The sequence below is a fragment of the Anoxybacillus mongoliensis genome (assembly GCF_014201515.1).
Taxonomy (GTDB): domain Bacteria; phylum Bacillota; class Bacilli; order Bacillales; family Anoxybacillaceae; genus Anoxybacillus; species Anoxybacillus mongoliensis.
On sequence record NZ_JACHEQ010000010.1, the window covers coordinates 1 to 57,671 of the forward strand.

A 57,671-nucleotide genomic window follows, 5' to 3' on the forward strand; every position below is an offset into this window, starting at 1 on the left:
CTTGATGACGTTGAAGCATCCGATTTCCCCCTCCTATAAAAATACCCTTGTACCTATATATTAAACCAGCTTGTCGACTTTGTCGACAAGCTGAGGTTGTCGAATCGATTTCGACAACCTTATTTCACTTCGACCCAGCCGTTTTTAATCGCAACAACAACCGCTTGCGTACGGTCGTTCACGTTTAATTTTTGTAAAATGTTGCTAACGTGGTTTTTAACCGTTTTTTCACTAATATAAAGCGCATCGGCAATACCTTTATTGCTTTTTCCATCTGCCAATAACTGCAATACTTCACATTCTCTACGCGTCAATAAATGATACGGGCGACACACATCTTGGTTTTGCTTCTCTTTCTCCATTCCCTCTCCTGCAACGAGACGACGGTATTCTTTCACAAGATTATGTGTAACTTTCGGATGTAAATACGATCCACCTTCTGCCACGACACGAACCGCTTCAATTAAAGCATCGGCATCCATCTCTTTTAATAAATAGCCCATCGCACCCGTTTGTAAAGCATGCATGACGTAGCTTTCGTCATCATGAATCGACAAAATGATAACCTTTGTATCTGGATATGCTTCAATAAGCTGACGTGTTGCTTCCACACCATTGACATGTGGCATATTAATATCCATAATGACAACGTCTGGCTGATATTGTTCCACAAGCGCTAGCGCTTCATTGCCATCGCTTCCTTCTGCGACGACTTCAAAATCTTGTTCAAAATCTAAAATACGTTTAATTCCTTCTCGAAACAATTTATGGTCATCAATTAAAATAATGCGCGTTTTCATTGTTGTTCCCCTTTCCCTGCTGTCTTATGGAGCGGAATATGCATCGTCACAATCGTTCCACGTCCAAGTTGTGAGTAAATATGTAATTTCCCTTCCAGCCATTCGATGCGCTCACGCATGCCCATTAATCCAAACGCTTTTTCTTTTTTTTCATTTGGGTTAAATCCTTTGCCATCATCTTTCACGACTATCAGCAAATGATCCTTTTTCAGTTCCATTTTCACTTGAATCTCCTTCGCCTCGGCATGCTTTAATGCGTTTTGCACCGCTTCTTGCACGAGACGAAAAATGGCAACCTCGAAGCGATCGGATAAACGTCTCACTTCTCCCATGTATGTAAACGTAATCGTTGTTTTATGATATTCTTCGATCGTTTGTAAATATTTTTTCAATGTTGGAATTAAACCGAGATCATCAAGCGCCATTGGTCGTAAATCATAAATGATGCGACGCACTTCATATAAAGCGGAGCGAACCATTTTTTTTAAATCGCGCATTTCATGAATGGCTTCTTCAGCACCGCGCTCGCGATAAATGCGTTCAATTAAATCGGAACGCATAATGACGTTCGCAAGCATTTGCGCAGGTCCATCGTGAATTTCTCGCGACAGGCGCTTCCGTTCTTCTTCTTGCGCTTCAATAATGCGAAGTCCAAATTCTTGTTTTTCATTTGCGCCAGTAATAAACTCGCTCAGCTCACGGAAATCTCCGTTCAAGTAGTTTAGCACAACAGTCACTTGACCGATTAAATGGTCTGCCCTCTCAATCGTTTCTTTAATAGCGGCAAGCCGTCTTTCTAACTCATCGCGACGTTGGCGCAGCTGCTTTTCTTTTTCTTGCGCCATCGCTAGTTCCATTTGTAGCGAATGCGCTTTCTCATATGCTTGTCGAATTTCAGCTTCTGTATAACGCGAGAAGTTTTTACTGACATCTGACAGTCGTTGTCGCGCCAACCTTGTTTTCATTTCTAAGTCATCTGTTTGGAAAATAACACGTTGCACTTCTTCTTTCGTTTGCCGAAGCTCTTCAAGCAATCGTTCATGTTCTTTTCGCGATTGTTCGCTAATATGAAAAATTTCCGTTTTACTTTGATTAACCGTTTCAATCATTTTTTTTACAATTCGATCAAGCTCTTTTGCATTTATTTTTTTATTGGACATATGCACCACCTAAAGAAAAAATGACCAAAAGTCAATAAAAACAACTTTTCTGACTTTTATTCGAATGTTATTCTTACTTTGAACATTTGACATATCGTCTTATAATTTTTATTATAACACGCTTCGCCTATTTCCATCAGCATTTTTCGACAAAATACGCACAACATTCCAAATAAACATTTGAGGTGATTACGTTTTGTTAGAGGCATACTATACGGTAAAAGGATATGGAGAGGCAGAAATCATCATTGAGAAATCGCGCTTCATTTGTTATGTCGAACGCGCGACAACAGAAGAAGAAGCCGTTCGCTTTATCCAACAAATAAAGAAGAAACATTGGGATGCGACACATAACTGCTCTGCCTATATCATTGGCGAACATGACCATATTCAAAAAGCAAACGATGACGGGGAACCGAGCGGCACAGCAGGCGTTCCTATGCTCGAAGTGTTAAAAAAGAAAAAGCTAAAAGATACGGTCGTTGTCGTCACACGATATTTCGGTGGCATTAAACTTGGCGCTGGTGGCCTCGTGCGTGCTTACGGCAAAGCGGTAACTGAAGGGCTGAAAGCAGCGGGTATCGTCGAACGTAAACTCATGTGCATCATGCATACAACAATTGACTATACATGGCTTGGCAAAGTTGAAAACGAATTGCGCGCCTCAATCTATGCAATCAAAGACATTCATTATGCGGAACACGTGACGATTGACACATATGTCGAAGAAAAACAAAAAGACGATTTCCGCGCATGGATGACGGAACTAACGAACGGAAGGGGCATTATAACAGAGGGCGATCATGTGTATGTGGAGTTTGATGTAAAGGAGTAAAAAAATTTTCGTTTACGACTGCATAAAAATTTTGTAAAATGATGATTGTTTACATGTCGATATTTGTTGAACTTTTAAAAAAGGGGAACGACTATGCAAAATAGACGAGTATATATGAAAAAAAAGAAGAAAAAACGAAAAAAAGTATGGACCTTTGTTTTGCTTCCATTACTCCTACTTCTTATCGGTGGGGGAGCATATGCGACATTTCTTTTCAATAAAGCCCAATCCGTCATCCAGCAATCATTTGAACAAATTGATGGACGCGAAAAGTCAGAAAAGCGAATGAAAGAAGTCGATCCAAACGCAGACAATATCTCTGTTTTATTTATTGGCGTAGATGACAGCAACATTCGACAAAAGAAAGGAATGGGCGCCGTACGTTCCGATGCACTTGTCCTTGCGACATTTAACGTCAAAGATAAAACAGTCAAATTGCTTAGCATTCCGCGCGATTCTTACGTTTATATTCCAATCGAAAAAAAATATGATAAAATTACACATGCCCATGCATACGGTGGAGTCAAAGCAACAGTCGAAACAGTCGAAGAATTGCTCGATATTCCAGTTGATTACTACGTCAAAATGAATTTTGAAGCGTTTGTCGATGTCGTCGATGAACTTGGTGGCATTGAGTTTGATGTCCCTTATGAAATTCGCGAAATGGACTCAAAAGATCGCAAAAACGCCATTCATTTAAAACCAGGTGTGCAAACATTAAACGGTGAAGAAGCGTTAGCACTTGCAAGGACACGCAAATATGACAATGACATTGAACGTGGCAAACGGCAACAAGAACTAATGAAGGCGATCTTCAAAAAAGCGATGAGCGTTCATTCATTAACGAAATTTGACGATATCATGGAAGCTGTCGGTAAAAATATGACGACAAACTTAACATTTGAAGAAATGAAAGGTTTCTTTGCTTACGCGACAAAAGGAACGGGGGCAAACATTGAAACGCTCCATCTTAAAGGAGAAGACGCACGCATTAGCGGGGTGTATTATTATCGACTTGATGAAACAACGGTAGATGAAATTAAACAAACGTTAAAAACACATCTGGATGTATCATCTTACCAAGCACAAACAGAACAGTTCGCTCAAGAACAATAAAGAGGGTGTCTCGCGAGACACCCTCTTTGTTTTATGAAATTTTCCTCATTCCGCGAACCATTTTCAGTAGCGGGCGATAGTCTTTTCCGACAAGCCCAATTTTCTCAACCACAAGTTCAACGATAAGTAAAACGAACGCAATAACGAGCAACGCCCCAAACATCGTTGCTTTCGATAACACGACAGCAGACACACCGAACATCGCTGCCATGCCGTAAATAATTAACACTGTTTGACGATGACTATAGCCGAGACGCAATAAGCAGTGATGCAAATGCGATTTGTCTGGCGCCGATAACGGCTGTTTGTTGACGATGCGTCTCACAATCGCAAACAGCGTGTCCGAAATTGGTACTCCTAAAATGAGAATCGGAATGATTAACGAAAACACCGTAACGTTTTTAAAACCGAGAAGCGATAAAACGGAAATCATATAGCCTAAAAATAACGCCCCTGTATCTCCCATAAAAATTTTCGCTGGATGGAAATTATATAGAAGAAAGCCGAGCGTACTTCCGAGCAATAATAGGCTCATCGAAAAAACGAACACATACGTATTACCCATCGTTGCTGCCATTCCGGCAATCGTCACGAGCGCAATCGATGATACACCAGCAGCTAAACCGTCTAAGCCGTCAATTAAGTTAATCGCATTTGTAATGCCAATAATCCAAAGCATCGTAATCGGAATGCTTAACAATCCAAATTCCAAATGACCACCAAATGGCAAGTTGATGAAATCAATGCGAATGCCACCATATATCACGACAATTGCTGCAATGATTTGACCGAGCAACTTCCATTTTGGTGACAACTCATATATATCATCCAGCACGCCCGTTAATACGATGATCGTCGCTCCAATAACAATTGCTGTCGCATATGGGCTAGCTGGCTTCAATACGAAGTAACCGACAATAAAACTAATGAAAATGGCTAATCCACCTAAACGTGGCATAATTTTTTGATGCACTTTCCGCTGATTCGGCTTGTCTGTTGCACCAACACGAAACGCCAACCATTTCACAACAGGCGTAATTAACACAGCTACAACAAAACAAAGAAGCAAGGTGAAATAAATCATAAAAAACCTCCCTACTCATTAGCATTCCCGATTTTTTAATCCATTATCGTTTAAAAAGTAACACTTTCTACCATCTTTTCTCACAAACCTATCAGACATTATACCATAAATTTTAAAATCGACAAATGGAAAATAGAAAACTAGAATTTTGTTACATTTTCGCCCTTTTCGTTGAAATCATTTGTTATAATGTGAGATAGATAGAATTAAGGGAGGAGAAAACCGGTGAAAAAAAGAACGATCGTCATCGTGTTGCTTGCAGCGATGTTAACTGTATCTGCGTCTAAAGCATTAGCAGACAATGAACCTGTTTTAGCAAGCGTTGAATGGGTGCTATCAAAAATCAATCCGTTAAATGACCGCGTCACTAAGCTTGAGCAACGCGTTCAACAACTCGAGCAGGAAGTAGAAAAACTAAAACAACAATTAGAGGCGGCGAAATGACGATGAAACGCATTCGATGGATCTTAGCTTTCAGCCTATTTCTTTTTATTCCAACATCCGTTGATGCTGCCACGTATCCAACTCCTGTAAAAGTAAAGCTATTGCCGACAGCGACGTTTCTTGCGACAGTCAACGGAAATTATCAACTTATTGATTTAAAAACGAAGCAAGTAATCCCATTTACAAACCCGATTGCTTTTTCGCAAACAAATGGGGCTGTCGTCGCAACAATTAACGGCGTGTCTTACACATCGACAAGCGGGTTTTTATTAGATGAAGTAACAAGAAACGATCAATATGACGTCACAATCGGCAGCATTCAACAAGCGAACGGCACATCGGCACCTGTGAAATATCGCGGTTCATTTGAAATAACACCGGGGGCGACAGCACCAAACTTATTTAATACGTTAGATATAGAAGATTATTTAAAAGGTGTCGTTCCAGGGGAAATGCCATCATCTTGGCATAAAGAAGCACTAAAAGCACAAGCTGTGGCGGCTCGTAGCTATGCATATGCCCAATTAAAAAATACATCATTTTTACAAATGACAGTCGCCAGCCAAGTGTACGGCGGAAAATCAAAAGAACAAGCAACGTCAACAGCAGCCGTCAATGAAACGGCAGGCGTATATGCCACATATCAAAACGAACCGATTTCTGCGTATTTCCACTCAAGTTCTGGCGGAAATACTGAAAATAGCGAAAATGTATGGAGCAGTACCGTTCCGTATATTCGTTCTGTGCCTGACCCGTATGATCGTCATGTAAGCAATCCAAATTACGGATGGAATGCAAAAGCAGGAGCGAATACAGTATCATCAAAATTTAAACTAACAAATGAACAAGTCGTATCGCTTCGTGTCACACAAAAAACAAATGCCGGAAGCGTTCAACAAATGGAAGCGACCGTATACAATCCAGCGACAGGACAAAAGCGCATCGTACAAGCTCGTCCTTCTTTCGTCTCATCAGCTGATGCGTTTCGTTCATTTTTCGGCGTTTCATTAAAAAGTATTTCCTTCGATGTCAAAGGAAATGCAAACGTGAAAGTGAAACGAGCAGACGGATCCGAACAAACGGTTGATCATATTGTAGGCTATGCACTTCAAACAAATAGCGGACAAACGACGATTGCTACTGGAAATACTTCGATTCGTACGGAAAATGGAACGATGTACTATCCAACAGCCCCAACTGAATTCACATTTACAGGGGATGGATGGGGGCATCGACTCGGCATGAGCCAATGGGGCGCGCGCTCGATGGCTGAAAAAGGATTTACGTATGATCAAATTTTAAAGTATTACTATAACGGGATTGAAGTGAAAAAAATAAAGTAGGCTGTGGACATGCACAGCCTACTTGTTTTGTAATGCTCGATACATAAATGTTGCGAAATGAGCGCGCGTCGTCGCCCCTTCTGGATAAAAATATCCATTGCTTCCTTCTGCAATGCCATGTTGTGAAATGATGCGAATTTCTAACGCACCTTGTGTGTTGTCCGTCACATCTTTATAGCCTGCATATGGTGCTGATGTTGCCTGCAGGCGAAAAGCACGTTGAATAATCATTGCCATATGTTTTCGTTTCATCGACTCTTTCGGTGCAAATCGGCCGTTCGGGTATCCCCCAACAACCCCCGCTTCATAAGCCGTCATAATTTCACGTGCAAACGGGTGTGAATTTGGTACATCCGCAAAAATAGACGGCTTATTTGATAATGGCAGTTGTAACGCTCTAACAAGCATCGCAGCTGCTTGCGCGCGCGTAATCGCTTGATCTGGAGCAAATAAACCGTTGCCTACCCCACCGACAACGTTTTCCCGATATAAACGAGCGACAGGCACATACGCCCAGTGACCAACCGGGACATCTTTAAACACTTGCGGTGATTCAGCTGCTGTTTTCATTTTTGCTAGCTGTTCGTCTAACTGTTTTATCTTTTCATCGATTTGATTTAAACGGCTATTTGTATCCGCTAGCTGTTGTTCCGTCCATGGTGCTGTCGCAATTTCTTGTTCTTCACTTGCCCCTGCATGTTCCTGTTCGCACGCTGCTAATAACAGTACGGAGACAGAAACAATCGGGATGATCCACCTTTTCACTACGTCACCTCCTATTGTGCTGTATAATATTTCACAATACCTTGATAAATCGCTTCTGCATATATATTTTGATATTCTGCCGACGTCAACTTAGCACGATCCTCAGCATTCGAAATAAATCCAAGTTCAACGAGCACACTTGTCACGCTATTGTTACGTAAAACATACAAACCGCTATTTTTTACACCACGATCGACCATATTTGCCATACGGACAATTTCTTCTTGAATGTATTGCGCTAATTTTTTGCTTTCTTCAGCGTTCGGATTCTTTGATGAATCGTAATACACTTCCGCTCCTTTCGCACTCGTGTTCGTTGCTGAATTTGTATGAATGCTGACAAACATTTCGGCATAGTTATTTTTTGCAATATCAACCCGATCTTGTAGCGTCGGATACACATCGGTCTCTCGCGTCATAATAACGATTGCGCCTGCTCTTTCAAGTTTATCTTTTAACAATTTCGCTACTTCAAGCACAATTGTTTTTTCGTTCGCTCCTCCACTCATCGCACCAGGGTCTTTTCCACCATGCCCTGCGTCAACGACGATAATGCGCCCTTTCACAGGGGAACCTGCTATATTCCGCAGTTTTAAATACGTTTTATGCACGTAAGCAAACTGACCGTTATACGCAATTTTTGCCCAATATCCGTTTATATCGTACACATCGACAACTTGTCCTTTTTGCAATGTTCCAACAAGCGTTCCAGTTGCTGATGGCGTTTGGCGAACATTTAGCGTAGCCGTCGTCACCGTTCCTTGAATATTTGTTTTTCCTTGTTGGATTAAATCTGGTAACGGCAAACGAAATTGATCGTTAATGGTCCGAGCTACTAATGTTGCAAATTCAGCACGTGAAATCGCATCTTTTGGGAAAAATTGTCCTTCCCGTCCGTTCGCTATACCGTGATAATATAAGCGATTAATATGCGCTAACGCCCAATGCCCTGCCGTATCTTTAAATACTGCTGCAGACTCTACCGCTGCCCCTTTACTCGGGAGGGAAAAAGCGTTCACAAGAACGATACTCATTTCAGCACGTGAAAGGCTCTCATTTGGACGAAAGTTTGTCGTACCGTCCCCTCCCATAATACCGAGCTGCACCGCCCGTGCGATCCAACCGCGTGCCCAATGATTTGCTGGAACGTCCTGAAACGATAACGCTCCGTCTTTCCACTCCGTTTGCCCAAGAGCGCTGACGATCATTTTTGCCGCCTCTGCTCTTGTCACCATTTGTGCAGGACGAAATTGTAGCGTTTGTCCAATTTGATAGCCGTTAATAATTTGTGCATTTGCTAAAAAATCAATTTCATTTTTCGCCCAATGACCATCTTCCACATCAACGAATCGCCCTTCTTGTTTTACTTCTGTATTTGCCCAACTATGTGAGGCAACAGAAAAAAAAGCAAGAAAAACGATGAACCAACCATATACGTGACGTTTCCCCAGCATCATCTTCTCCCTTTCGACATTTTTCTACCATTAAGCATAACAAACAATCCTAACCTTTTCCATACCCGTCAAAGCATATTTTTCTATTCGACAAATCGCCCGATCTTTTTCGACAAATAACGACACAAAACGACAAATTTATACAACAAAGTTATTATTTTTGTAGTGATTTTTTTAAATAAAAAGGCTATACTTACTTATGCGATAAGGTTTTGGTTGCTAAGTCAGCCTCCCCGCCATCTGGAAACGGCGGGGCTTTTTTTATCACCATTTTGTCGAATTTTGTCGAATAAATGTCGACACACGTACAACCATGGCACACATTTGTGCTCTGGTCACAGGATCATTTGGATGAAAATATGGGGCTTTTGCAATCATCCCTCGTTCCGCTAGCAACTGCACTGCTTTCCACACATCTTGTTGTTTCACATCTTGAAACGGATAAAGGGAGCGAACGGCTTCATTTTCAAGTTGAAGGGCACGCATCAACAGCAAAGCAAATTGTCCACGTGTCAATTGTTCATTTAAAAGTGCGTGTCTCCCATTCCCTTTCATCACGCCTTTTTCCGCAACCATCGCTACGATCAGTGCATCAGCTGACGTTAATGGCACATCGACAAAAGGAGATTGTAAAATAGATGGCGCCTCCCAACCAAATAGACGAGAAAGTATAACAATGCTTTGCCGACGTGTGACAGGATCGTTCGGATGAAATAAGCCGTCTGGAAGTCCGCGTACAAGCTGTAGTTGTTGGGCTTGCATGATCGCATCATGTGCCCAATACGTTTTTTTCACATCAGAAAACGTCGTCAGACGAATCGGAACAGACCGAACGTCCGAAGCGATGACCCGCTTTTCCTCATCTGTAATGACGACCGCCACATCTCCTTGTTGCTTGATGATGTCAAACAAACGAAACGACATCATTTCTCCATCTATATCGAACGAATGAACGAGTTTTCCGTTCACAAAAAGATGACCTTGTTTTCCGATAAATCGAGAAGACAAGCCTAAAATATACGTACGATTTTTTTCAATTGGCTGCCCCGGTTGCAAATTGAACCAATCAATACCTAGTGGAGCAGATAACGTCATTGCCCGTTGCCATTGGATCATTCCATATCCGGTATATATATCATATCCACGCCAATACACATCTTTTGCGCTTTTCCATAAGCGCTCTCGAAGCTGAATCGCATCTTCTTCTGGATACATCGCCTGCAACGTCGCAAGTAGTGCGGAAACGTGTGGTGCTGCCATCGACGTTCCGCGCATCGCCCGATAACCAGATAAATATGTGCTCATTAAAAAATCTCCCGGGGCGCTCACGTCCACGTCCCAACCGTAATTTGCAATAGGAAGCGGCAGTTGTTTTCGATCGATCGCTGAAACGGTAATGACCCCTGGATAACTGGCGGGATAAATGTTTGTTGTCGGCATATGGCTATTTCCTGCGGCTGCAACAACATGTACGCCACGTTTTACTGCTTCTTCGATGACCGACTTTAACACTTCCGTCTCTCCTTGACCGGCTAAACTTAAATTAATAACAGAGGCACCGTGATCAAGGGCATATTTTACTCCTTTTGCAATTTCAAAATCACCCCCGACTCCATAACGATCTAGCACTTTAATTGGTAAAATATCAATTGGCGCATCGCCAATAAGCCCGACAATTCCTTTTCCGTTATTGACGCGGGCGGCTAAAATGCCGGTCACATGCGTCCCATGCCCAAACGTATCATCGGCATATCGCATCTTTTCTGCATAATCGACGCTTACACTATATAACACATGGTCGCTCAAATCTTCATGTAGCACAATCCCAGAATCAACAACCGCAACAAGAACATGATTAACCCCTTTCATTTCAATAATGCGTGGTGCTTTTGTCCAATTGGGTGCAGTGACATATAGATGAATCGTTGAAGAAGAACGGGGGATGAGTACATCTAAACGAGAAAGCTCTCCTTCATTTTTCCCTAACATGTCACCTTTTTCATCTTGTACCTCTATACGCCATGGCCCTTCGATATGATCGACCGTGACAGAAAGACGGGATAATTTTTCTTCGCCAAGCGCGATGACGATATGTTCACCGTAAAACGGCTCACCACGATACACTTCTTCTTGTCCATCGACTATCATCTGCTTACCAATTAGTCGATTCACCGATGTTAGCGAAGGCATAGACCAATGAATAAGCGGCAAAGACCATTGCTCCGAAAATAACGGATCATCAATAGACGCTCGCTTCATATCATTTTTTTCCATTTTCAAAACAAATGGCAAACGTGATACCGCTTTTTGTTCCTCTTCTGTTAATGCAACTTTCGCAAACGTCCCCATCGTATCCACAACGTACGGTTGAAGAGATACAATGTCTGATATACGTTGAACTTGAACGATCCACTCTTCTTTTTCACTCGCCCAAACGACTTGCGGAATAAAAAGAAAAATAAATGATAGCCATAACCATCTACTCATATGAAATTCCCTCCTACGTACTTCCATTGTATCGCGTCCATTTCGACAAGAATAGACAAAAATCGCAACTACATAAAATAGGAATTTCATTGAAAAATAATAGTTTTAAACAATTGACGGCTATGATATGTTTAAAACAAGCAAAATCGAATTTGATAGTGGGGAATTGTTAAGTACAGTCGTTATCAACTATTTACAATCACAAAAGCCGATTCCAACGGTAGAAGGAAGAATTGCAGTAGCGAATCAATAACGACAAAGACGTCCGGACGGGCGTCTTTTTTTACGTTAAATCCCAAAATACGTGACAAAAGGAAATGATATGGTATAATGTGTTGGGAAGGAGTGGTAGTTTTGTTTAAAAAAATTATTGGATATGTACTCGTTGCACTCATTAGTTTTTCAACAATGTCAACATCCGCCGAAGCAACAAGCATTCGACCTGTGCATATCCCCATCATCTCAAACGGAAAAACACTACAAACAGATGCGTCGCCTATTATGGTGAACAATCGTATTCTCGTTCCATTTCGAGCGATCGCTCAAACGATGGGGGCAAATGTTTTTTGGAATGCAAATACAAAACAAGTGACCGTTCAAAAAAACAAAAAGGTCATTTTTCTTACCGTTCAATCGTCCACAGCGACAATAAACGAGCAAACCGTTACACTTGACGCCCCACCGATCATTTACAAAGGGCGCACGTTTGTACCGGTTCGTTTTATCGCTGAAGCGCTCGATGCAAATGTGCAATGGACGGGAAAAGATGTGCGCATCTCGTGGGCAACTTTACAAACAAGTAAGGGAGCAGTATATGTCAACCAGACAAAAATCGCAAACAATACGATGACGGATGGAGTATATACATATATTCCTTTAAAAAACTTGTTAACAGCTATTGATGTAAATGCTGATTGGATCGAAACGGATGAATCATTAACTGTGCGATTATCTCGTGGACAGCTGACCATTTTCGCAGGAAAAAACCAATTTATTGTTGATGACCAAGAAGTTGTGGCACCACTGGCACCGATTCGACTGAACGACGAATGGTACGTATCTGCTTCGTGGATCATGACCGTGTTTGGCGCACAAATGACTCGTAACGGAAATAACGATTTATTTTTCTCTATTCCACGAACGACGTTTCGCAGTCCGTTACTGCCAATCACCGAAACTTCAATTACTGTCCCACAGCACGTCACAACACCAAAAATGGCTGATGACCGTCGTCTATTAATAAGTGACAATCCAGAAGTGTTGACATCCGCTTCTGTACCAAATGGACAAGCAACGTTAGCGCTTGATCACGTGCAAGGTTTACTTCAAACGATGGAGCATCGCGTATTTGGTTGGCACGTGAATAACTTAGGCACTCATGCGACTGTTGCAATAATGATTGACAACCATTCATCTAGCGATATTGTCTTAACGAATATAAGAGGAACATATCGGACAAGTCCAAACAGTTGGGGTCATTACGATGTCGGGTTGCCACTTGCCGAAGCGGTATTGCGCCAATCGTTCGCAACCGTTCCAACAATAAAAGTGAAAGCAGGAACGAGCGCAGTCATTCAAGCATTTGACGTCTCAAACAATCAACTGCTCGGCTTTTTATATGACTTTACTGTGCAACAAGAAAGCGGCATGGCAGACTATCGCATTCGCACAGTCGTCACCAATTCATCTGCTAATTTCTCAACGATCTCTCCAACGCTCGCGCCACTTGATTCTTATGCGACTCATCCACGCGGCGTATGGAAGGGAACGACACTAGAAGCGACATTGCCGACATATACAATCGATAGCGAACGTGTCGCCTACAGTATATCAAACGGGAAAACAGATCATCTTCTTTCCGTTTCCAATGCATTAAGCAATCTGAACGAAACGGTGCACAATCCAGGGCATTACGGCTTAACGTATCGTCTGTCGCTCCCCATTCAAAACGAAACAGGAGAAGTAAGGACTATTCGCCTTCGTTTTAGCGGACGTGGGGGCGCTTATTGTGGGGGCATCAAAATAAACGGTGTCGTTTATCTCATCCCACCGCTTCAACCGATTACCCAATCCGCCTATATTGATTACACCGTTTTCTCCAATCAAGACGTTCTTTCGCTTGAATTGATGCATGCAGGCGGAGCCGCACTGCCGCTTGGGATTGAAGTTTCGACGGTGAGGTAAAAAAAGGATGTCCATGGCGGACATCCTTTTATTCATGTAATAATCGAAGCATTTCATATAACATTTTTGCCGCTTGGGCTCGTGTCGCTTTTCCTTTTGGTTCGAAAACTCGTTGACCGTTTTGTACTTTTCCATCGATGATCTGTAATTGAGCAGCTAATTGTACATCTTCACGAGCATAAGATGCAATCGTTGAAGCATCAGCAAATGACACATTTCTTTCTTTTACTTTTCCTAAAACTTGCTCGTTTTTATATTGAATCGCACGGACGATCATCGTTGCCATTTGTTCACGTGTAATTGGAGCATACGGATCAAACTTTCCTCCATTTCCACGAATAATACCAGCTGCACTGGCTGCTTCAATTTCAGCAACTGCCCATTTCAATTTTTCGCTCACATCTGTAAATGTTCCTTTATAGGATGTCTTTGGTAAATGTAATGCTCTTGCCAATAACACAGCAAATTCCGCGCGTGTCACACTTCCGTTTGGAACAAACTCATTTTCTTTCATTCCTTTAAGAACCATACGCGATGCTAATGACTCAATATACATTTTCCCCCAATGCATCTTCACATCAGCAAACGTTTTAAATTGCTCAATAACCGCATATGTGGAAAAATGGGATACAGAGACGATCCATTCGTCTCCTTTTAATGCTCCACCAACATATTCCCACTGCTTTGTACTTTCATTCCAATAATATGCTCCTGTATAATCAGCATGTTTGATTTGTTTACCAACATTCATACGAATTTCGACTGGCTTTTCAAATAAACGATCATATTTTTTCCCATCTACTTGAATAGAAAAATCATATGCACGATATGCTTCACTTTTTTGCACAGGTGTGACTGTAACCGTCACATTTGCACGCACATTGAATGACTGTAAAGCTGCTGGCGAAAGGGCTACTGTTGCACCATCTACTTGAATAGCTAATGGCTTATTCGCTTTTACGAGTTCACCAACTGTTGTTGCAGAAACTGTTGCTTGTTTTTCTACTTGAACCGTCACAGTTGGTACTGATGATTGCAATTGCTGACGCACCGTCTCATCTACTTCCTCTCCTTTTGACGGAGCAGGTTGTGGAGCCGGTTTAGGCGTTGGTGTTGGACTTGGTGACGGTGCTGGACTTGGTGACGGCGTCGGACTCGGTGTTGGTGCTGCTGAAACAGAAAAACTTTTTTCTACCACTTTCCCTAAAGCCTCGACTTTAACCATATAAGAACCCGTCTCAATGACACGAAATGTATGCGTATATTGACCATTATTATTTGAAAAGACAGTTTCTTGCTTTAATGTTGTTCCGTTTTTCGTCCATGTCACTTGTACACTTGCACTTAATGCTTTCCCATCTTCTTTTACTACTCCCGAGACAGTGACCGTGTCTCCTTCTACATAAGAAGAAGCGTTTAATTGTGCAGTCAATTCAATTACTTTTTCTTTTTTCGGTTCTTCAACAACAAATGTTGTCGTTGCTTCTCCGCTACTCGCTTTTAGAGTGACGGTATATGTACCGTACGCCGCATTGTCTTTTAGTGTAAAAAACGTCTGCACTGTGCCATCATTACTAATCTCATTATCATTCCATTGATATGTGTACTCAATCGATTGATTAGGACCTCGCACAGTTAACGTTGGCTTCGTTCCTTTTCCTTGTACGTTTCCAAAGATATTCACCTTTTCTCCCCGCACATAAGAAGATTTATCTGTTGACACAGTAACCCCGGCTGCCCATGCAGGAAAAGAAGAGAAGATAAGCAACAAACTTAACAGCGTTGCAATGACTTTTTTCATCCAACATCCTCCCTCAAGATAACATAGAAGAATGGCTTTCTGTCTACTTGACAGAAGCCATTCTCCATTCATTAAAACTCTCCCGTTTGTTGAAGTAAGCGATACAACATAACAGCTGATTCTGCCCTTGTTGCATTCGCTTTTGGCTTAAATACAAGTTTGCCGTTAACAACCGTACCGCGAATTAATTGTAAAGATGTGGCTAATTGAACATGTTCACGTGCATACGGTGCAATCGTTGATTCATCAGCAAACGTAATCGGCTCATTACCCTTTGTATGTTGATTTTTGTACGCAAGCGCACGAACAAGCATCGTTGCCATTTGTTCCCGCGTAATGACATCATTCGGTTTAAAGAACCCTTTATTTCCTTGCACAATACCTGCACGATATGCAGCCTCAATGTATGGTGCAGCCCATGCCATCTGTGATGAAACATCTGTAAACACACCTTTGTATGTGGACGTTGGCAACTGCAATGCACGTGCAAGCAATACTGCAAATTGAGCGCGCGTGATCGCTTTGTTCGGCTCAAAATGATCTTTTGTCATACCTTGAATGACTGAGCGAGAAGCAAGGACTTCAATCTCGTCCTTAGCCCAAGCTAAGCGACTTGTCACATCATTAAACGTTTTATTTTGTTCTAACAAAGCAAACGTGCCGAATGCACGGAGTGAAACAACCAATTGTTTTTTCGATTTGTCGTACACACCGCCAACGTATTCATAAGACTGACCGTTAAGGCGATATACAGCCGCTTTCCGAGAATCAACAGGCGTAGATGTGACGTTAAATGCGACTTTAATAGGCTCCTCACCTATTATATGTTGGCCATCTAATGTTTTAGCTGACAGTTCATATACAGGTGCAATGACCTTGCCTTCCGTCTCCTGCTTCACATCTTTGACACTTACGGATAGTTTTACATCCGCTTTCGTAAATGATTTCAATACATCTTTAGCTAAAACGATAGTAGCTCCATTCATCTCGATCGACATAGATTTCCCGCTCGCTACCAACGCTTCAGCCAACTGTTTTGATACTTGTACGCTAAGTGTATGAACGCTTTGCTCTCCTTGTTTACGCTCCACAGCAATGTTTACTGTGTCAACGTTTTTCGCCATTTCTAACACACGCTCTGTAGATAGTTCAACCGTCTTCTCACCATTTTCAATGATTTCTTTACCAACATCAGTCGATGGAGCAGGTGTTGGTGCCGGACTTGGCGCCCCTCCTGAGCCTCCTCCTGGAGTTCCTGGAGTTGGTGTCGGGCTCGCTGGCTGTTGCTTTGTCGTAAAGGTGTACGTGTAATCGGTCATCGACTTGCCAGCATAATCTTTTACTTGTGAGTTGATCACTACTTCATATGTCGTACTATGTTTGAGTGGTGCATTTGGTTTAAAAGTAAATGATTGAACGAGTTTTTTCGTTCCATCTTCAATAAACCAACCGCTTTCACCCTTGCCATCTAGTAAACTATCATCCTTTTTACTTTCATCCGATTTGTAGCCGTTAAAGATGCGATCATATGTGAACGTACCGGATACTTTTGTTTTTTGTCCGTTGTTTACTTCATATACGCTTACATATTGTTCAATAGATGCTTTGTCCATTAGACGATCGAATGTAACGTGTATGCTTGTATTCGTATCTACGTTTTCCCCACTTGCTGCAGGCGTTGCTGTCTCTACGCGCGGATTGCTTTGACGAACAAGTGGCACGTTCAATTGTGTTTCCGCTGGCGGAACATCTACAATACGTGATATATACGTCTCATATCCTTCTTTTGAGAAGACAACACGCCATTTGCCACTAATAACGTCCCAACCGTATCGTCCATTTTCATCTGTCACTTGCGGGTTCACTTGACCGTAAAATTCTGCATTCCATTTCACCCACTCATCCCCTTGAAGCTGTTGAACTTCCGCTGTTACACCTTCTAACCGATTGTCCATGCTACCTTCGAATACGTAACCTGACGGGTCAATCAACACAATAATTTGCATGAGTGGCAGACGGATTTCTTGCCCTTTCACTTTGAAAATGAGCTGTAACATTTGTTCACCGTACGAGCTCCAAGCGCCGAGTTTTGAACCGTCAAATGTAAATGTTTTTCCATCACTTTCTTTTTCCATTTTGTACTGCTCACCTAAAAACTCAATCCATGCTTCGTCAACTTCATCACTAAATACAATTTTTGTATTTAACGGTGTTTTTTCAACAACTGCAAATGAAGCAACGCCTGTATATGGATTAAGCGATACCGTTCCGTTCCATCCTGCAAATACTTCTGCCTTTTCCACTTTTGGAACAGATGCATCGTATTGAACAGTAGAAACGCTAGACATGTGCTGCTGACCATTCTCTTTTACAACAGCGTACAGCTGGAAGGACTCTTTTTCTTTTGTTACAGGTAACATTACTGTCGCAAACCACCAACGACCTTCTACTTTCGTTTCTGTTAACTTTTTCCCATCTGCATATACTTCAACAACGGCATTCGGTTTTGCTTTTCCGTATACTTTTATTTGCTTCTCAGATGTTTGCGCTGGTGCTTGCATAGTGACAAACAATACGTTTGTCGTTACTGATAATTCGTCTCCATTTCCAACCTTCGCAACAACACGTACAAAATCATCCGCACTATCTTTCACTTTTACTTGGAAAGTAATAGATCCTGATTCACCAGCTTTTACTTTAGGAATGGTCACTTTACCGTCCGTTAACGTCGCTTGCTGTCCATTTACAACGAGTGAGTTGCTGACAAGCTCCACATGACTCGGCAAAGTAAATGTGACAGGAACGTTCTCTTCTTCTGCAGTACCGTTATTTCGATACGTTAACTTATAGTCAATTGTTTTGCCTGGTACGACCGTGTCGACAGAGGCAACGAAGCGATTTCCTTCACCTACAAAGCTTCCTGTTCCTTTTGTAAATGTAAGCGTGACCGTTTGTGATTCGCTTTGAATATCAACTTCTTGTTCAAGTGTCTTTCCGTTATACCATGCTTCAAGTTTGTACATACCTGGTTGTAAGCCGCGAACTTTAAAATAGCCATCTTTATCGGTACGCGCCCAACCTGCATATTGTCCATCTTTATCGTATACATATACATACACATGTTTGAGTGGCTTGGCTCCTTCGTACACACGTCCATCAATGTACTTTGCTTTCTCTAACGTAATGGTACCAAGATCAAGCGTGTCACCTTCACTTGCTCCAGCAACAGTCTCTCTCTTTTCGACATAATCGGTTGCTGAGACGACATATGTGATTTTTTCATTTGTGTTTAATCCTTTAATTGTAAATGTACCATCCTCTGCAAATGATACGTAGCCATAGCTGCTATCCGTATATGCATACATCCACACATTTGTCATTTTGTCGTAATCAGCAATTTTTCCTGTCACTGTCAATCCTTTATCGAGTGTGATCACTACATCGTGCTGATCTTTTGTAATATCTACTTTTTGTTCTTTCGCAATATACCCAGGTACACTTGTATATAACGAATAACCATCTGCAACAACGACATTTGGAATTGTTACACTACCATCTTCGTTATATTCAACTGGGTATGTCGAATGGTAAAAACCAAGATCGTAATTCGATGTGCGATATACGTCATATTGGTATAAATAAAAATACGCATTCGGTTCTGTAATGACATTTCCGTCTCTATCTTTAAACGTTAGCTTTACATCAACGACTTCGATTTCTTTTTTGTTTAATGTGAATACAATTGGCTCTTTTACATAATTGTGCTCTGGATCAATCGTGACCTTTGTTTTCAACGTTTCGTACAACCCATTTCCGTACACAGTCAACTTATACTCCCCAGCTGGTACACGTTTTAAAGCACGACCATCCCAAGAAACGAACTGCCCTTTTTGATTAATGTATCCACTAAACCATGCACGATCGTTATACATGTCAACATATAAACGATCAGATACTGCCTGTCCATGTTGATCAACAAAATGAATGCGCACTTCTTGTGGTAAATGAATGGTTACTTGCTCTTTTTGTCCGTACTGCAATTGAATCGTTGAAACAGCGTAATTCCATTCTTTTCCGTCGTAAATATCGATACTGTAAAATCCCTTTGGCAACCCTTCAAGCGTAAACGTACCGTCGGATTGAATAGACGCTGTGTATGCACCAATTTGCACTTTTCCTTTTGTTAATGGCTCACCGTTTGCACGTACGTTCCCTTCAACAGTTGCCCCAACGTACTTTCCAATGTACTCTGTTAATTCGTTTGTCTTTTGTCCTTTTCCGTCTGTAATAAATGCAACAACTTTATCAACGAACCTCATGCCTTGTTCAATTGGGAACACTCCAACGTATACTTTTCGTTCCGCATTGTACGTTAAATTAACTTCTTTTTGTTTCCCGTCATAATATATAACCGCTGTTGCTTTGTAACCTTCTTTGTATGAACCATATAACTCAATATTCATGTTCTTTCCAATTTTTAAATAACCTTGTTCTGTTTGAACTTGCAATGTCGTCGCAATAAATTCTTCCGTTTTCCATTCAGCGATCGTATCACTACTATTTCCGATTTGGTCGACGGCAACGACTTTAAAACGATATGTCGTATTTGGCAACAGAGGTGAATAACGATACTCTTGACGATTCAAGCCAGACTTCAGTGTTTGCCACTCCCCGCCATTCACTTGAAGCAAGACATTATAATAAGCGACGTCTTTATCTTCATTCCAACTTACAACGAGTTCGTTATTTTCTTCTTTGATCGTCACTTCAGGCTTTGCTGGCGGTGTCGTATCAACTGTAATCGTTACAGGTTTTGATGATTGTTCACTATCTGATACAACTAATGAATATGTGCCATCTGCTAGTTCCAACTCAGCTGAGAAACGTCCTGTGGCATCTGATTTTGTTTTTACAGATGTAATTACTTCTTCTCCTTGTTTTGCTTGTACCGTTAAATCGATATTCGCCTTGGCATATCCATGAATGTAAATTTTATTATCATCCCCACGAACAAACGAGCCATCTTGTGGCGAAACGATGACTGGTGCTGTATTTTCAGAAACAGTAAACGACGTATATGCTCTTTCACCTGTTCCTGTCGCCAACTCAACTTGATATACGCCTGTGACTGCTTGATTTAACGTAAACGATGTGGTGATCGAACCATCTGTTTGAATATCTGCATCGTTCCATTGATACGTATATACAACGTCATTTGTTGGAGATGTGACTTTTAACGTTGGTTTCATCCCGTAGCCTGCTTGACCTTTTTTACGTACGTAACCGTTTAACTTCACTTCACTATTTGGTGAGTAAATAGTTTGGTCTGTTTGAATATGAACTTCTTTTTCCGGAACAGGTTGTGTCGTTCCATCTGATACCGTAAACTTCTTTTTCCAGTATATATTGTTTCCATCTGGAAGTTGGAGATCGTAATATGCTACATATGTACCATTTGGTAAGTTAGGTACTCGAATATGGGCATAATCGACCACAACATACTTCTTCTCAAACTCGATTTCTTGCCATTGTTCATTTACAATACGAATAGCTGGCTCAATATTTTTATACACGCCATTCGTTTTCTGTTGAATGCTTCTTAGCTTAAAATCACCTTGACGCACATCTGCTTTTAAGGAAATAGACGTACCGTTCGAACTATCTTTCCAGTAAGATACATCTGTACTTTCTAATACAGGTTGACCGGCAACCGATAACGTACGAGATGTTGTAAAATCAAGATTAATAGGTAACAAATTGTATACATATCCCTCACTACCAACTACATTAAAAGCAGCATACCTGTATTGATCAGATGTCACATACACATGAGAAATAGCTTCTCCATTCAAATCAACATGTACAGCACTAGATTGTTTTTCACGCATAAACACAAACGAATCTAATTTTTTATCACCCTCTATTTCAATCTTTGAGACATTATGAAATGCATCCTCAAATGACAATACACGATGTTCTCCATTTACTTCGAATTGTTTGTATACAACATAGCCGTTATTTTCATTATCAAATCCTCGATAGCTAACTGTCATCTTTTGTGGGCGAACGAATACTTTTTTAGTGTCATATGCATAAACTGTAAAATCTCCGTATGTTGTTGATAAGTAATACTCAGCCGAAGCTTCTTTAGTAACCGGAGTACCTTCTCCTGTCACTTGAACGGGTACAAGATCCGTTGGCAAAGATAATTTTTCTCCTTCAAGTAATGCTTTAAGTTGTTCGTATGTCAATTTTCTTGTATCCGCATATACAGCATATTCATTTTGTTCATTTTTCATATCGATAGAGAAACTTAGTTCATACGTTAAACCTGGTTTTAGTTTGTCAACAGGAATAACTAAATTCGCCTGATCTTGCTCACCATCCAGCCATTCCCAAAAAGAATAAGTATCTCCTTCTTTATAACCGACTAACCAACCATCTGCTTCCCATACTGCTTTATATCCTTCAGGCAGTTCAATTTGAATCGTTTTCTTCTCCTCTTGCGCATATACCGCAATAGAAGGGGCAAAAGACGAGAAAATAAGTAAGATTGCTAATAGCGTATATAACGCTTTCCTCACTGCGACATTCCTCCTTACTTTAGTGAGGAGGGGAAAGACCCCTCCTTTATTCTACTTGGAATTGAACTTTGTCTTTGTTCGCTTCCGCCATTGCCTTTTGATCCCATCCTGACCAAACGAATGCTTCTACTGTATATGTCCCTTTCGCGAGAGATGAAAGTGGCAATTGCATGCCAAGACCGTTTGTTCGTTGCGGATCAAGTTGATCGATCGTTAGGAAAGCACGTCCAACGACGCGGCGATTTGCATCAAGTACTTGTAAAATAACAAGCGGTTTGACTGGCGCATATTCTAAGTTTTGGACGCGCGCCATGACATAAGCAGAACTAGATTGATTAAACGATGATTGTTCTTCACCGTTTTCATTTAACACTTTCACTGCTTCAATAAGCGTTTCGTAGTTGTATACAACGAATGTATTGACTTTTGAATCAACGAGCTTTCCTTCTGCATCGTATGCCTCAAACGTCACAGTATATGTGCCGTTCATCGCATCTTGTCCCACTTGATAAGAGTACGAGTACTGTTGCCCTACTTGTTCTGGAAGTTGTTGTTCCTCGCCCATTGGATTTTTCACTTTTACTTTCCACGTCACTTCTTCGTTTGCGTATGCACTGAACCATGCTGGACGGTTTGTGCTAACAAATTGGTTTGGTTGTACATACGTTTCTGTAATCTCTACTTTTGGTGGCTGTTCTCCTTCTGCTAGACGATAAATCGATATAACTTTTTGTGTTACATGACCACCGAGATCTTTTAATGTAAGCACAAATGTATTGAGCCCTTCTTCTAACTGCAACTCTTGTGTATACGTATGTTCATAATCTTTCATAACAAATGGGCTTTCAAAATCTACCCCATAAGCAAAATCGTCGTCTACATAAAATTGCATATGGCGGTAATTATCTTTTAATTTCACTTGCAAGTTAAACTTGTCCACATCATGTGTGACATACTTCGGCACACGTTCTACAAATTCGATTTCCCCTGGTGTTGAGTCAACAAACACCGTACGGTTAATCGTAATCGATTGACCTTTTTCATCGGTCGCTGTTACTTGAATATCTTGAACACCGTCATGTTCAAATGACACAACCGTCGAGAAATATTTTCCAATCATTCCGTCATAACCTACATTTACTTTTTTCCCGTTGACAGTCACATCGACATTTGACACATCACTAATTGCCCCAAAAACATGTACATCTCTTGAACCATACGCACTAAGTGGCTCCGGTGAGAATAACAAAATGACTGGTGCTTCTTCATCCGCTACGACCGTTGAAGCAAAATTGACGTTTCCAGCGTAGTCAATCGCAGCTACCGTTACTTCCGCGTTTGTGTAAACTTGTGGAAGTTCTACGCTTGTTTTTTCTTTTGACAACAACGTTTCACCTGCAATCGATTCACCGTTGACAAACACATCATAGCCAGCGATGCCCGCACCATGTTCAATGGCTTCCCATGAAATTGTATTTGTTTCTTCATCATAATTAACTGATAAAGTCGGTGCTACCGTATCAACGAGAACTGGAATTTTCTTCGACTGCCAACGTGCATTCGGATAGTCGATGACTGCTTTCAGTTCATACGCATATTCTCCATCTGGAACAACATGAAATTTTGCTGTTCCATCCCATAGGCGACCGTCCATGTAAGAGAATGGTGGTTCATAACCTGCATCAAAGAAATTTTTCCGTACGTTGTTTTCAGATTTAATACGGCGAAGTTGTTTTCCACCTTTTAAAATGTTGTATTGTACTTCCTTTGCATTGCGTAAAAATGTTGGCAGTGGCTGAATTTGATCCATAAAACCGTCGCCGTTTGGAGAAAATGCATACTTTCCTTCTTCATTTGGCATTAAAAACGATGTCGTTTCATCCATCATCGTTGACCATCCGTAAAATGATGCTTCCCCAAGATCGGCAATGCCATCAAAAATATTCGGTTCATCCCAATGGCCGTAAAAACCAACATATGGGATCGTTAAATCTGGTTTTGTTTCATTTTTCAATTGCACAAATCCTTCAACAAAAATATTTTCATGAAGTTCTTTCGCCCCAGCAGTTGTTGGGATTTTCGCGTTTGATAAATCAATTTTGATAGAAAATCGTTTTTGACCGTTCGCTGGCACTGTAATGCGATCGTATTCTTTTGTAATGACCGCACCTTCTATATGGCGTGCAGCTAAAGCGTTATAATTTCCGTCTACAAGATCGGTTAACGCACTCGCTTTCACGTCATATGTGACATCTTCGTTTGACATGTTATATGCCGTAAATGTCATTTTAATTGACTTCTCTGTAAAGTCACCAAGTTCGACCTTCGCTTCACCTGTTGATGTATTGACGACGTATACTGGCGTTGTAACCGCTGCATACGTTTGCATCATTCCAGCACCTTGGCGACGTGGCGAGAATGGATAACCTTCTTGATCCGTAATTACATTCGCTGTATTCATTAGTAAAATTTTTGCTAATTTTGCGCGCTCTTTCGTTCCCATATTCGGGAATTGTTCTTTTAAATGTTGCATCACAAGCGCTGCACCACCTGCCACATGTGGTGCTGCCATCGATGTTCCACTCATATATCCATATTTATTATTTTGGAGTGTCGAATAAATGTTTCCGCCTGGCGCAGAAATTTCAGGCTTCAACTGTAAACTTGGCGTCGTTCCCCATGACGTAAAGTCTGTCATTCGTCCCATTTCTGGATCTTCGGTTTGATCTTTGACTGCAAAGTTGACTTGAAGCGAACCACCAGCATTAGCAATCAGCTGCTCTAATGCTTGTCCATCTTCTGTTTGAATTTTCATAAATGGAATGAGATCCCATCCACCTTGATCTTTGTAAAAGTTCGGGTTGCCGTTATTGTAAACAATAATACCAATCGCTCCGGCTTCCTTAGCATTCATTGTTTTTTCATAAAATGAAATCTTCCCGCGCTTAACAAGGACAACTTTTCCCTTTACATCCATTCCATCATAATCTTCAACAAAGCCATACGCACCACCAAGGGAAACTAACTCAACTGACTCATCACCAAACGCTTTCACCCAATTATCTGCCCCATAACCTACAAATTGATCGTCACCAATATTGACAAATGTTTCATATAAATATCTTTCATTCCCTGTAGCTGCAACTTGAAGGGCATTTGCTGCTAACCCCGGAGCACCAACTGTTCCGATATCAGGGTTTTCAGCAAACGGATTGCCAAATCCATAAGCAAAGTGACCCGAGTTACCTGCTGATACAGATACGACAATACCATTTTCTGTTGCACGTGCAATTGCTTCACTTGCCATATCTTGTTCATTATAAAACGCAGCTGCACTTCCTAAACTCATGTTAATAACGTCTGCACCGAGTTTAATCGCATCGTCAATAGCCGCTACATACACATCGTCATATGTATATGCATACATCGGATCGTTACTAAACACTTTCATGGCTAACACTTGTGCTTCTGGTGCAACACCAGAAATTTGACCGTTTGCCGCAGCTGTGCCAGCTACGTGCATGCCATGCATAGAAGCTGCTGGACCAAGATCGCGAATTTCGTCTGTTTTATCGAAGTAGTTATATCCGTACGGCACTTTTTCTGTGAAGTATTTTCCTGGGAGGTGATGTTCACTAGCAATTTGTTCAACTTCATCTTTTGTTAATGCTTCTTCCGTTGTTTCACTTAATTTCATATCTTGATGAGATGGATCAATACCTGTGTCAATAATCGCAATGACAGTACCTTCACCACGCAACTGTGCATCTACCCATGTTGCTTGTGATTGAATAAATTGATGGCTTGTTTTCATATTTGGCATCGGCTGTGGACGTTCATAGGCGTTGACAAGATGAACAGCTTTGACCGATGGCAAACTTTGAATTTTTTCAATATCACCATATTGTACTTCTGTACTGAACCCGTTTACGACCGTTGTAAACGATTGTTCAACGTCTACATCAACACCAGATTGTTGAATTTGTTGCAACGCTTCTTTTTGTTTTTGTTCCGCTTGTTTTTCAAGCTGCTCTCGCGTTTGTTCTGATAAGTCTTTATACAACTTACCTTGCTCTGTGGCATATTGAAGCGGTGTTTTTCCTTCCACCTCAACAACAACACGTACGTTGTCTGTTTCTTTCCACTCTACTTTTTGTGGAAGTTTTTTTAATTGCTTCTCTAGCTTTTTTTGCACAAGCTCTCGCTGCAATTTGCTAGAAGATGAGACAACCGATGTTGGTGAATGGGACGACTCATTCGCCCAAGCACCTCCGGCGAACATACTTGCCATTAACACCGTTGTCGTCATGACACTAAAAGGCTTTTTCCACTTCACTTTTTCCTCTCCCTTCTGTAATGGAAAAATAAAGTTATAAAACTATAAAATACATAAAATATTATAATATTCTTGTTTTTCTATTTCCTTATCAAAAATTCGACATTTTCCGACATAAAGAAAGACCTCCACATCGGAGGCCTCCCTTTAGTTACATCAATTTTACTTTTCCTAAAAACTCCGCTAATACTTTCGCCATTTCGGCGCGCGTCATATAGCTCGCAGGATCAAACGTTCCGTTATCTCTTCCTTGCATAATTCCTGCTTGGTATACTGCTTCAATCGCCTGTTTTGCCCATGTTGGCAGTTGTTTCGCATCACGGAAGTCTGTCACTTTTTTCGTTTTGTCATTTGCTGTTTCATCATAGCCAACAAACGAAAGTTTCAATGCCCGATCGATCATGACAGTTGCTTGGGCGCGAGTAATCGGTTCATTCGGCGCAAATGTATTTTCTGTTTTTCCTTGAATGATGCCAAACTTCACTGCTGTAGCTAATTCCCCATTTTTGTTAAACCATTCTGTTCCTTTCACGTCGACAAATCGACTGTCATATGTTTCATGTGGCAATGCTAATGCACGTACAAGCAACACAGCAAATTGCGCACGCGTCATATGTTCATTTGGTCGGTACGCTGTTTCCGTCATACCTTTAACTAATTGTTTTGACGCAAGTGTATCAATGTACCCTTTTGCCCAATGTCGCTCGATGTCGCCAAATGTATGTGTTCCTTCAACGACGACGTATGTCGAGTTCGTCAACGACTTGACGACTGCTTTGTTGCCAACAAACATGGTCGGTACAGGTGTCATTGAACCGTCATCGTTTACGCGCACCACAATGGAACGACTTGCGTTCACCGCCTGCTTTAATACGATTTCCCGTTCAACATATTGAGTAAAACGATCGATGACTTGTTCTTTTCCGTTTGCCTTCGCTACAACGTGAAACTCTACTGCATCAGACAATGCTTTCGCACGTAATTGTGGAGCATCTTTTACTTTCATTTCGATCGAGATGTTTACTTGTTCGACTGTGGCACCGAGTGTTTTTGCAATCGTTTCAAGAGACGCTTGTACTTCTTTTACAGGTAATTTGTATGTCGCTTGTTCACTCGCACTCACAATCGTTGCTTCTTCTTGCTTATTTGCCACCTGTGTAAATAATGTAGCAGGTACATCTACTTTTGTAGTCACACCTTTTGCAAGCGAACCGAGAGAAACAACAACTTGCTTATTCTCATTTGACATGGCATTGACAATAGATGTCACTTCATTTGATGAAATAGTCGCAACTTTTTCTACGACTTTACCGTCTTTTTCTTTCGTCTCTACTTTTGGTTGTAAGACAACTGCACCGTTTTCGACCTTCTCTGGCGTTGTGCTACTGCCTGGCGTTGTGCCGCTGCCTGGTGTTGTGCCACTACCCGGTGTTGTGCCACTGCCTGGCGTTGTACCGCTGCCTGGTGTTGTACCGCTGCCTGGCGTTGTGCCGCTGCCTGGCGTTGTGCCACTACCCGGTGTTGTGCCACTGCCTGGTGTTGTGTCTTCTTGTAATACTCCTTCACGCAATTGTTTTGTGTCGAGATGTAATACATAATTTTTCGTATTTTTCGCAATGGCACCGCCGTCATTTTTAAAAATGTCAGATTTGCTTCTTTCAGACGGTTCAATGTGAATGGCTACTTCTTTTTGGTTTGCTGCTGGTGTGAACGTGTACGTAAATGACATATCGTCTTGAATCGTTACACGTTCTTTATTAATCGTTAGCACACCATCTTTAATCGCATTTCCTTTAATCGTCACACGATCACCGTCTTTGGTGACATCTTCAACAACGACAGGCATGTCAATCCAACGTAAAATGTAGTCTTGAATGACCATTTTGTTATTGCCTTGATTGTGCACAGTCACTTTTAAATCTGTACCCATCGCACCATATCCGTAGTAGCTGACGTCATCATCTGTTTGATCGTCACGCGTATGATCAGCTAGCCCTTCTTGATCCCACGAGCTACCTTTGACGTATTTATAAATAATCGTTTCTCCTTCTTGAAGTTCTGTCGTAAACTCCCAATCAGGCGTGACCGCTCCACCGCGCGACATTTCCCATGCACCTGTATTCCAACCGTTCATGCTATTCGGAATGGTAATGCGCGTATCTAATGGCGTATAGCTTGGTGCTTTCACTTTAAATGTCACTTCAACCATGACAATGTTCGGTGTAATTTCCACCGCATTTGATGCCACGAAGTTTCCAGCACGGTCATACAACTTCACGACATACGTATACGTTTTTCCGTTTTCGACATCATAATCAGTAAATGATGTGCGGATATCCGTTGTTGTATGAACAATTTGACCATCACGCTCAACGACAAGCATATATGCATCATTGTCATCACGGTCAACGAACGACCATGTTAAATTCACTTGACCAGATTCAACTTCTGGTTGGACGAGTTGAATGTCTTTTGCTGGTGGTTGTGTATCTTCAGTGTTTGCGATGAGCATAAATGTTCGCTCATCTGTATACACCCAATCATCGCCAAGATTTGTTGTAAATCCGTAACGATACGTATACGTTCCTGCTTGTAACGGAGTGAACGATGCACGGAATACGTTCGCATCGCCATCTTGTCGGTCGTACGTTGCTTGTATGTCTTCCCATTTGTCGCTATTCGGTTTTTTCACTTGTAAGACCGCCTGTAAACCGTCAGCTAATCCATGTTTCGTTACATCATTGATGTGCACTTTTGCTTCAACCGTAATTGATGTAGCTAAATCGAGCACTCCATCGTTCACTTCAGAAAGTAAAGCAACGTGTTCTTCTGTTAATGGATAATATGGTACGACGCGATTCGTCTCTACTTTCACCGATTCATTTCCGTTTTCATCTAATGCTGTAATCGCAAAATAATATACCGTTCCGTTTTTCAACTGATCAATAACAACCGTCTTTTCATTCGTTTCTTTCACAAGCGTATAGCCTGCACCTTTTAATGTGGATTGATAAATGCGATACGCTGAAGCATCGCCTTCCCACGTTAACGTCACTTGACCAACGCCCGATGTCGCTTGAACGTTCGTTACTTCATTCGGAAGATCGACAGTTACTTTTCCAAATAACATTCGACCGTCCATTGCTGGAACACGTAATGTGACTTTTCCATTTGTTACTGTCACGTCATACGAATGATGCAATTCATCTGCAAGTGTCGTTCCGTTTGGAATGAGCGAAGCGACATCTAATTCGACAGTTTGTTCACTATTGCCACGGTTAATCGCAATGAGTGCGACATCTTTTTTATATTGACGTGCGAAAACGTATACATCTCCTTTCGCATACACCGTCTCAATCGCACCTTTTGCTAATACGTTTTGATGCGCGGTACGAATAGCGCCTACTTTTTGATAGTGTGCAATGAGTTGCTCGTCCTCACTTCCCCACGGATACGTACGACGATCGTCCGGATCTTTTGAACCTGTCACTCCTGCCTCGTCACCATAATAAATCGTTGGTGCCCCCGGGTAGCCCATTTGTAAAATAGCAGCAAGTTTCAATCGCTTTTTACCGAGTTCCTCATCATAATTCGGGTCAAGTTCCGCGCGTTCGTATGAATCCGTTCCATTTCCAAGTAAGAAAACAGCGCGTGCTGTATCGTGTGAACCAATTAAGTTCATGAGCGCATAAAACGCTTCTTTCGGATAATCTTCACGAATGGCTGTTAGTCGGGCATCAATATCTTCCGCTTTCCCATTTCGTAAAAAGTCTAACAGAGCGCCGCGGAAACGGTAGTTCATCACTGAATCGTATTGATCACCTAGGAAGTATTTTGACGCATCATCCCAAATTTCACCGAGAATTAACGGTTGCTCCCCGTTTTTAAGCGTTGAGCCACGGTCATAGCTGCCTTGCAACAACTGTTTACGAAACTCACGCCAAAATTCTGTATCGACTTCATTGGCAACATCTAAGCGCCAGCCCGAAGCTCCACGTGTAATCCAACTTTTTGCAACCGAGTCGTTTTCATAGAAAATATAGTTGGCAAGCTGCTCGTTGTTTAACTCACTTGCGTATGGCACTTTATTTCCAGAAATCGATTTGAATTCTGGTAAACTATCAAATCCCCACCACGATTGATATTTATATACACCGTTTACTTTTTCGTTTTCAATGTTAAACCATAAATGGAATCCGTACGGACTAAATTGTTGCCCTTCGTCTTTAAATTTTTGCTCCACTTGAGCACGCGCTTGTTCTTCTGATAATCCTTTTTCATTCATTAAATCGTACACAGCCGACCAATATTCATAAGCTCCGACTGTTGGATATTTTCCATATCGGTCAAAATAAATAGAATCGTCTGATACGTGATTGAATACACCGTCTAAAATTAAGTGCATACCACGAGATGCAATCGCTTGCACAAATGATTGAAATTCTTCAGGCGTGCCAAACATTGGATCAAGCTCTTTGTAGTCATTCGCATCATATTTATGGTTTGACGGCGCTTCAGCAATTGGGTTTAAATATATCGTATTAACCCCAAGAGATTGTAAATAATCTAGCTTTTGTTCAATTCCTGCAATATCCCCACCGAAAAAGTCATTCGACCAAATGCCATCGCCATCATATCCTGGAGTCCCTTTCATACGGGGATTGTCTGGAAGTTGCGACCATTCGCGATGTTCAATTGGTTCATTTCCTCGTGCATTCGATTTAGCATCATCATTGTTTGGATTTCCGTTAAAGAAACGGTCAGGGAAAATTTGATAAACAACCGCATGCTTCATCCAATCTGGCGTTTTATAGTTTGGATCATATACCGTCAACTGAAATAATTCTGCATTTTTATCGACTGCTCGTCCCCATTGACCTTCTTGTGTATCTTCACCATATTCTGCTTTGGCTGCATTGTCCATCGCAATAAATTTATAGCCATATAACCCTTTGTCATCTGGTGTAAACGTCACTTCCCAATATTCATCGTCACCGATGACACCGACTTTACTCATTGTGTATAACTTCGCTGTTCCTGTCGTTGTATTTTTTACATATACGTTCGCTTTTGTTACATCGCCTTTTTTCGTAGCTAATCGAAGCGTAACATGCTCTCCTGCTTTCACCGCACCAAACGGCTGGCGATATAAAGGATCCCACGTGTTATGTTTTAACCGTTCTTTTTGTACAGCTCCATCTGAACCTGTTGGGCTGTAATCTGTATACACCGATTTTGTTTTCGCATCGAAGAAAAATGTTACCATCGTTTCTTCGAGTACGTTTAACTTCGCATTTTCTTGTGGATAGTTCTCACTCCAGTTATTCCCTAACACTACTTTATATTCATACGTTCCTTTTGGTACACGTGCGCTAAATGTATAGACCGAGTCAAAGTTATCGTCTGTAAAAAATGCGGTTGACGTCTCAGGCGTCCAACCATCGACTTCTGTTTCATAGCCGATCGCAGGCAAAATCGTTCCAACTAACCGCGGTTGTTTTTCTTTTGGAATCGGTGTATACCATGTCGAATTGGCAATCGCGTGTGTACGATCGTTATAATAAAACGTCACTTCCGTTTCTTTTTCTAACGTCAGTGAAATATTGGCACCACCACGTCCACCAGCCCCGTAGTTTTCATCCCAACTACCGTTTATGGCAATTTTGTATTCATACGTGCCTGCAGGAAGTGTTCCTGTGAATGTGTACAATCCATCGCCTTCATGCACCATGATCGTAGCAGTCGCTTTCGGATCCCACTCACCTGTATGTCCTAACTCATCCTGCAAGTTCCCAACAAGCGTGACGGTTCGTTGTTGTTCGACAGGTTGACCGACAACAACGACACTATTTTTTCCGCCATATCCGTCATCAGCTTGATTAGCATTTAACGGATCAGTCACCCATTTTCCATCGACAACAAACTTGTACATATACGTTCCATATGGAAGCGTTTTCGTTACAGACCAAACGTGGTCACTTTCTTTTGTTAATGCAATCTTTTTGTCTCCATCCGTTTGCCAATCGTTAAACGACCCCGCCAAAAGTACGGACTGCTCTTCCCCTGTACCAACATAACGGAACGTCACATCGTTTCCGCTTACAACAGGGCTTTGCACGTTTTCATTAGCGCGAACGATTGCATGAAATGAAAACAACTGTGCAAAAAGCAAAAAGATTGAGAAATAAGCAAAATACTTTCTCCATCTTCTCCCCACGATCTTTTCCTCCTTCTTTACATTGTTCAATAAGTGAAACCGTTTGCACAAAGGGGTACAGTAAGGGGGTAACAAACGGTCTCACTTACTAATTATCGTACATAAAAAAGAAGGAAATTTCAATAAAATATTTTGAATTTTTTGTGTATTTATAATACTTTTGTTCGCCAGCAGCTGACCGAACCGAATTAGAGATTACCAAAAAGAAGTAACCGCCTTCATCCGTTGGTCGTGGGAGAGCGGTTACTTCTTTTTTTGGGGGGGGGCAGGCACGCTACCAGTGCTTCTCCTTCAATTTCTCAATTTCCTCCATCGGAAGTTCGGTTAATTCGTAGATTGTTTGTACATCGTACCCTTTCGCTAGCATTTTTTTCGCGATCTTTCGTTTCTCTTTTTTCTCATATGAAATCATTAATTCCAAAACTTGTTCTTTTTCTTTCGTTTCCATTTCATTCACCTCATTTCGTAATTGCAGTTCTTCCTCCTCAGACAGCTTTACATATGTTTCAAAAAAGCCGATTAACAACCGCTGCTTTGCTTCGTCTAATTCCATGCGCACAAGCATGCGTAAAAATTGCTTCTTTAGCTCTACTCGTTCACTTTCAGTATACCCCATTTTGCTTAACAGCGCAGCGGCGACTGGATTGTCATGGCGAATGTAATCACGCCAGTTTTGTTTGCGTAACTCCACGGTTAAAAATCGAAATTGAAGCACATCAAAAAACGGGAATTGGAGTGTAAACGATGAAGGTTCGTGGCGAACATAGTCGTAGCTAAATACCGCAATCGGCAACATCCGCTTTCGGTATTTTTCAAACAAGCGGCTAAAGTAAATAAACATCCGTTCGGGAAACGATGGCTGCACGTAGCTTTGATTTTCGATATGGACGATGATTAAGCTATCCTCCCCTTTCAACTTCGTCTCAACTAGCACATCGACGCGATACTTCTCCCCCGCCGTCACATCGGTAAACAATTCCTCCGACAAAAACGACACGTGCTGAAAATCGATATGCTCATGCACATGCGGGAAAAAGAGGAGAATAAACTCTTCAAAAAACATCGCGATTAACTCTTTAAACAACCGGTCATGATCAACCGCCATATATGCACCTCACTTTCTGAATGTCACATACCTTTTCGACAAATCAGAGAAAATCTTGCTTGGACAACAGAAAAACAGAGAGCTAACACAACTCACTAGGGCGTGACAGGCATCTAGCCCAACTTTCCAACCCTAATCTTGCACTTAAATATTTTTTTATTGCCTGCTGTCTTTCATTGATTCTTGCTCTTTCTTCCGCCATTCGGATCACTCTCGCCATACTTAACACTTCCATTAGTTTTTCTACATACCCCTTATCAATAAACTTGTCGGAAACCGCAATAATCGTTGCCAATAAACGTACTTGTTTTCCTCATTTTTGATCCGTTTCGCTATTTCTACTGTTTCAATCGCTCGTTCAGAACGATTGACGGAACTTCGCATTAATAAAAAGTCCATTCTTCGATCATTAACCGCAATAGTCAGCAAATCTGGTGCTTCTACCTGAACAATCGGAGCAGTCCGAATCCCATAGAAATCCAAAACCTTTTCTTTAAATTGAGCAGTCATATTATGGAATATGATATCATAGTTATCATGTGCAATATCCGTTTGCCCGCTCAACATCCCATATTCCTTTCTTGACGTCCTTCTTTTATCCTCCGAAACGCCATCGCTTTCCATAATGCTTCATCTGTGATGTCTTCCGCCTCTGCTAAGTCGGCAATGGTGCGAGCGAGGCGAATGATTTTTGTTTGGACGCGGTTGCTCCAGTCATTCGTAGCCGCCCAATGTTGAAGCAATTGCTGTTGCCTTTTCGTCAATGGACTTTTCGCAAGCAGCACGCCAATTGGCACTCGACCGTTTGTTATTTCTTCGCCATACCGTTCATACTGCTTAAAGCGTGCGGCTTCCACGCGGCGACGAATTGTTTCCGAACGCTCTAGCTGTTGGTGTTTTTTCGTTAAATCCACTGCTTGTAACGATAACAATATATCGATGCGGTCATAAATCGGCCCTGAGATGCGCTGGCGATAGGCGTGGATTTGTTTCGGACTGCATATGCAATAGCGCTTTTTCGAACCGAAATAGCCGCACGGGCATGGGTTCATCGCCCCGATCAAAATGAAATGTGCTGGATACGTCACTGTCGACGAAACGCGGCTAATCGTCACTTTGCCTGTTTCTAACGGCTGGCGAAGCATGTCGAGCGTCTTTTTCGTAAACTCTGCCATTTCATCAAGAAATAATACCCCGCGATGGGCAAGCGAAACTTCCCCTGGTTTCGGCTGCGTTCCTCCTCCAATCAATGCTACAGAAGATGCTGAGTGATGCGGATGACGAAACGGTGGAGAGGAATCATTTTTCGTTTCTCCTGCAAGTTGGTATAAACTAAGCACTTCCAACTGCGCTTCATCAGAAAGGCTCGGTAAAATCGTTGGAAACGTTTCAGCTAACAGGCTTTTCCCACACCCTGGAGGTCCAATCATTAACACGTTATGTTCTCCTGCAGCGGCAACTTCAAGTGCATATTTGGCGTCTTCATGTCCGATGATATGTTCAAAATCACGATGAGTTTTTTGAGGTGGATCGATAGCTGGAGGGAGATGATTCGTCGAAAATAACACTTGTTTCCCTTGTAAACATTGCGCCACTTGATCTAATGTTTGAACAAAAACACAGTCGATATGCTGCAAGTACTGGAAGGGAAATGTCGGGTCATATGGGGCATATACTTGTTGAAATCCGAGTTTTTTGGCAGCTAAAATAGCTGGTAACATGCCATCTACTGGCTGAATCGTTCCGTCTAATGACAATGAGCCTAAAAATGCGATATGTGACGGAATTGGTTGCTCGAGTTTTCCTTTTACTTTTAAAATGCCAATCGCCATTGCTAAATCAAACATTGGGCTTTGTTTTTTTCGCTCGGGCGGCGACAGATGGATGACAAGTTTTTGATTCATGACATCACATCCAAACGCATGCAATGCCGCAATGACTCGTTCCTTTGCTTCTTTTACCGATGTATCGGGCAATCCAACAATCACAATAGAAGGCATTCCCGGCAGTTCTTTCACTTCCACTTGCACACGATACCCTTCCATCCCACGCAAACCGATGCTACAAACTTTCATGTTATTCCTCCTTGACACAGTTCGGTACAACATCTTCTTTCACAAACTGCACATATGCTCTTTTTTTCTCATTCATTGTTCCAGAAAAGTAACGAAGGAGTACATCAATGTTCATAAATGAAGGCAATGAGGTAGATTGGTAATAAAAATAAAAACTGCTCCAGCGATAATGTTCGGGGAGATGCACCATACGCGCCTCGACAGGGTTGAGGTGGATATAGCGACTGACTTCTAACATCCCTGCGTCATCGTCAATGATTTTACTGAAGTAACGCTTTTCAAACACATGACCGGTTAATCCGTAACGTGTATTGTAATAGTTGGCGTATCGTTTGTTAACCAGTGCCATCACTTTAGAAATGGATTCCTGTTGCGAACGAAGCTGCAGATGGAAATGATTCGTCATGAGGCAATACGAAGCAATTTCAAACGGAATGTTTTCATGAAGCTGTTCGAGGATATGCAAAAATGCGCGGAAATCATTTGTTTCTTTAAACAACGGATCACGCCGATTCCCACGACAAACGATATGGTAAAACAAATGCGGCACCCATATCCGCCTTGCCCGACCCACACTTTTCACCCCTTTTTGAAGGATTTTCGCACATTTCTTCGACAAAAATAGCGAAACTCCTGCATCAAAAGAAAAATTTCTCTCGACAGGTGACTGGCACGCACTTGCCAAACCAGCGATATCATTTGTATAATATAAGCAGATATTTCATAAACTAAAAAAGCTGAGCGCCGCAAACGCTCAGCAAGCAACTACATGCCGCAAGAAGAGCGGCTGACCGAACCGAATTAGAGATTACCAAAAAGAAGTAACCGTCTTCATCCGTTGGTCGCGGGAGAGCGGTTATTTCTTTTTGTTTATATAGACGACGATGGTGACAGTCAATGTTAGCATCCCGATGAACACTAAGCTGAATTGCGCAATAAGACTTAATGCTTCATACGCCGTCATATTCCCACCTCCCTCCATCGGGGAAGTGGTCAACCGCCCACCCTGCTTATGTAGTTGCTACGGAGATTGTAACATTTTTCTATCACTCTCGCAATTTCAACGACAGCTGCAACAAAAAACAGAGAGCCACTCAATGACTATCTGTTTCTATCAATCTTCGGGAAGTGACTGTGGACGCACTTAAGTTGATTGAAATTGGCATAACAAATTATCAATCTGACCCTTTGTGCAAACAACAAAACGAACATCTTCCAACGACCATCCAAGCTTTACAAATGCCCCATAACGATATTGAAGAGTGGGCGAAAGCAAATACATTCTAATTTTCTCTAAATCGCCTGCATCGAAGCGAGAAGAAGAAAACCATTTTTTTATCTCAATGACAAGCAAATTTTCTTCTGTTCCACGTTTATGAACAATAATATCAGGAAATACAGGTTTTCCCCTTGATTCACTATTATCGTAAATTCGCTTCACATCCCCACAATCCCGATTGTATTCGACATCAACATCCCATTCATAAAACACCGTACTCATATGAACAGCTAATCGATGTGCGATTGAACGTTCATGCACATCGTCATATATTAACGCTTGGTCATAATAATACAAACGACGAAGCGCATTTCTTAAACGATCTTCAATGACAGACTTTGTCATCTTCAAATGTTCAACCTTTTTCACTCCATTTATCCTCATCCCCCTCTCGTGCTGTTTATTCAACAAAAACGACAAAAATCCTCCAAACAAAAAACAGAGAGCCACTCAACGACTCTCTGTTTCTATCAATCTTCGACAATCTTCGGGAAGTGACAGGCACCATACCCTAAGCTCTTCCTCACCGAAAAAACAGAGAGCCACTCAATGACTATCTGTTTCTATCAATCTTCGGGAAGTGACTGTGGACGCACTTAAGTTGATTGAAATTGGCATAACAAATTATCAATCTGACCCTTTGTGCAAACAACAAAACGAACATCTTCCAACGACCATCCAAGCTTTACAAATGCCCCATAACGATATTGAAGAGTGGGCGAAAGCAAATACATTCTAATTTTCTCTAAATCCCCTGCATCGAAGCGAGAAGAAGAAAACCATTTTTTTATCTCAATGACAAGCAAATTTTCTTCTGTTCCACGTTTATGAACAATAATATCAGGAAATACAGGTTTTCCCCTTGATTCACTATTATCGTAAATTCGCTTCACATCCCCACAATCCCGATTGTATTCGACATCAACATCCCATTCATAAAACACCGTACTCATATGAACAGCTAATCGATGTGCAATTGAACGTTCATGCACATCGTCATATATTAACGCTTGGTCATAATAATACAAACGACGAAGCGCATTTCTTAAACGATCTTCAATGACAGACTTTGTCATCTTCAAATGTTCAACCTTTTTCACTCCATTTATCCTCATCCCCCTCTCGTGCTGTTTATTCAACAAAAACGACAAAAATCCTCCAAACAAAAAACAGAGAGCCACTCAATGACTCTCTGTCTCTATCAATCTTCGACAACCTTCGGGGCGTGACAGGCACCATACCCTAATCAATCTTCGACAATCTTCGGGGCGTGACTGGCACGCTGCCTACGTTTGACCCATGAGTCCGCTTTTTTATTATATACTTGAGAACGATTTTCACAGCACCAATTCGATAATTTTCCCCTGTATTTTTAGCTATTTTGATCCCCCCTTCTTTCCCGAACCTCGCCAAAACAAATAATTCGACATATAACGAAAAAATCTTTCAATAATTTTTTCATTTTTCGACAAATTTCGCAAGCAAACTAGGCAATTCGACAATATTTACGCACTTTGCCGATTACCCAAACAAAGATCGCCCCCATCCCCAAACGGAATGAAGGCGTTCAAAAGTATGATATATGTTTCAAATAATGTTTGATGCGGAAAAAAGAAACAGAGAGCCATGCGACTCTCTGTCTCTACTAATCTTCGACAATCTTCGGGGCGTGACTGGCACGCTGCCTAAAAAAGAAACAGAGAGCCACTCAACGACTCTCTGTCTCTATTAATCTTCGACAATCTTCGGGGCGTGACTGGCACGCATCCCCATTAATTCCCCTTAGCATCTTTTGTTGTGCTTGTAGCAGTTGCACTTCCTGTAGCTTTATTGTCTGCAGGGTCAACTACAGTAATAGTTGAATTTAACGAACCCTCAGGGACAATTTCAATTGTAGCAGATTGGTTTACATTCACAGTATTGCTTAATACAATAACAAGATATTCATCATCATCTTTTGAGTTACTGATAGAAGCAATCGTTTGTGTTGAACCTTGAACAGTCACTTTAAAGTCGTCTGTATCAAAAGTAACACCTGACTTGAGTGCTTCTGAGAATTTTACTAACAACTTTGTAGTTGTTGTATCTGTGTCATTTACAATCAAATACTTAACCTCTTGAAGGACTGGTTTTACATTATCAGTTAACGTCAATACTGTTTCATAAGGTGTTTTTGTCTGTAAATCGCCGACGATACGAACACCGTCTTTCGTCATTACATCCGTTTTAATCGTTAACTTATATGAAGTAGTTGTAACAAATGCTCCTTCTGGAAGTGTTATTCTTACCGTCTTCTTGTCACCGAAGAAGTCAATTTTTGACCCTGTTGGTAATGGTTTTCCGTCCAAAGAATAATTCGCCACATCTAATGCTGATGTGCCCATTTCTACACCGTATTTAATTTCAATAACATTTTTAGATCCAGATACAACAGTCGGAGTATCACCAGTGAATTCAACATACTTAAAGAAGTTATTCGCTGTTGATTTAACAGTAACTGTAAACGCATCATTTTTGTTTGCATTCAAGTTATAGCCTACTACACTATTCTTCACAACAGCGTATTGAACTTTTCCTTCCTTAAACTCAACTGTATATGGTTCGTCTTTCACATCAGAAAGTGTAATTTCTACAACAGATGTGTCTGCTCCCGATGATAAACCAACAACAGTTGGTGTGATAATTACACCATCTTTATTGCGTACAACAATATCAGACATAGATGGAGCTACACTTAAATTGCCATCAAAATCAATCAACAACTTTTTATTCGTTGTATCGATATTTGTTTTCTCGACTTTCGGTTTGTTTGTATCTTTTGAAAGCGTTACCGTACCTTCATACTTCGCACCAATGAAGTTCGAAGAATCTTTATAGTTTTCAAAAGTAACATTTAATGTAACACTATTCTCATCTTTTCCATACAGAGGATTTAACTCTCCAGTAGCAGGCTCGGTAATAACAACATAATATCCTGGCTTTCCGTCTAGAGTACCCGCCTCATAATAAACCTTGTTCTTTTCTGATCCTGATCCTACATCAGTTGCTAATTGACTATTATTGCCACCTACAGCGAATGTATAGTTGCCTTTTTTGATTGTAAAGGAAGCATTAGTAACTGTTGTGCCACCCTCGCTAAGTTCAATAAAGAACTTGTTAGCATTCAAGGCCTTCACTGCTTTAACAAATGGTGCTTCAGCGTCTTGAGTAACTGTATAAGTAGAAGTAGCAACACTAGCTTTGTTAGGAAGTACACCCTTCGTGTCTACTAAATCGAAAATTACTACTTCATGTGTTCCTACTTTACCAGCAAGTTTCTGTTCAGCAAGAGTTAATGATACAGTATAAACATAGTTACCTGGTGCATCGTCATCAACAGCCGTTAATGATTTCGAGGCTAAAGCCACACCATCCACTTTAATAAGCGTCACTGATGTACCTACCGGACGATCAAATTTTAATTGTAGGGATGTTCCGTTATATGTTGACTCCACAATCTTTGGAGCTGTAGTAACATTAAATGTAATTTCGTCTGAAGCAAATCGTTCAATTTGCTTTCCTGTATAATCTTTTACTGAATCTTTAACTTGTAAAACAAACTTATCCCCACTATTAAACACGACAGCATCTTTGAGGCGGATGAGTGCTGTTTTACCATCTACTTTGATTTTTTCAATATCGGACGTTTTGCTGACACCATTAATTTTCAATTCATAGTTTGCTACATCCGACGCCGTTTTTGAATCAACATTTTTATTGAAAGTAACTAAGATTTCTTCAGCATTAATCGCACTTACACTTTCAACTTTCGGCGTTACAACAGGTACATCAACTTTCGCTTTGTCTGTTGTTTGACCTTTGTAAGATACGTTGTAAGATTTGCCTTCTTGCAACGCTGTTTTTGTTTTGATCACAACAACTGTTGTTTTTGCTTCAGCTGCTGCAGCTGCTTTAATTGTTACAGATTCGATTTCAACGCCTTGGATGGCGAAGTCTTCTTTTTTCACTTCTTTCAATTCGCCGTTGAATGTTACTTCTAACGTTTTGTCGTCAACAAGCTTCACCGCTGTGATGTCTGCTGCGGAAACTTCCTTTTTCACATCCATCGCACGTACGACGAATGAAGCGAATTGACCGCGTGTTACGCTTTGTTTTGGTGCGAATTCTGTGTTTTTCGTTACGCCGTTTGCTTCTAATGTTTGGATGTATTCACGTGCCCATGCACCAGCTTTGTCAAGGTCAGTAATTTTTGTTGTGTGGTTTGCTGGTTTTGTTAATTTGAACGCTTCAACAACGACTTTCGCCATTTGTTCGCGCGTGATTGTTGCGTTCGGGTTGAAGTTGCCTTTCTCGTCTCCACCCATCACGCCAGCCGCTTTTACGATCGCAACCGCTTCTGCTAATTCAGCGTTGCTCGCTGGAACGTCTGGGAAGCCTGCGCCTTGCTCAGCTTTTACGCCCGCATCTTTTAAAATGCGCGAGAAGATGATCGCAGCTTCACCGCGTGTTAATGATTTGTTTGGTTTGAATGTACCGTCTGCGTACCCTTTAATGTACCCTTTTGCGACTAATGTAGCGATGTCATCTGCATGCACGCTTCCTGCTACGTCTGTGAAAGAAGCGCTTGCTACTGGTGCGATCGCTGAAGCAACAACTGCCGCAGAGACTGTACCAGCTAAAAATTTGCGATAAGACTTTGGTTGGTAAGCCATCGACATATTTCCTCCTTTTGTTTCTGCTTCTATTTAGTTCAGCTAAATTTAAGAGATATGTATTTTCTCTCTATGAAACTCTTAAACTTAGCGAGTGAACGACTACAAACTACATTATAATTTTTTCCATGATTAAAGTCAACCATTTTTTGAATGGCTTTTCTTTATTGGGATAACAATACTGTTTCATATGTAGCCTTCCACCTATTCACCATTTTACCGAATGTTCGACTTTTTTCAATACCTTCCTACGTAACTTTTTGACAAAAAGTTTTGTTACATAACTGTAAAGTTACAATTCTCCTATTTATGATACACTTGGAATAGTGTGAAAATGTCGAAATTGTAAGAACAATGGCGGAGTGAGGTGTGACGTGTGAGGCGGTTTGTTGCAACATTGCTTTTGTTTTTCTTTTTCCCTTCCTTCGCTTATGCAAGCGATAGCTACGATCGGCTCATTCCACTAGCGAAAAAATATGTTGGAGTGCCGTATCAGTTCGGAGGAAGTTCAGAAAAAGGATTTGATTGTTCTGGATTTACGCGCCATGTGATGAGCGGACTTGGTGTGACGTTAGCGCGTACGACAGCGGAACAATATAAGCAAGGAAGTGCAGTAAAGAAAGAAGATTTGCGAGTCGGTGATCTCGTCTTTTTCGAAACATATAAAAAAGGACCGTCGCATGCAGGTGTTTATATCGGAGATAATCGATTTATTCATGCGAGTTCATCAAAAGGCATTACGATCACTTCATTAGACGATTCTTACTATAAAAAGCGATACATAGGAGCAAGACGCGTGCTTGCTTACGAACAGGCAGTTGGACAGTTTCAAGATGTCGGAAACGAGTTTTGGGCAAGTAAAGAAATTGAGGTGTTAGGCAAAAAAGAAATCGTGCTCGGTTATGCGAAAAGCTACTTTAAGCCAGATGAAGTGATGACGCGGGCAGACGCTGCGGGGCTTATCGCTTCGTACTTTAACTTTGACATGAACAATCGAAAAGAAACGTTTACGGACGTCCCAAGCGATCATTGGGCTGTCGGCGCGGTGAATGCGCTTGTGAAAGAAAATATTGTGGATAAAAACAATAAGCTGTTTCAGCCTGATGAACCGTTAACGCGCGAACAGCTAGCGATGTGGTTTGCGGAAGCTTGGAAGTTAAAGCGTGGAGCGGATGTGCCATTTACCGATATAAAAGAAACAGACGTAGCGTATGATGCGATTGAAAAACTTGTCGCAGCAGGTATTGTAAATGGCTATGAAGACGGAACGTTCCGACCGAAAGAAACGGTCACACGCGCGCAATTCGCGGTGTTTTTCTATCGTGCGATACACGCAAAATAGCGAGGAAGGACAAGCCTTCCTCGCTATTTTTTATCGATTGTTCGCTTTAAAAAGAGCACAAACTGACCACGTGTCACAATGTCGTTCGGACGATATGGATTGTTGATCGTCACTCGATTATAAAACAACGTGTTAATCGGCTCATACGCCCAGTGAGAAGGAGGCACATCAATGAATGATCGATTTCCCGTCGGCTGTTCATACACATCGGCATACACTCTCGTTAAAATCGCTGCCATTTGGGCGCGAGTAATATAGTCGTTCGGATATAGCTTTCCGTTATATCCGGTAAGCAATCCATATGCCTCAGCAATTGCCATCTCTTTATACCACGGATCAGTCGGTTTGACATCTGTTGCTTTCATGACATATCGTTCTGGCAACGTGAGCTTTAATTCACGAATAAGCATAAGCGCAGCATGTCGGCGAAGTAACCGTTCGTTTGGGCGAAACGTTCCATCTGGGAATCCTGAAATAACACTTCGTTCATACAATAATCTTGCTGCTTCTTGCAACTCCTCCCCGACGACATCTGGAAAAAGTGGAGGAGGAGAAACAAGCGAATCAATCGTTCCATATTGGACGCGCAGCGTTGCTGAACCGCGGTTAAACCCTTTTGTCGTCGGTTGAACGACGCGAAATAATGCTGTATCGACCATTGTTGAACGAAACAACCACGACACTTCATTGTTTAACGTTGCTCCGTCATATGTCGTTTCTTTTACTCCTTTTGGCACACTTCCGATATAAACGGAAGCATAGCGTCCATTCCCATCTTGCGCGTTGACGTATGCGGTGGCATCAGCATATGTGTACAGCTTGAGTGCATATACGTTATTTTTTACCGTATAGTTTGTAAGCCGTAATGGCAGTGGCGGCATTGGTTCATACGGAGCACCGAGCTGATTTTTCCAATATGTTTGTAACGCTGGAAGTTCAAATGGTGTCGGAAGATGGACGTTCATTTGCATATGTCCTTTTAAAGCGTTCGGTGATCCGAATAATTGCACGTAATCTTCTGCAAGTATTTCAGGCATATACCATTTGTACGCTCCACTTCCATCAGCGTGAACAGACGGATAGCGAAAAAGTTCGCGCGCCGCCGCATACTGCGACTGCAGCCATTCGTTCGGAAGGCACTGTTCTTTATTTAATAAGTAATAATAAGTAAAATGATGCCCATACTCATGTGCAAGCGTCGTCGCCATCTCCTCAACCGTCGTCCATTCGTTGCCGCCGTACAAATGAATGTACCGATTTGAAAGTAACGAAAGCTTCGGACTGACTTGATATTGCGCAAAATATTGTCCGAGCACGTTTTGTCCTGCGGGGTAATCCGGGAAAATTTTTACGCTTCCTAATAAAGAAAGCTCCGCACCATGTTTGTTTTTTAATAGTTCTTGTTCAAGCTGAGCAAGCTTCGTTGTATTCCAATATACGCTATAACTTTCAAACGTCACCCCACTCGTTCCGTTATAGCGGGCAATGAGCGGGTAATAATCTTCATACGCTTGTGCTTGCGCTTTTTTCGTTAAATCAACGACATCGGCATGAACTCGGTCTTGGAAAAAAAACAAAAACGCGAACATAAACAAGATGAACGACATACGACGCATATATATCACCTCATTCTATCAATCTATATGTATCTTAACACGATTTCTGACATGACGTGGCTGGAAAATGTGAAAGGCTGCCTGTATGCATAGGCAGCCTTTTCATCTATTTTTTCATAATCGAGAGCGTGTATGGGTTGGCATTTGGCCGAGCAAGTGATTCTTCAACGACGACATAGTACGTTCCTTTTTTCAACGAAAGCGTGCCGATTTCCGCATCACCATCGCCGTAATGGTCATACGTTTGAACGAGGCGACCTTTCGCGTCGTAAACGGACATGACCCCATCCATCGTACCCGGTACGTCAAGTTTGCATGTAAATGTCCCATCTTGTTCAACGACGAATTTGTAATAATCTTTATCGCCGTAGTCAATGACGTTCATGTAGCCACGTGCTTCATGCACATTTCCTTTTTTATTGAAAGAAAGCGGTTTTGATGGCACGTTGTTTTTCACAACAGATGACGCATCTTCATCTTTTTTATTAAGCGATTGAATACCAAAGTTGTACGACTGTAGCGATAGCCCATCCCACATAAACGAGTTGACGACAAAGAAGTAGCCGACGTTTTTCTTCGCTTGGAACGATCCGTTCACATCGTATAACGGGCTCCAGCCATTCGGGAAAAACGTTACAGCTTTGTTGTATTCTTCTTCATCAATCGTCATATTTCCGTTCGTATCTTCAACAACGGATATAATTGGAATTAATGTACCACGCAATTGTTTTGGCAACGATGCGTTCGGTTTGCTTGGTTTCGCAAAAAGCGTCAACAGTTCGTTCGCTTTCCGATGTTTATAGTAGTAGTAATCAACATCGTTCGGAAGGACAAAGTTTCCTGTTTTCGATTCATTTACATTTACAACTGTCGCTTGAATTGGCTCGTTATTTTTTTCGTTAACATCTTTCGGTGCATCGACGAGCTTTTTCGATGTCATGACATACGGATCGGCTACCGGTTGATAATTGTCGTTTTGCACCGACATGTAATACGTTTTTCCTTCTTCAAGAATTAACGTCCAGTCGGATTGTTTTTTCCCTGTCATCCAATCAAACGGCCAGAACGAGTTAACAGGAATGAGATCATCTTTTTTCTCATCGTATTCAAACAACATTGCTGACGGCATCATGTCGTCAGGTGTCGCAAACGAAAACTGATATATCGCTGTGTTCGGAACAGTGAAGCGATAAAAGTCCTGGTCGCCACTAAACTGGATAAATGCTTCGGCGCGGTCACCAATGTTGTAAGCACGCGCATTTTCTTTAATTTGCTGGATTTGTTCTTTTTCAAAGTAGCTCCAGCTTCCGTCATCGCCAATGATGACGATATCGTTTGGCTTGCGCATTTGTTCTTTTATTTTTTCCATTTGTTCAACAGCACCATCGTCCAATGGCATCGGCTCGCGCGCTGGGAAATTGTCTTCGTCTTGTGGCAATGTAATGGCTTTTGCGCTCAGCTGATATGGAATGGCTGATGCGTTTACTTCTTTCACTTGATTGCTTGACATAAAAGAGTCTAATATCATCGGATAAAATCCACTCAGTGGTTCACTTGACGCTTCGAGCACATATTCTACGCCCGGTTGCGCTTCAAACGTCACCGTCTCTCCTTTACCGACACCGTTATTGTTTCCAAACACGATTGGGAATGGAATTTCTTTATACTTCGCATTCGGATCAACAGGGCGGTATAGTTCTTCAGCTAAATAAACGTTTAATGACGAATCAATGCCCGGAACAGGTGACAATTCAAACTTTACCGTCGTCGGCTCTGCAACAGTAAAACGGAAATAGTCGCGGTCGCCTTCTTTCGCATCTTTTTCTGGCACAAACGTTAAGTTTTCTAAGGCAAACGGCAATTGTTCAATGACAGCCGGATTTTCTTTTGTTATGCCATCATCGGCAAGCTCGGTAAACGATTGAACAGCTAACGTATACGTCGATTTTCCTTGTAAATTGTAGTTGCCGTTTGCATCTGTAACGCCGATCGCAAGCACGCCAGATTGTTTCGCTGTAAATAGTTTCGCTTCCATTTCGCCTGCCCGACCGTCATTCACTTGAATCGGCTTTTCAGACGTTGTTTTTCCTTCTGGATAAAAGCGAAACACAAGTTTATAATCGTAAGCTTCAGCTCCTTCGAGTAGCGCTTGCACACTTTCACCTTGTTGAACGTTTATTTTTACCCAATGCACTTCTTCCGGTTTTGTCAGCGATCCTTTTTTCACGTACGGTTCTTTCGCATCAATGACTGGGGCTTTCGCTAAAATTGTTTCATCGTTCCATTTTTCTTTTTGCGGCACGTTTTTGATATTATATTGCAGCGCAGCCACTGGATTGACTAAGCCGTTGCCGTACGTTAAATCGTATCCTTTTTCACCTAAATCTGTTGCGGTGCGCTCTAAAATCCATTCGACTTGATACGGCTTTAAATTCGGGTACTTTGATAAAAGAAGCGAAGCGACGCCTGCGACAACTGGCGATGCCATCGACGTTCCACTTAACTCAGCAAACGAAGACCCTTTCGTATAGTCATAAATGGGGCTGTATACATCAACCCCCGGTGCAACGAGGTCAACAGATGGACCGTAGTTTGAAAACTCAGCGAGCTTATTTTTACTATCCGTTGCCCCCACGCTAATGACTCCTTCATAGGAAGCTGGAATGGAATACATATCCGTCGCTTCATTTCCTGCTGCGGCAACGACCGTAATCCCTGCGTCAAGCGCTTTTTGAACAGCTTCTTCTAAAATTGGCGAGCTAAAATAGCCACCGAGGCTCATATTAATGACTTTTGCCCCTTTTTCAATCGCATATAAAATCCCTTGGGCGATCGTATAGTCGCTTGCTCCCCAACCGCCACCGAATACGTCAATGGGTAAAATTTTAACATTTGGATTGACACCGTGTGCACCAATGCCGTTGTTTGCGTTCGCTCCGATAATACCTGCAACATGCGTTCCGTGTACATCTTTCACAGGAGCACCTGCTGGATTGATCGCATTGTAAGCAGGGAGGACGCGCCCTTTAAGCTCTGGATGCTTCGTATCCATCCCTGTATCAATGACCGCAACGGTGACGCTATGTGTTCCTGCAAGCTTGATTGCTTTGTCAATATTTAAAAGCGACAATAAATACATATGGTCTGCTTTCGGATCAGCCGAACCGAGCCGTTTGTATGTAAAACTTGGTGTCACGCTTTTTACGGCTTTTAATTTTGCATAGTTTCTCATGATCTCTTGAAAATTTTTCCCTTTTTCCACCGTCACAACATCATATTTTAATTGCGGAAACGACTGTTTTACTGTCGCTCCTAAACTACGATGCACCGCAGCTGGAATTTTTTCATTGTACTTCACAATCAATGTATCGACGCTCACTTGGTTTTGTGCATCTTCGAACTTTTTGTAAGCGAGTGACGCCGATGTTTTTGTCATTTGTTTTTTCCACTGCACAATCGGTGGTTCGGTCGATGCTTGCGCAACTGTCGGCACGATAAGCGATGAGGCTAAACTAATCGATAATGCGGTTTTCTTCCATTTTTTCATAAAAAGCCTCCTTCAAAAGAATGTAACATACATATTCGCCACAAAAGACAAATACACCTACTATAACGAAAAAAAGACAAAAAAGTTTCATATTTTGATAATTTTTTCTAACAAACTTACAATATCACCCAACAAACAAAAAGTAAAGAAATATTTTCCGGGTCGTGAAACATTTTGGGAACAATGGTATACTGTACGTTGAAACGATTTGATTTACAGCGAAGGAGAAGGTTCCCCATGTTGTCTTACATAAAAAAACTAGTAAACAGCGATGAACGCAAACTGAAAAACTATAATAAAATCGTCGCGCGTATCAATGAGCTTGAACCGACATTTGAAACGTTGACAGATGACGAATTGCGCGCGAAAACAAATGAATTTAAGCAACGGCTCACGCAAGGCGAAACGGTATTTGATATACAAACCGAAGCGTTTGCGACTGTCAGAGAAGCATCGAAACGTGTGCTTGGGATGCGTCATTTTGACGTTCAACTCATCGGCGGACTTGTGCTTGCCGAAGGAAATATTGCGGAGATGGCGACAGGTGAAGGAAAAACGCTCGTCGCTTCCGCCCCAAGTTATTTGCGCGCGCTTGAAGGAAAGGGCGTACACGTCATTACGGTCAACGACTATTTAGCTCGCCGTGACCGTGACTTAATCGGAAAAATTCACGAGTTTTTAGGGCTGACCGTTGGCTTAAATTTGCCGCAAATGTCACTAGAGGAGAAAAAAGCGGCATATCAAGCCGATATTACGTACGGGGTCGGTAACGAGTTTGGCTTCGACTATTTGCGCGATCATATGGTTTATAGCGTTGCCGACCGTGTCCAACGCCCATTTCATTACGCGATTATCGATGAAGTCGATAGCGTATTAATTGATGAGGCGAAAACCCCCCTCATTATCGCAGGAAAAACAGGTGTCAGTTCAGAACTAAGCTATTTATGCGCGCGCATCGTAAAACATTTCATTCGCGATGAAGATTACGAATACGATGAAGAAACAAAAACCGTCAACTTAACCGAACAAGGCATTGAAAAGATTGAAAAAGGATTTGGCATCGACAATTTATATGACCTTGAACATCAAGTGTTGTACCATTACGTCATTCAAGCATTGCGCGCATACGTCATGTTTACACGCGATGTCGACTATATCGTGAAAGACGGAAAAGTGTTGCTTATTGATATGTTCACCGGGCGTCCGATGGAAGGTCGCAGCCTAAGCAACGGTCTTCATCAAGCCATTGAAGCAAAAGAAGGATTAGAGTTAACAGAAGAAAATAAAATTCAAGCATCGATCACAATCCAAAACTACTTCCGTCTTTATCCGGTTTTATCGGGAATGACAGGGACGGCGAAAACAGAAGAAAAAGAGTTTCAAACGTTATACGGCATGGATGTCGTCCAAATTCCAACAAACCGCCCTGTCATCCGTCAAGACTTGCCTGATCGCGTTTTTGCAACAGTCGAAGCGAAATATAAAGCAGTCGCAAAAGAAGCGAAGCGCGTTCATGCGACAGGACAACCGATACTCATTGGTACAACATCTATTTTACAGTCAGAAAAAGTGGCGAAATATTTAGCGGAAGAAGGATTGTCGTTTCAGCTGTTAAACGCCAAAAGTGTCGAGCAGGAAGTAGAGTTGATTTCACGCGCTGGTCAAAAAGGACAAATTACAATTGCGACAAATATGGCAGGGCGCGGAACAGACATTATGCTCGGAGAAGGCGTGGCAGAACTTGGCGGATTGTACGTCCTCGGTACAGAACGGCATGAAAGCCGACGCATCGACAACCAATTAAAAGGACGTGCTGGCCGTCAAGGAGACCCAGGGCGCTCGCAATTTTTCATTTCGCTTGAAGATGACATGTTTCGTCGTTTTGCCAAAGATGAGTTAGAAAAAATGAAAAAATCGCTACAAGTAAACGATGAAGGAGAAGTATTAAACAAAGATATTCACGAGTTTGTCAACCGTGTACAGCGCATTTGTGAAGGAAGCAACTTCTCTGTAAGGGAGTATAACTTAAAACTGGATGACGTACTAAACGAACAGCGTCGTACCATTTATACGCTTCGTAATCGCATTCTTGAAGCTAACGATGTGATTCCAATTGTCGTTCATATGGTGCCATCATTTCTTGAAAGAGAAATTCGTTATACATGTCCAGAAGACGTCATTCCAGAAGAATGGGATATGGCTCGGCTAGTAGAGACGGTGCAAACGGTGATAAACGAACATATTGATGTAACTGGTGTTGTCGATCAAAAAGAAGTGGAAGCGATCATCCAGCAAGCGATCACTTCATGGAAAGAGCGTGTGCATACATTAGAATACACTGAAGAACACCAATGGGCATTGAAACGTGCTTTACTTTCACTCATCGATTTTCACTGGACAAAACATTTGGAAGCGATGGAGTTGTTAAAAGAAGGAATTGGGTTGCGCTATTACGGACAAGAAGACCCGATGCGCCAATATGCAAAAGAAGGGTTGGAACTCTTTATACAGATGTATCACCGATTAGAAAAAGATGCTTCCCAACAACTTGCCCAGCTACTTATTTAAATGAAGGAAAGGAGATGGAACGATGATTCCATTTTTCAAAAAGAAAAAACAAGGGGAAGATAGTACCGTTCAAGCAGGACAATTATTTGACGGAGCAGCTGAACAACAAGATGAAGACGTGCATACCACGTTATCGATTCATCCACTGATGTCGCTAACGGCAGAACAAAAATATTATTTTCAATACGTCAATAACGAACTGCCACCATTGAAAAAAAATCAAGTATCACTAGCCGGAATTGAATGGAAAAAAGAAGAGGATCGTTATGTTGTTACGGCGTTTGTACGAAACAGTTTAGATCAATCAATTCGTTTTGAACATACGCCACTGTTGTTGATTGGGCCAGATGGGAAAGTAATCGGACGAAAAGTATTTCCGATGCACGAACTTGGCGACATTCCGCCAAAAAGCAGTCGTCCATGGCGATTTGTATTTACAACGAGCGACCTGTATACAGAACATATCCCTGAAACGGGATGGAAGCTGGCGTTTGAATTAAAAAAGCCACATCGACTAGATTTAGAAGAAAGTTGGGAACAACATTTAAAAGAAGAAGATAAGCAAAAGCTTGAGCAACTCGTTCGCTCTCTTACTCCGCCAAAACAAGGAGAAGTGAACGTCATGGGGTTACAAGCGCTTATCAACAACGAAGGAAATTTAGTCGTCACCTTACTTATTCGTAACGGTAATGATAAAAACATTACGTTTGAGCAAATGCCGTTAATCGTCGAAGATGCATCGGGTGATGTTATCGCACGCGGAGCGTTTACATTGCAGTTAGAAGTAAAAGCAAATACAAGCAAGCCGTGGACATTTATCTTTCCAAAGTCGCTCTTACAAAAAGAACAATTTGACTTTTCTACATGGCGCGCCTATATTCCACAATAAGGAAAAAGGGCTGATGATTTACATCAGCCCTTTTTCTTTGCCTCTGGCCACCAACCGCTCTCTATTGTAAACAGAAGGAAATAGTACTACAGTTATATTTTAGCATTATTTTTCACGTTTAACAAACATATTTTTAGTTTTTTTGGCATAAATTTTTCGTTGACAAACCATTAAAATAAACAATATTGAATTTTCTGCCCAGAACGAATGGAAACTGAGCGGAATGTACATAAGATGGCTCGTTCTTCAGCAGCTGTGAGGTCATTCATCGGTGCGGGGATGTAACGTTTCTCGAGGTCACTCCAACGTTTCACGCATATTTGAGCTTTTCCTCTTCCGAAGAAAAACGTAATGACAATCATTAATTGATCGTCTATCGTTTTAAAAAATAAAAATAAGTCATCTTTTGTTGTGCACGTAATCATCCGATAACGAATCGGTTCTAGCGGTAGTTTATCGCTCGGTGAAATAAACTGAAGTGAATCAGAAAAGTGAATGGGCTCAATCGTTCGCGATTCGTGAAACGGAGGATTGGGCTTCTCTTTAATAAGTACTTCGCACATTTTTCCTCCTTGTTTCGCCTGATGAACAATGTAATTTGAAAAATAAATATTCACGATTCATCATCTCCTTCAAGTTTTTCCAATGTATATTTTTACATTTTATGAATATTCAATCAACTTTTTTCGACAAACAAACCGTCGATTTTTGTTCTAAAAACGAACATTTTTTCATTTTGTTCTCAAAAAGAACAAAATGAGTTCCGTTCTTCTTCTATCGTAAAAGAAAAAGGGAATTTGGTGGAAGATGATGTTACAACATATTGGCGAACAAATTAGACGTTTGCGAAACGCTCACGATTGGACGCAAGAGCAATTTGCACAACGATTAAATGTATCTCGTTCTAAAGTAAGCAAATGGGAAAATGGCGAAGTGCTTCCTGATTTACAATCGCTTATCGATATGAGTGATATATTTCATGTCAGCGTCGACTTTTTGCTTGGAAAACATCCAACAGATGAACAGCTGTTACAAGAAGTGCGATTGGCATACGGAACGAACGAAATGAGCGATGAGCAATTATCGCTTATTCGTTACATGAATGAACAGCGCGAGCTCGCGAAGCGACTATATGCCCTACAGTCGTTGCCTTTACATAAGCGAAAGCGAATTGAAGGAGTCGTCATCAAGATGATTGATGAAATGATTGAAGCGTTGAAATAAGAAAAGCGCAAAGCGCCCCAATTTCGCCTAAAGGCAGCCCGCATCGTGCGGGCAACGGCGAAATGTCGCCATCCTTGGCTCCCGCGAAGAGCGCACAAGCCCCACCGAGGAGGCTCAGACAAAGCAAAGCTTTGTCTTGCGTGGGATATTTCAAAGAAGCAAACTCAATGTGTCGCCGCCGCAGTATGGGGCGAAGCGCATCACACCGATGGCGCTTGGAGCTAGACAGCTCCGTAAATCTAAAATTTTATACTTTCTTATCTTTTAAAAAAATAAAAAAGGGGCGTTTTTCTGCCCTTTATTCAATGCCGATTAATTTTTTTAAGCGATATACGTCTGCTTCTGTTTGCCATTGTTTTTGTGCATGCAGTTCAAATTTATCGTGTAGCTTGTCCACTTTTGTTTCTAACTTTCCGATGCGCACATGCAACTCTTTTATTTCTTCACGCATTTCTTGTTTGAAGCTTTCCATTTCCGCGCGCATTTCACGTACTTCATGGAGCAATTCTTTTACCGCTTGTAAAACTTGGCTTTCCATTTTTCATTCACCCCTTTCATTTTTACCCCTAGCATACCACTCCCACAATAGCCGGTCAATTGAAAAAAGAGGCTAGCGAAGGGGATGCTAGCCAAACAATGAGGGAGCAGTTAGAGGACACATTTTGGAAGGAAGTTGAGAGGAACCTTTCTATCACCTCCTCGATTCATATGATACAAAAATAAAAAAATGGTGTAAAATTTCGATTTTTCAATTTTCAAGCCAGTTTTTTTTGTTTTTTGCCGTTTTTCGGCCGTTTTTGACAAAAAAAGCGCCTGAAAATTCAATTTTCACTTTTTCTTTTCTTTTTTTGTTACATTTCGCCCATATGGTATAATAAAGGCAACTACTGTTGCGAGGTGGATGCGGTGAAAACTTTTAAGCTCGTTGCTCTCACACTATTGCATGAGCAAAAACAAGATATTCCGCTCATTGATGGGTTAATGATTAATAAAGAAGATGAAAATAAACGTTGGCTTATCGAGGCGTATGTCGAGCAAACATATCGCGAACTATTTACATCGTTAAAAGAGAGCGGTACAACGTTCGATGCGCTTGTGACCATTTCGCGCAAAACGAACGATCCCGCTCATGTGCGTGCAACTGTTCGCTCCGTAACGATGATGGGAGAACGAATGAGCGTATTAATGGACGCGACGCTCATTAAGCGCTCGAATTTAGCTGAAGTCGTGTTAGAAGATTTAGTTCAACGCGGACTACATGGCGAAACGCTCCTGCAACAATTTAAACAACAAATGCATACGAAAAGAGGCTGATTATTCAGCCTCTTTTTTGTTTGGCAACTACCACGTATCTGTTCGGCGCATCCCCTATCCAACGAAACGGATAACATGTAATTAACGTTAGCGTCGGGTACGCTTTTGGGACAAGCACCGTTTTGTCATCTGGCTTGACGATGCGAATATGTTGAACGACATACGTCCACGTTTTGTCGTTCGTCCGTACGATCAGTTCATCACCTAATTGCATGTCACCGAGCTTGCGAAATACTGTATCGCGATGTCCTGCTAAAATCGTATGATTGCCTTCACCGGGAAGTGCACTTCGTTCATCATGCGCCACCCCTTTATTTAACTGTTGCATGCCTTCATAAATGGGCATCGCTATGTGTAGTTTCGGAATAAATAACGTGCCGATCGCATCATCTTGTTGGACGGGCGGTTGTTTACTCTGTTGCACCGCTTCATACGCTTCATGCCAACCGATAGCGTTTGCCCAAATGAAAGACGCACCGAAAAGAAATAACGCTATCGCCACGACTCGCATCGTTTTCCCTTCTTCCATAACACGAAGCTTGCAAAAAGTAAAGCGACACCAATCAATATGTTTATTCCGTACGAAGAAGCGGTTTTTGGCATGCGCGCAACAAGTAAGCCGCTTTCTAAATCGAGCGCCATCATACCGATATGTGCGAGCTGTTCGCTTGCATCAATGAGCGCACTTGATCCGATTCGCTCATAAGGAATATATAAATCCGCTACCAATGTGCCGTCGTCATCATACCATTCCATCACAACAGGCGCAGTGGCGGTTTGAATTTGTTCAAACGAAATCGGTTTTCGTCCATATTTGTTCACTTCATACACTTTCGCCTGCAGACGATAAAGCGACAGCCATTCGTTCCAAAGATGACGGACGGTTTCTTGTTCTGTTTTTGTTAGTGGTACAGATGAGTCACGCAATACGAGCGTTTGAATGTGTTTATCGAGGCGTTCAAGCGTTTGTTTCGCAGACGGAGGAGTCCGTTCGACTAACCGATGAATTTCATCTTCAGTTAGCCCGATCGTTGCTAAAACGTCGGTCATCGCTTGGATCGCATCGTAACGATCACGATAAAACGATAAGGCGTATGCTAAATCTTCGATGAACGTATATTGTTGCAGTTGTTCGCCAAACTGTCCGAGAAGCGCTTCGGCTTCTTCTTTCGTCATTTCATAGCGGAGCAATAGTTCATCAAGACGCTCTGGCGTGATCGGTGTTCCTAATTGTTTTTTCAATGCTTCTAACGAAGAAAAATCGTTGATCGTCATATTCCATTTTGCTAAATAACTCGTTAAATCGTCCATCGTCCAACCGATGTCTTGTACGTATTGTCGCAATGCTTCTTCAGAAATGGCCGCTTGTACAGGTGTCGCATATAACAAACAAATAAATAACCATAGCACGCGCATGTATTTTCCTCCCTTATGTGTGCTATGGTTATTTTGTTCGATTATTCCATTTTTATACGATTAGAAATATACTTCGTATAAGGCGCGCACCGCTTTTTCAACCGCATCCGCTTTGACACCAAACATCATGCTCACTTCCGATGAACCTTGGTTAATCATTTCGATGTTGACGTTTGCGCGAGCGAAAGCGGCTGTTGCTTTAGCGGCAATACCGACGCTACGCTCCATTCCTTCTCCGACAACCATAATAAGCGCTAAATCACGTTCAATCGACACTTCATCGACACGCAATTCTGTTACAATCCGATCTAATACGCGGCGCTCGACATCGCCAGCTAATTGTTCTTCACGTAAAATGACAGACATGTTATCAATGCCCGATGGCGTATGTTCGTATGAAATGCCTTCATCCTCTAAAATTTGTAGTAGGCGACGTCCAAATCCGATTTCGCGGTTCATTAAATATTTGCTGACGTTAATGCTACAAAAGCCTGTATCGCTGGCAATACCTGCGACAGGACGCTCGCGATGGTCTCTCGTTGCGACGATCATCGTCCCTTTCGCTTCAGGGTTGTTCGTATTTTTCACGCATACCGGAATGCCACGGCGGTACACAGGTTCAAGCGCTTCATCGTGAAAGACGGAAAAACCCGCATACGACAATTCGCGCATTTCACGATACGTCAATTCTTTTAATTGGCACGGATGCTCAACGATTGATGGATTGACGCAGTAAATCGAATCGACATCGGTAAAGTTTTCGTACAGCTCAGCGCCAACACCTGCGGCAACGATCGAACCCGTAATATCCGAACCACCACGTGGGAATGTAACGATATGCCCTGATCGAGAATAGCCGAAAAAGCCCGGAATGACTAAAATACCACTTCTTTCTTTTAATTTTGCAAGTCGTTCATATGATTCTGGCAAAATTTGTGCATTTCCTGGCTCGTCTGTCACGACAATACCAGCATCTTTTGGATTCACATAATGCGCTTCATACCCGAGCTGACGAAGATAGTGAGCCATCAGTTTAGCGTTGTTATCTTCACCACTTGCTTTTAACGCATCAAGTAAACGTTCAGGCTGATCGTGATACGTATCAATGATTTGTTGCAAGCTTGCTGAAATGACGTCTAAAATGTCGCGCGACAAATGTAAATCCGTGACGATTTCATCATAGCGTGCGACAACTTGAGCAAGCACCCCTTCGTATATGTCATGTTCTATTACTTTTTTGGCAAGTGTAATTAACAAATCTGTCATCTTCGTATCATCTTTACATCGCTTTCCCGGCGCAGAGACGACAACAAACTTGCGCGCTTCATCTGATGTGATGATGTTGGCTACTTTTTGAAATTGCTGTGCATTGGCGACAGAACTTCCCCCGAATTTTGCTACTTTCATATGCCATAACCCTTTCTTTCTATTTTTATTTCATTATCATAGCACATCTTCAATCGTTTTTGTCAGAAAAATTTTTCAATTTTCGTATCCCTTCTTTACAAACTCCATACGATAACCACGAACACCCTGCGCAAAGTACATCTAAGTCATCCGGTTCAACCACTTGCTTCGTTCGTTCAATTAACTCGGATTTCATATATACTCGGTTTTCTTCGAGCTGTAAATGTTTTAGTACACGGTGATCCATCGCTAATACATGATCATTTGATTCCTCGTCCGCTTCGCAGCGGTCTACTCCATGATGCGGGCACGCATAACATGCTTCATCGAGAGCTGCAATAACGCGAATCGGACCATCCGTATGATCATCGCGCATAAACGCAACGATTTCCGTCATCTTTTCCACGAACGATTCGCTATACCCCATCCCTTGAAATCCGTGCACACATAATAAATGATGTCCTCGCAACGTCCGCATAATCGTCCTCTTTTCTTTCTTACTCTCGAAATATTATACACTATTTTTCATAGTTATTCATCATTCTTTGTTGCAATGTGAAAATAAGC

At 41.7% G+C, this 57,671-nt stretch carries 38 protein-coding genes (1 of these 38 running past the window's edge); 11 read left to right on the top strand and 27 right to left on the bottom strand.

The genetic code is table 11. The features are described 5' to 3' along the window. Nucleotides 1-119: 119 nt before the first annotated feature. Both HNR43_RS09770 and HNR43_RS09775 read right to left on the bottom strand, forming a co-directional pair. On the bottom strand, nucleotides 120-800 hold the full coding sequence (locus HNR43_RS09770) for a response regulator (RefSeq protein WP_183243444.1): 681 nt from the start codon (nucleotides 798-800) through the stop codon (nucleotides 120-122). Continuing rightward, entirely contained in the window at nucleotides 797-1,960 is a 1,164-nt protein-coding gene (locus tag HNR43_RS09775) for a sensor histidine kinase (RefSeq protein WP_183243446.1), read from the bottom strand. The genes HNR43_RS09770 and HNR43_RS09775 overlap by 4 nt, the downstream gene beginning before the upstream one ends. A 196-nt stretch (nucleotides 1,961-2,156) precedes the next feature. On the opposite strand from HNR43_RS09775, the gene HNR43_RS09780 reads away from it, so the two are divergent. After that, entirely contained in the window at nucleotides 2,157-2,795 is a 639-nt protein-coding gene (locus HNR43_RS09780; protein ID WP_183243448.1) for a YigZ family protein, read from the top strand. A gap of 93 nt (nucleotides 2,796-2,888) precedes the next feature. After that, nucleotides 2,889-3,911 carry an LCP family protein gene (locus HNR43_RS09785; RefSeq protein ID WP_183243450.1) on the top strand — a complete coding sequence of 341 codons (1,023 nt, stop codon included), beginning with the start codon at nucleotides 2,889-2,891 and terminating at the stop codon, nucleotides 3,909-3,911. Nucleotides 3,912-3,942: 31 nt separating this feature from the next. Here HNR43_RS09785 and HNR43_RS09790 read toward each other — a convergent pair whose 3' ends face one another. Further along, entirely contained in the window at nucleotides 3,943-4,995 is a 1,053-nt protein-coding gene (locus HNR43_RS09790) for a glycosyltransferase family 4 protein (protein WP_183243452.1), read from the bottom strand. Between the two features lie 225 nt (nucleotides 4,996-5,220). Between HNR43_RS09790 and HNR43_RS09795 the strand changes: the two genes are divergently transcribed. Then, nucleotides 5,221-5,439, top strand: a complete 219-nt coding sequence (locus HNR43_RS09795; RefSeq protein ID WP_183243454.1) for a hypothetical protein — start codon at nucleotides 5,221-5,223, stop codon at nucleotides 5,437-5,439. 2 nt (nucleotides 5,440-5,441) lie between these two features. Then, nucleotides 5,442-6,782: a SpoIID/LytB domain-containing protein gene (locus HNR43_RS09800; protein WP_246346296.1), complete on the top strand. Its 1,341-nt coding sequence runs from the start codon at nucleotides 5,442-5,444 to the stop codon at nucleotides 6,780-6,782. An 18-nt stretch (nucleotides 6,783-6,800) separates the two neighbouring features. On the opposite strand, the gene HNR43_RS09805 is transcribed toward HNR43_RS09800, so the two are convergent. The 3 genes from HNR43_RS09805 to HNR43_RS09815 all read right to left on the bottom strand — a co-directional run bounded on the left by HNR43_RS09805 (nucleotide 6,801) and on the right by HNR43_RS09815 (nucleotide 11,488). Beyond that, nucleotides 6,801-7,547, bottom strand: coding sequence for an S-layer homology domain-containing protein (locus HNR43_RS09805; RefSeq protein WP_183243458.1), 747 nt, complete (start codon nucleotides 7,545-7,547; stop codon nucleotides 6,801-6,803). A gap of 11 nt (nucleotides 7,548-7,558) precedes the next feature. Continuing rightward, the gene (locus tag HNR43_RS09810; protein ID WP_183243460.1) at nucleotides 7,559-9,001 is read right to left on the bottom strand and encodes an N-acetylmuramoyl-L-alanine amidase; all 1,443 of its coding nucleotides are present in this window, start codon (nucleotides 8,999-9,001) and stop codon (nucleotides 7,559-7,561) included. A gap of 264 nt (nucleotides 9,002-9,265) precedes the next feature. Continuing rightward, nucleotides 9,266-11,488: a S8 family peptidase gene (locus tag HNR43_RS09815; protein WP_183243462.1), complete on the bottom strand. Its 2,223-nt coding sequence runs from the start codon at nucleotides 11,486-11,488 to the stop codon at nucleotides 9,266-9,268. A 127-nt stretch (nucleotides 11,489-11,615) separates the two neighbouring features. Between HNR43_RS09815 and HNR43_RS14295 the strand changes: the two genes are divergently transcribed. Beyond that, nucleotides 11,616-11,741 (top strand): hypothetical protein, encoded by a 126-nt coding sequence (locus HNR43_RS14295; protein WP_281380396.1) that lies wholly within the window; start codon nucleotides 11,616-11,618, stop codon nucleotides 11,739-11,741. Nucleotides 11,742-11,833: 92 nt separating this feature from the next. Next, nucleotides 11,834-13,672: a stalk domain-containing protein gene (locus tag HNR43_RS09820; RefSeq protein ID WP_343055753.1), complete on the top strand. Its 1,839-nt coding sequence runs from the start codon at nucleotides 11,834-11,836 to the stop codon at nucleotides 13,670-13,672. Nucleotides 13,673-13,700: 28 nt separating this feature from the next. Here HNR43_RS09820 and HNR43_RS09825 read toward each other — a convergent pair whose 3' ends face one another. The 12 genes from HNR43_RS09825 to HNR43_RS09875 all read right to left on the bottom strand — a co-directional run bounded on the left by HNR43_RS09825 (nucleotide 13,701) and on the right by HNR43_RS09875 (nucleotide 41,781). Beyond that, a complete protein-coding gene (locus tag HNR43_RS09825) occupies nucleotides 13,701-15,473 on the bottom strand; it encodes an S-layer homology domain-containing protein (protein ID WP_183243466.1) in 1,773 nt (590 codons plus the stop codon). A 71-nt stretch (nucleotides 15,474-15,544) separates the two neighbouring features. Next, a complete protein-coding gene (locus HNR43_RS09830; protein ID WP_183243468.1) occupies nucleotides 15,545-22,057 on the bottom strand; it encodes an S-layer homology domain-containing protein in 6,513 nt (2,170 codons plus the stop codon). Nucleotides 22,058-22,103: 46 nt separating this feature from the next. After that, nucleotides 22,104-26,393, bottom strand: a complete 4,290-nt coding sequence (locus HNR43_RS09835; protein ID WP_183243470.1) for a S8 family serine peptidase — start codon at nucleotides 26,391-26,393, stop codon at nucleotides 22,104-22,106. A gap of 151 nt (nucleotides 26,394-26,544) precedes the next feature. Then, nucleotides 26,545-32,610, bottom strand: coding sequence for an alpha amylase N-terminal ig-like domain-containing protein (locus HNR43_RS09840; protein ID WP_183243472.1), 6,066 nt, complete (start codon nucleotides 32,608-32,610; stop codon nucleotides 26,545-26,547). Nucleotides 32,611-32,884: 274 nt separating this feature from the next. After that, on the bottom strand, nucleotides 32,885-33,715 hold the full coding sequence (locus HNR43_RS09845; RefSeq protein ID WP_183243474.1) for an RpnC/YadD family protein: 831 nt from the start codon (nucleotides 33,713-33,715) through the stop codon (nucleotides 32,885-32,887). A 243-nt stretch (nucleotides 33,716-33,958) separates the two neighbouring features. Then, a complete protein-coding gene (locus HNR43_RS14180; RefSeq protein ID WP_246346298.1) occupies nucleotides 33,959-34,198 on the bottom strand; it encodes a hypothetical protein in 240 nt (79 codons plus the stop codon). Nucleotides 34,199-34,275: 77 nt separating this feature from the next. Beyond that, nucleotides 34,276-35,790 (bottom strand): YifB family Mg chelatase-like AAA ATPase, encoded by a 1,515-nt coding sequence (locus tag HNR43_RS09855; RefSeq protein WP_183243476.1) that lies wholly within the window; start codon nucleotides 35,788-35,790, stop codon nucleotides 34,276-34,278. A gap of 1 nt (nucleotide 35,791) precedes the next feature. After that, complete coding sequence (locus HNR43_RS09860) at nucleotides 35,792-36,364, bottom strand: transposase (protein WP_183243478.1); 573 nt, start codon at nucleotides 36,362-36,364, stop codon at nucleotides 35,792-35,794. Nucleotides 36,365-36,646: 282 nt separating this feature from the next. Beyond that, nucleotides 36,647-36,754 (bottom strand): putative holin-like toxin, encoded by a 108-nt coding sequence (locus HNR43_RS14080; RefSeq protein WP_221248261.1) that lies wholly within the window; start codon nucleotides 36,752-36,754, stop codon nucleotides 36,647-36,649. Between the two features lie 180 nt (nucleotides 36,755-36,934). Then, on the bottom strand, nucleotides 36,935-37,453 hold the full coding sequence (locus HNR43_RS09865) for a hypothetical protein (protein ID WP_183243480.1): 519 nt from the start codon (nucleotides 37,451-37,453) through the stop codon (nucleotides 36,935-36,937). Nucleotides 37,454-37,665: 212 nt separating this feature from the next. After that, nucleotides 37,666-38,184, bottom strand: coding sequence for a hypothetical protein (locus HNR43_RS09870; protein ID WP_183243480.1), 519 nt, complete (start codon nucleotides 38,182-38,184; stop codon nucleotides 37,666-37,668). Nucleotides 38,185-38,841: 657 nt separating this feature from the next. Next, on the bottom strand, nucleotides 38,842-41,781 hold the full coding sequence (locus HNR43_RS09875) for an S-layer homology domain-containing protein (protein WP_183243482.1): 2,940 nt from the start codon (nucleotides 41,779-41,781) through the stop codon (nucleotides 38,842-38,844). 376 nt (nucleotides 41,782-42,157) lie between these two features. Between HNR43_RS09875 and HNR43_RS09880 the strand changes: the two genes are divergently transcribed. Further along, complete coding sequence (locus HNR43_RS09880; protein ID WP_183243484.1) at nucleotides 42,158-43,123, top strand: S-layer homology domain-containing protein; 966 nt, start codon at nucleotides 42,158-42,160, stop codon at nucleotides 43,121-43,123. A gap of 23 nt (nucleotides 43,124-43,146) precedes the next feature. Here HNR43_RS09880 and HNR43_RS09885 read toward each other — a convergent pair whose 3' ends face one another. Both HNR43_RS09885 and HNR43_RS09890 read right to left on the bottom strand, forming a co-directional pair. Then, nucleotides 43,147-44,739 (bottom strand): S-layer homology domain-containing protein, encoded by a 1,593-nt coding sequence (locus HNR43_RS09885; protein ID WP_183243486.1) that lies wholly within the window; start codon nucleotides 44,737-44,739, stop codon nucleotides 43,147-43,149. Between the two features lie 106 nt (nucleotides 44,740-44,845). After that, entirely contained in the window at nucleotides 44,846-48,286 is a 3,441-nt protein-coding gene (locus tag HNR43_RS09890; RefSeq protein ID WP_183243488.1) for a S8 family peptidase, read from the bottom strand. Between the two features lie 237 nt (nucleotides 48,287-48,523). Between HNR43_RS09890 and secA2 the strand changes: the two genes are divergently transcribed. Beyond that, complete coding sequence (gene secA2 / locus HNR43_RS09895) at nucleotides 48,524-50,854, top strand: accessory Sec system translocase SecA2 (RefSeq protein WP_183243490.1); 2,331 nt, start codon at nucleotides 48,524-48,526, stop codon at nucleotides 50,852-50,854. A 22-nt stretch (nucleotides 50,855-50,876) separates the two neighbouring features. Then, nucleotides 50,877-51,743: an accessory Sec system S-layer assembly protein gene (locus tag HNR43_RS09900; protein WP_183243492.1), complete on the top strand. Its 867-nt coding sequence runs from the start codon at nucleotides 50,877-50,879 to the stop codon at nucleotides 51,741-51,743. 170 nt (nucleotides 51,744-51,913) lie between these two features. Here HNR43_RS09900 and HNR43_RS09905 read toward each other — a convergent pair whose 3' ends face one another. Next, a complete protein-coding gene (locus tag HNR43_RS09905) occupies nucleotides 51,914-52,363 on the bottom strand; it encodes a hypothetical protein (RefSeq protein ID WP_183243571.1) in 450 nt (149 codons plus the stop codon). 190 nt (nucleotides 52,364-52,553) lie between these two features. Between HNR43_RS09905 and HNR43_RS09910 the strand changes: the two genes are divergently transcribed. Continuing rightward, a complete protein-coding gene (locus HNR43_RS09910; protein ID WP_183243494.1) occupies nucleotides 52,554-52,967 on the top strand; it encodes a helix-turn-helix domain-containing protein in 414 nt (137 codons plus the stop codon). Nucleotides 52,968-53,265: 298 nt separating this feature from the next. Here HNR43_RS09910 and HNR43_RS09915 read toward each other — a convergent pair whose 3' ends face one another. Then, nucleotides 53,266-53,505 (bottom strand): DUF1640 domain-containing protein, encoded by a 240-nt coding sequence (locus tag HNR43_RS09915; protein WP_183243496.1) that lies wholly within the window; start codon nucleotides 53,503-53,505, stop codon nucleotides 53,266-53,268. 368 nt (nucleotides 53,506-53,873) lie between these two features. Between HNR43_RS09915 and HNR43_RS09920 the strand changes: the two genes are divergently transcribed. After that, nucleotides 53,874-54,281, top strand: a complete 408-nt coding sequence (locus HNR43_RS09920; protein WP_343055754.1) for a YwpF-like family protein — start codon at nucleotides 53,874-53,876, stop codon at nucleotides 54,279-54,281. Nucleotides 54,282-54,285: 4 nt separating this feature from the next. Here HNR43_RS09920 and HNR43_RS09925 read toward each other — a convergent pair whose 3' ends face one another. The 5 genes in view from HNR43_RS09925 to HNR43_RS09945 are tightly spaced (at most 60 nt apart) and all read right to left on the bottom strand, a layout consistent with a single transcriptional unit that may run on beyond the window. Then, nucleotides 54,286-54,792 (bottom strand): class D sortase, encoded by a 507-nt coding sequence (locus HNR43_RS09925; protein WP_183243500.1) that lies wholly within the window; start codon nucleotides 54,790-54,792, stop codon nucleotides 54,286-54,288. Beyond that, entirely contained in the window at nucleotides 54,774-55,697 is a 924-nt protein-coding gene (locus HNR43_RS09930; protein WP_183243502.1) for a processed acidic surface protein, read from the bottom strand. Before HNR43_RS09930 ends, HNR43_RS09925 begins: the two co-directional genes overlap by 19 nt. A gap of 60 nt (nucleotides 55,698-55,757) precedes the next feature. Beyond that, the gene (locus tag HNR43_RS09935; protein WP_183243504.1) at nucleotides 55,758-57,104 is read right to left on the bottom strand and encodes an aspartate kinase; all 1,347 of its coding nucleotides are present in this window, start codon (nucleotides 57,102-57,104) and stop codon (nucleotides 55,758-55,760) included. Nucleotides 57,105-57,153: 49 nt separating this feature from the next. Beyond that, nucleotides 57,154-57,582 (bottom strand): DUF1284 domain-containing protein, encoded by a 429-nt coding sequence (locus tag HNR43_RS09940; protein ID WP_183243506.1) that lies wholly within the window; start codon nucleotides 57,580-57,582, stop codon nucleotides 57,154-57,156. 40 nt (nucleotides 57,583-57,622) lie between these two features. Next, nucleotides 57,623-57,671 carry the 3' end of a competence protein ComK gene (locus HNR43_RS09945; RefSeq protein ID WP_183243508.1) on the bottom strand. The gene runs 434 nt beyond the window's last position, so the window shows 49 of its 483 coding nt (coding positions 435-483); its start codon lies beyond the right edge, outside the window; it ends in the stop codon at nucleotides 57,623-57,625.

Excerpts from the sequence above, each read along its gene's own strand:
- HNR43_RS09770 (WP_183243444.1), bottom strand. The coding sequence starts at position 800 with ATGAAAACGCGCATTATTTTAATTGATGACCATAAATTGTTTCGAGAA.
- HNR43_RS09775 (WP_183243446.1), bottom strand. The coding sequence starts at position 1,960 with ATGTCCAATAAAAAAATAAATGCAAAAGAGCTTGATCGAATTGTAAAA.
- HNR43_RS09785 (WP_183243450.1), top strand. The coding sequence starts at position 2,889 with ATGCAAAATAGACGAGTATATATGAAAAAAAAGAAGAAAAAACGAAAA.
- HNR43_RS09790 (WP_183243452.1), bottom strand. The coding sequence starts at position 4,995 with ATGATTTATTTCACCTTGCTTCTTTGTTTTGTTGTAGCTGTGTTAATT.
- HNR43_RS09800 (WP_246346296.1), top strand. The coding sequence starts at position 5,442 with ATGAAACGCATTCGATGGATCTTAGCTTTCAGCCTATTTCTTTTTATT.
- HNR43_RS09810 (WP_183243460.1), bottom strand. The coding sequence starts at position 9,001 with ATGCTGGGGAAACGTCACGTATATGGTTGGTTCATCGTTTTTCTTGCT.
- HNR43_RS09815 (WP_183243462.1), bottom strand. The coding sequence starts at position 11,488 with ATGAGTAGATGGTTATGGCTATCATTTATTTTTCTTTTTATTCCGCAA.
- HNR43_RS14295 (WP_281380396.1), top strand. The coding sequence starts at position 11,616 with ATGTTTAAAACAAGCAAAATCGAATTTGATAGTGGGGAATTGTTAAGT.
- HNR43_RS09825 (WP_183243466.1), bottom strand. The coding sequence starts at position 15,473 with ATGAAAAAAGTCATTGCAACGCTGTTAAGTTTGTTGCTTATCTTCTCT.
- HNR43_RS09845 (WP_183243474.1), bottom strand. The coding sequence starts at position 33,715 with ATGGCGGTTGATCATGACCGGTTGTTTAAAGAGTTAATCGCGATGTTT.
- HNR43_RS09855 (WP_183243476.1), bottom strand. The coding sequence starts at position 35,790 with ATGAAAGTTTGTAGCATCGGTTTGCGTGGGATGGAAGGGTATCGTGTG.
- HNR43_RS14080 (WP_221248261.1), bottom strand. The coding sequence starts at position 36,754 with ATGACGGCGTATGAAGCATTAAGTCTTATTGCGCAATTCAGCTTAGTG.
- HNR43_RS09865 (WP_183243480.1), bottom strand. The coding sequence starts at position 37,453 with ATGAGGATAAATGGAGTGAAAAAGGTTGAACATTTGAAGATGACAAAG.
- HNR43_RS09870 (WP_183243480.1), bottom strand. The coding sequence starts at position 38,184 with ATGAGGATAAATGGAGTGAAAAAGGTTGAACATTTGAAGATGACAAAG.
- HNR43_RS09875 (WP_183243482.1), bottom strand. The coding sequence starts at position 41,781 with ATGGCTTACCAACCAAAGTCTTATCGCAAATTTTTAGCTGGTACAGTC.
- HNR43_RS09885 (WP_183243486.1), bottom strand. The coding sequence starts at position 44,739 with ATGCGTCGTATGTCGTTCATCTTGTTTATGTTCGCGTTTTTGTTTTTT.
- HNR43_RS09890 (WP_183243488.1), bottom strand. The coding sequence starts at position 48,286 with ATGAAAAAATGGAAGAAAACCGCATTATCGATTAGTTTAGCCTCATCG.
- secA2 (WP_183243490.1), top strand. The coding sequence starts at position 48,524 with ATGTTGTCTTACATAAAAAAACTAGTAAACAGCGATGAACGCAAACTG.
- HNR43_RS09900 (WP_183243492.1), top strand. The coding sequence starts at position 50,877 with ATGATTCCATTTTTCAAAAAGAAAAAACAAGGGGAAGATAGTACCGTT.
- HNR43_RS09910 (WP_183243494.1), top strand. The coding sequence starts at position 52,554 with ATGTTACAACATATTGGCGAACAAATTAGACGTTTGCGAAACGCTCAC.
- HNR43_RS09915 (WP_183243496.1), bottom strand. The coding sequence starts at position 53,505 with ATGGAAAGCCAAGTTTTACAAGCGGTAAAAGAATTGCTCCATGAAGTA.
- HNR43_RS09925 (WP_183243500.1), bottom strand. The coding sequence starts at position 54,792 with ATGCGAGTCGTGGCGATAGCGTTATTTCTTTTCGGTGCGTCTTTCATT.
- HNR43_RS09930 (WP_183243502.1), bottom strand. The coding sequence starts at position 55,697 with ATGCGCGTGCTATGGTTATTTATTTGTTTGTTATATGCGACACCTGTA.
- HNR43_RS09935 (WP_183243504.1), bottom strand. The coding sequence starts at position 57,104 with ATGAAAGTAGCAAAATTCGGGGGAAGTTCTGTCGCCAATGCACAGCAA.
- HNR43_RS09940 (WP_183243506.1), bottom strand. The coding sequence starts at position 57,582 with ATGCGGACGTTGCGAGGACATCATTTATTATGTGTGCACGGATTTCAA.